Origin of the sequence: Pseudomonas sp. (assembly GCF_049300855.1) — a bacterium.
Lineage (GTDB): Bacteria > Pseudomonadota > Gammaproteobacteria > Pseudomonadales > Pseudomonadaceae > Aquipseudomonas.
Window position 1 is genome coordinate 230,236 of record NZ_JBAQKH010000030.1, and the last position, 55,042, is coordinate 285,277.

Below are 55,042 nucleotides of genomic sequence, written 5' to 3' on the forward strand. Positions count from 1 at the left end.
TTCGCGGCGCTGCTCGGAGTCGAGCACGGCTTTTTCCAGGCGCGGCAGCAGGGCCGCGAGGCCGGCGTCCATGTCGTCGGTGCGCACCACGTCGCGCATCTCTTTCATGCACTGATCAACGACCTTGTCAGTGCCCTCGGCGGCCAGCGTGCTGCGCACCAGGCCACGTCGCAGCAAGTCGAGCCTGGCGGCCCAGCGGCGTTCGAGTTTGTCCTGCTGTTCGATGCTCTTGAGGTACTTCTCTTTCCAGCGCTGGGCGTCGTCGCTCATTCAGGGGTTCCGCGAGGGGCAGGACTCAACGCGGGCAATGCATCGGCCGTGAGCGAACCCGGCAGACGAATCTCTACCGCGACCGGCAGGTGATCGGAAATCGGTTGGGCCAGCACTTCGACCTTTTCCAGGGTCAGGGTCGGGCTGAGCAAAATATGATCAAGGCAACGCTGCGGGCGCCAACTGGGGAAAGTCGCTTCCACCTGCGGGGCGAGCAAGCCGAGATCGCGTAACGGTGACTGGTGTAGCAGATCGCTGGCATGGGTGTTCATGTCGCCCATCAACACCTGGTGTTTGTAGCCACCGATCAGCTCGCGAATATAGCCCAGTTGCAGGGTGCGCACACGGGCGCCGAGGGCCAGATGCATCATCACTACCACCAACGCTTCCGGGCCTTCACCGAAACGCAGGAGGATCGCACCGCGACCTTTCGGGCCAGGCAGCGGGTGGTCTTCGATCGCCCACGGTTTCAGGCGACTGAGCACGCCATTGCTGTGCTGGGCCAGCCGACCGAGGTTGCGATTGAGTTGTTGATACCAGTAGGGAAAGGCGCCGAGGTGCGCCAGGTGTTCGACTTGATTGACGTAGCCTGAGCGCAGGCTGCCGCCATCGGCTTCCTGCAAGGCGACCAGATCGAAGTCGCCGAGCAGGTCGCCGATCTTTTGCAGATTGCCCGAGCGCCCGGTGTGCGGCAGCAAGTGCTGCCAGCTGCGGGTCAGGTAATGTCGATAACGCTCGGTGCTGATGCCGACCTGGATATTGAAACTGAGCAAGCGCAGACGCTGGTCCGCGGGCAGGCCCGTGGATGCCAGGTGATGCTCGTTGACCTGCGGGTCATGCAGGCCAACGGTGCGTTCGTTCTTCCAGCGGCGCATGGCAGTTGCCGCGCTTAGTTGGCAGCAGCCTTGGTTGCCGCTCGCTCTTTGGCGACCAGTTGATCAGCCAGTTGCAGCGCTTGTTCGGCACCACCGGCAGAGCCGATGTCGAAGCGGTACTTGCCGTTGACGATCATGGTTGGAACGCCGGTGATTTCATACTTCTTGGCCAGTTCACGTGCCTTGACGATCTGACCCTTGATGGCGAACGAGTCGAAGGTGGCGAGGAACTTGCCCTTGTCCACGCCCTGGGTGGCGAGGAAGTCAGCCATGTCGTTCTTGTCAGTCAGCTTCTTGTGTTCTTTCTGGATCGCGTTGAAGACCGCTGCGTGGACCTTGTGCTCGACGCCCATGGCTTCCAGGGTCAGGAACATCTGGCCGTGAGCGTCCCATGGGCCGCCGAACATGGCCGGGATACGCACGAAATTGACGTCGGAGGGCAGTTTCTCGACCCATGGGTTGATCACCGGCTCAAACGCGTAGCAATGCGGGCAGCCGTACCAGAAGAGCTCGACCACTTCGATCTTGCCAGGCTCTGCAACCGGCACCGGGTTGGCCAGTTCCACGTAAGGGGCGGCTGGGGCTTCAGCGGCTTGGGCAGTCACGCCGAACAGGCTGGCAGCGACGAGAGCGGCGCTGATGATCAGATTACGCATGCTTTACTCCTGGACAATTTTGGTCGCCTCGCGCGACCTGTTTTCAGACAGATCCTGGCGGGCATGAGTTCTGTAGTGTAACGGCAGCGGCCACAAAAAAGGGCGGCCAAAGCCACCCTTTTTATACTTGCTGCGACGGATTAATCGAGCGTTAACGTTGCGCGAGATCTATCGCTGCCAAATGCGCTTAGTGCAGACCCTGAATGTAGCTGGAGACCGCAGCGATGTCTTCGTCGCTCAGGCGCTTGGCGATGGTCTGCATGGTCATGGTGTCGCCGTCGTTGGTGCGGCCACCTTCTTCCTTGCGGAAATCGGTCAGCTGCTTGGCGATATATTGAGCGTGTTGGCCGCCCAGGTGCGGGAAGCCGGCAGCGGCGTTGCCGGCGCCGTTCGGCGAGTGGCAACCGGTGCAGGCGGGCAGGCCCTTGGCCAGATTGCCGCCACGGAACAGCGCTTCACCGCGAGCGACGATCTTCGGATCGGCGGCGCCGACGCTGCCTTTCTGGCTGGCGAAGTACGCCGCGATGTCGGAAAGGTCCTGATCGCTCAGGTTGGTCAGCAGACCGGTCATTTCCAACACGGTGCGCTTGCCCGACTTGATGTCGTGCAACTGCTTGGTCAGGTAGCGTTCACCTTGACCGGCGAGTTTCGGAAAGTTTGGCGCCATGCTGTTGCCGTCCGGGCCATGGCAGGCTCCGCATACGGCGGCTTTTGCCTGGCCCGCTGCGGCATCACCGGCAGCATGGGCGAAGCCTGAAATTCCCACGGTCAACAGCAGACTCACGATCAATTTGTTCATCAGCTAATCCAACTACGGCTAAGGGTTAAGTTATGGACCGGGCTTACTCGCGCTCATCCAAAGGATGATGGCTTGGTAATCCTCGGCACTGCAGTCCATGCACAAACCACGCGGCGGCATCGCCTTGAAACCCTGGGTCACGTGTTGCACCAGCGTCCCCATACCTTTCGCCAACCTCGGCGTCCAAGCTTCCTGATCGCCTCTTTTGGGCGCCATGGGTAGTTGGCCGGAATGACAGGCACCACAAACACGGTTGTACACAGCTTCCGGATCCTGTGTAGCCTGTGCGCTGTAAAGCGGCATCAAGACTCCGGCAGCCAGCAGCCATTTCGTCATAAAACGACCTTTTCAGGGTTGAGAGCGTTCTGCGTTCTAATGCGCAATAAAGGTCTGTCGCTCTCGTGAACTTCATCCTTCGCTGGGACAAAGCACACACAAAATCTGCGGCATTATATACTGGCGTCACTGAAACGGAAGCGACACCGCGTTCCGCGCCCAATCCCGGCGCCGCCCACATCGGAAATCCCATGCAACTCAAGAATCCCATCCTCGGCCTGTGCCAACAGTCCACGTTCATGCTCAGTGCCGCCAAAGTCGATCAATGCCCTGACGACGAAGGCTTCGAAGTAGCGTTTGCCGGTCGTTCCAACGCCGGCAAATCCAGCGCGCTGAACACATTGACTCACGCCAGCCTGGCGCGCACCTCGAAAACCCCGGGTCGCACACAGCTGTTGAACTTCTTCAAGCTAGACGAAGATCGGCGTCTGGTCGACCTGCCGGGCTACGGTTACGCAAAAGTACCGATCCCGTTGAAGATGCACTGGCAGCGTCACCTTGAGGCTTACCTCGGTGGCCGCGAGAGTTTGAAGGGTTTGATTCTGATGATGGACATCCGTCATCCAATGACCGATTTCGACCTGCTGATGCTCGACTGGGCTGTTGCGGCCGGCATGCCGATGCACATCCTGCTGACCAAGGCCGACAAGCTGACCTACGGCGCCGCCAAGAACACCTTGCTCAAAGTGCAGTCGGAAATTCGCAAAGGCTGGGGCGACCTGGTCACCATCCAGCTCTTCTCCGCACCGAAACGCATGGGCCTGGAAGAGGCCTACACTGTACTGGCCGGCTGGATGGAACTCGCAGACAAAGGCGCCGAGGCGGCAGCCGAGTAAGACAATTTCAAAACTGTCTGTGGTGCTGTCAGGCAAGGCGAAAGCACCGCTAAAAAGCGGAGTTTAGGGTACCTAAATGAGCATTTTTAGCGGTGCTTTTAACGCAGCATGACGGCATCACAGCCAGTTTTGGGGCAAAAAAAGCCCCGGACTTCATTGGGGAGGGAGAAGTTCCGGGGTTTAAGTTCCGAACCGCTAGGGCGGGGTTCAGATATCTGCCAACACTTAACACAACATAGGAGCATCGAAGGGCTTCACCAGCCATTCAGTAACTCTGAGTAGTGTCCTTCCAGATTAGTTCAGATTTTTTTCAAAAAGCTTTGGAATAACCCCAAGCGCTTTTCGAAATAAGCAGGTTTCATCGGCGTTGCCGCGACAACGGGTCGCGGCAAACCGTGTTCAAAAGGCTCAGTGAGCCTCATCCCAATTATTGCCCACACCGACTTCGACCAGCAGCGGCACATCCAGTTTCGCCGCTTCGCTCATGTGCACGCGGATTTCGGCGCTGACCTGCTCGACCAGATCCTCGCGAACCTCCAGCACCAATTCATCGTGTACCTGCAAGATGACGCGAGCGTCCAGCCCGGACGTCGCCAGCCAGTTATCCACCGCCACCATGGCTTTCTTGATGATGTCCGCAGCCGTGCCTTGCATCGGCGCGTTGATCGCCGTGCGCTCGGCGGCAGCGCGTTCCTGCGGCTTGTTCGAGTTGATCTCCGGCAAATACAGACGACGACCGAAGAACGTTTCGACATAGCCCTGATCCGCCGCCTGCGCGCGGGTGCGATCCATGTACTCGCGAACTCCCGGATACCGGGCGAAGTAGGTGTCGATGTAAGCCTTGGCAGTCTTGGTGTCGACGCCAATGTCCTTGCCGAGCTTCTGCGCGCCCATGCCGTAGATCAGACCGAAGTTGATCGCCTTGGCGCCACGGCGCTGATCGGAGGTCACCTGGTTGAGTTCGACCTTGAACACTTCGGCAGCGGTGGCAGTGTGCACGTCCAGATTGTTGCGGAAGGCGTTCATCAGGCCTTCGTCCTTGGACAGGTGCGCCATGATCCGCAGTTCGATTTGCGAATAGTCTGCCGCCAGCAGCTTGTAACCCTTCGGCGCAACGAACGCCTGACGGATACGGCGACCTTCAGCGGTACGCACCGGGATGTTCTGCAGGTTCGGATCACTGGAGGACAAGCGACCGGTCGACGCCACAGCCTGGTGATACGAAGTGTGGATACGCCCGGTACGCGGGTTGATCTGCTCCGGCAGGCGATCGGTGTAAGTGCTTTTCAGCTTGCTCATCGACCGGTGCTCCATCAGCACTTTCGGCAAGCGGTGATCGTCTTCGGCGAGTTTCGCCAACACTTCTTCCGCGGTGGACGGCTGGCCCTTGGCGGTCTTCTTCAGCACCGGCAGGCCGAGTTTCTCATAGAGAATCACGCCCAGTTGCTTCGGCGAGCCGAGGTTGAATTCTTCCCCGGCGATTTCGAACGCTTCGCGCTCCAGCGCGACCATTTTGTTGCCCAGCTCGATGCTTTGGATGCCGAGCAGCTCGGCGTCGACGAATGCACCTTGGCGTTCGATGCGCGCCAGTACCGGCACCAGCGGGATTTCGATGTCGGTCAGCACACTGGCCAGACTCGGGATCGCGCTGAGTTTTTCGAACAACGTCTGGTGCAGACGCAAGGTGATGTCGGCGTCTTCGGCGGCATACGGCCCGGCCTGTTCCAGGGCGATCTGGTCGAAGGTCAGCTGCTTGGCGCCTTTGCCGGCGATGTCTTGGAAGCTCACGGTGGTGTGGTCCAGGTACTTCTGCGCGAGGCTGTCCATGTCGTGGCGGGTGGCGGTTGAGTTGAGCACGTAAGACTCAAGCATCGTGTCGAAGGCGATGCCGCGCACCGTGATGCCGTTGTTCTGGTCACCACCGATGGCGCAGTTGGCCAGGATATTCATGTCGAACTTGGCGTGCTGGCCGACCTTGAGCTTGCTCGGGTCTTCGAGAATCGGCTTGAGCGCGCGCAGCACGGTGTCGCGATCCAGCTGCTCCGGCACGCCGATGTAGGAGTGGGTCAGCGGGATGTACGCGGCTTCGTTGGCCTGCACGGCGAACGACAGACCGACCAGTTGCGCCTGCTGCGCGTCGATGCCGGTGGTTTCGGTGTCGAAGGCGAACAGCTTGGCGTTGTTGAGTTTTGCCAGCCAGACGTCGAAACGTGCCTGATCGAGAATCGTCTCGTACGCCGCTTCGGTCGGAGCAGCCGGAGTTTCGATATCTGGCGCACTGAACAGATCGCCGGCCGGTGCAGGTTCGGCAGCAGCGCTCAGTTCCAGGCGCTTGGCGTCGCGATCCAGATCATTGATCCAGCTTTTGAATTCCAGCAGGGAATACAGCTCGTAGAGCTTGGCCGGGTCTTCCGCGCCCATCTGCAAATCATCGAGTTCGACGTCCAGCGGCACGTCGACCTTGATGGTCGCCAGTTGATAGGAGAGGAACGCCATCTCCTTGTGCTCTTCAAGCTTGGCCGGCAGGGTTTTCGCGCCGCGAATCGGCAGGGTCGGGACGATGTCGAGATTGGCGTACAGCTCGGTGAGGCCGCCATTCACGCCGACCAGCAAGCCGGAAGCGGTCTTCGGGCCGATGCCCGGAACGCCCGGAATGTTGTCGGACGAATCGCCCATCAGCGCCAGATAATCGATGATCTGCTCCGGTGCGACGCCGAATTTCTCCTTCACGCCTTCCACGTCCATCGAGCTACCGGACATGGTGTTGACCAAGGTAATGTGGCCGTCGACCAGTTGCGCCATGTCTTTGTCGCCGGTGGAGATGACCACCGGGCGATCCGCCGCCGCGCTGCTGCGGGCGAGGGTGCCGATGACGTCGTCAGCCTCGACGCCTTCGACGCACAGCAGCGGGAAGCCGAGGGCGATCACGCTCTGGTGCAGCGGCTCGATCTGCACGCGCATGTCGTCGGGCATGCTTGGGCGATTGGCTTTGTATTCGGCGTACATCTCATCGCGAAATGTCCCGCCCTTGGCGTCGAATACCACGGCGAACGGGCTGTCCGGGTACTGCTTGCGCAGACTCTTGAGCATGTTCAGCACGCCTTTGACCGCACCGGTCGGCAGGCCTTTGGAGGTGGTCAGTGGTGGCAGCGCGTGAAACGCGCGGTACAGGTAAGACGAACCGTCCACCAGGACGAGGGGGGCTTGGCTCATGAGCAGGATCAACCTTTTCGGCGGGTCCGGCGCTAGAATAGCGGGACCGTTGACGACAAAGGGACAAGGTTATCATGCGTACGTTAAATCGCTTGCTGCTGGTCGGTCTGTTTGCTGCCTCACCGTTGGCCGCGATGGCGGCGGATGATGCGCCCGCCTCGGAGCCGGAAGTTACCATCAACACGCACACGGAAGGCGACAAGGTCATCCAGGAATACAGTCGCAGTGGCTTCGTCTATGCGATCAAGGTCACGCCAAAGGGTGGCAAACCGTATTTCCTGGTGCGCGCCGATGGTACGGACGCGAACTACATTCGCTCCGACCAGCCGGATATGCTGATTCCGTCGTGGGAAATCTTTACCTGGAAGTAAGATTCCCGACTTTTAATCGGCGTCGCCTGAGCGCGACGCCTGAACTGAGCAGTTTTTAACCATGTCTGTGTTCACTCCCCTGGCTCGGCCCGAGCTGGAAACTTTTCTCGCCCCTTACGGGCTTGGCCGTCTGCTTGATTTCCAGGGGATCGCCGCCGGCAGCGAAAACACCAACTTCTTTATCAGTCTGGAGCAGGGCGAGTTCGTCCTGACTCTGGTCGAGCGCGGCCCGGTGCAGGAGATGCCGTTTTTCATCGACCTGCTCGACGTGCTGCACGAAGCCGATCTGCCGGTGCCGTACGCACTGCGCACCACTGACGGCGTGGCATTGCGTGAGCTGAAAGGCAAGCCGGCGCTACTGCAACCGCGCTTGTCCGGCAAGCACATCAAGGTCGCCAACGCGCAGCATTGCGCGCAGGTCGGCGAGTTGCAGGCGCATCTGCATCTGGCGACCCAGGGCGAGCGCATGATCAAGCGCAAGACCGATCGTGGTCTGGACTGGATGCTGGAGGAGGGCAACGAGTTGCTCTCGCACCTGAGCGATGAGCCGCGCGCGTTGCTGCAAAAGGCCCTGGATGAAATCAACGAGCGCAAAGAGAAGATCCTCGCGCTGCCTCGAGCGAACATTCATGCCGATCTGTTCCGCGACAACGCGATGTTCGAAGGCACGCACCTGACCGGGCTGATCGACTTCTACAACGCCTGTTCGGGGCCGATGCTGTATGACGTGGCGATTGCCTTGAACGACTGGTGTTCGGACGAGGACGGTTTGATCGATGGCCCGCGTGCCCGCGCATTCCTTGGCGCTTATGCGGCGCTGCGCCCGTTCACGGCGGCGGAGGCCGAGTTGTGGCCGACCATGCTGCGCGTGGCCTGTGTGCGGTTCTGGCTGTCGCGGTTGATCGCGGCGGAGCAGTTTGCCGGGCAGGACGTGTTGATTCACGATCCGCAGGAGTTCGAGCAGCGCTTGGCGCAGCGGCAGCAGGTGCACACACCGTTACCTTTCGCCCTCTGAGTTAATTCTGGAAGCCAACACGAACCTGTGGGAGCGAGCTTGCTCCGGGCGGCGTTCCGACGAAGGTGGCGGTACATTCAGCATTTGTTTAGCTGACCCACCGCTTTCGCGAGCAAGCTCGCTCCCACAGGGTTTGAGTTGTTACAACGATTCCAGGCACCCGGCCAGATCGTTACCCAACTTCTCCAACACCTGCTCATAGCCCTGAGCCGTCGCCGGGGTGTACCCGCCCAACGCATCCAGTTCAGCCAGTTTCACCGGCAGGCCAGCGACCAAGGTTTCGGCCAAGCGCGGACGCAATGGCGGCTCGCTGAACACACAAGTCTTGCCCACTTCCTGCAAGCGCTTGCGCATCGCCGCCACATGCTGAGCACCCGGCTGCACTTCGGCGGCCACGCTGAACACCCCGGCATGCTTCAGGCCGTAAGCCTCTTCAAAGTAATCAAACGCCTCGTGAAAGACGAAGTACGGCTTGCCTTCAACGCTGGCCAGGCGCTTCTTCAATCGCTGATCCAGTGCATCCAGACGCTCATCAAACGCCTTGGCATTGCTCTGATAACGCTCGGCGTTGGCCGGATCTGCGGCGCTGAGGTCAGCGGCCATCCTGTCGGCAATCACCCGCGCATTGACCGGCGACAACCACAAATGCGCATCCAGCGTGCCCGGGCGGTGATCGTGATCATGCTCGTCGGCGTCTTCGGCATGGGAGTGGCTGTCTTCAGCGAAACGCCGCAGTTTCATCCCCGGCAGATCCTGCACGGCGACGCTCGGCAGCGTACGACCGTTCAGCACACGCGGCAGGAAACCTTCCATGTCCGGACCGATCCAGTAGAGCAGATCCACTGACTGCACCTTCCGTACGTCGGATGGTCGCAGGGCGTAATTGTGCGGCGAGGCACCCGGCGGCAGTAGCACTTCCGGAATTGCCACGCCGTCCTGCACGGCTGCTGCAATCAGCTGCAACGGCTTAATGCTGGTGAGGACTTTGACCTCGGCCTGAGCCGAACCGATCAGCAGGAAACTGGCGACAAAAGCCACAAAAACAGAAAAAAGTCGGGACACGATGACCACTCAAGGAGGCGAGAACGGGTAACATAATAACGTCTCTATCAAAACTCGTCGCCGCCCATGCCTATTACACCGATTGCCAGCCGTCCCCACGACCACTCTCATTGCGTGCACAGCGCTTTGTCCGAGGCCGATACCTTGTGCGCGCAGAAAGGCTTGCGCCTGACCGCGTTGCGCCGCCGGGTGCTGGAATTGGTATGGCAGAGCCACAAACCGCTGGGCGCCTACGACATTCTCGCCGTGCTGAGCGAGCAGGACGGCCGCCGCGCAGCGCCGCCGACCGTGTACCGCGCGCTGGATTTCCTGCTGGAAAACGGCCTGGTGCACCGCATCTCCTCGCTCAACGCCTTCGTTGGCTGCGTCCACCCGGAACACGCGCACCAGGGCCAGTTCCTGATCTGCCGCGATTGCCACGCCGCCATCGAACTTGAGCAAAAAGTGATCAGCGACGCGATCATCAACAGCGCCAAGGACGTTGGCTTCATCGTCGAGGCGCAGACCGTCGAAGTCGTCGGCCTGTGCTCCGGTTGCCAGGGGGCTTGATGAGCAATGCGCTGATCCGTCTGGACCAGGTCGCCGTCACGTTTGCCGGGCAGACCGTGCTGGACAACATCGAGCTGAGCGTCGAGCCGGGGCAGATTGTTACCCTGATCGGCCCTAACGGCGCCGGCAAGACCACGCTGGTGCGCGCCGTGCTCGGGCTGTTGAAACCGAACAGCGGCAGCGTCTGGCGCAAGCCGAAGCTGCGCGTTGGCTACATGCCGCAAAAACTTCACGTCGATCCGACCTTGCCGCTGTCGGTGCTGCGCTTTCTGCGCCTGGTGCCGGGCGTCGATCGTCCGCGTGCCTTGGCCGCATTGAAAGAAGTTGGTGCCGAACACGTCATCGACAGCCCGGTGCAAAGCGTTTCCGGCGGTGAAATGCAGCGTGTGCTGCTGGCGCGGGCGTTGCTGCGCGAACCGGAGTTGCTGGTGCTCGACGAGCCCGTGCAGGGCGTTGATGTTGCCGGCCAGGCCGAGCTGTACAGCCTGATCACCCGTCTGCGCGACCGCCATGGCTGCGGCGTGTTGATGGTGTCCCACGATTTGCATCTGGTGATGAGCACCACCGACCAGGTGGTCTGCCTCAACCGTCACGTCTGCTGCTCCGGGCATCCCGAGCAGGTCAGCGGCGATCCGGCGTTCGTCGAGCTGTTCGGCAAGAACGCGCAGAGCCTGGCGGTCTATCACCACCATCACGACCACGCTCACGACCTGCACGGTTCGGTGGTCAAAGGGCCGGTCATTGGCCAACCTCACGTTCACGGAGACAACTGCAAGCATGGCTGATTTTCTGTTGTATGCCCTGCTTGCAGGTCTGGCGCTGGCCTTGGTGGCCGGGCCGCTCGGTTCGTTTGTGGTCTGGCGGCGCATGGCCTATTTCGGCGACACCCTGTCCCACGCCGCGCTGCTCGGTGTGGCGCTGGGCTTCCTGCTGGATGTCAGCCCGACCGTTGCGGTGACTGTTGGCTGCCTGCTGCTGGCGGTGCTGCTGGTAACCCTGCAACAGCGCCAACCGCTGGCGTCTGACACGCTTTTGGGAATTCTCGCGCCGAGCACGCTCTCTCTCGGCCTGGTGGTACTAAGCTTCATGCATGAAGTGCGGATCGACCTGATGGCCTATCTGTTCGGCGACCTGCTGGCGATCAGCCCGACCGATCTGGCGTGGATTCTCGGCGGCAGCGCGGCGGTGCTGGTGTTGCTGGTGACGTTGTGGCGGCCATTGCTGGCGATCACCGTGCACGAAGAGCTGGCCAAAGTTGAAGGCCTGCCGGTCGCCGGCTTGCGCATGGCGCTGATGTTGTTGATTGCGGTGGTGATTGCCGTGGCGATGAAAATCGTCGGTGTATTGCTGATTACGTCGCTGTTGATCATCCCGGCCGCTGCGGCACAACGTCACGCCCGCTCGCCGGAGCAGATGGCCGTGGGCGCGAGCCTGCTGGGCATGCTCGCCGTATGTGGCGGGCTGGCGTTGTCGTGGTTCAAGGACACCCCGGCGGGGCCGTCAATCGTTGTGACGGCGGCCGCACTGTTTCTGTTGAGTTTTGTTCTGCCCCGTCGTGGGGTGTAGACTTGGCCGCTTTTTGCGCAAATAGAGAGTCGCAGGAATGAAGCCGTTCGCCTCCCGTTATCTGCTCCTTGTCGCATTTTCAGTGCTGCTGGGCGCCTGCCAAAGCACGCCGCCGGTGGCTCAAGCCCCCGATGCGCGGGCTACGGCCATCGCACAGCTGGAGCAAAGCCTGGCCAGCAGCGAACTGGCCACTGCCGAAGACCAGTTGGCTGCTTTGCAGAAAGACACCCCCAACGATCAGTCCCTTGAGCAATACCAGCGGCAGCTTGCCGAAGCGTATCTGCGTCGCAGCCAGATCGTGCTGCAGAAAGGTGATGTGAATGCCGCCGCCACAGCGTTGAGCCGAGCGCGCGCGCTGATGCCGAAAGCGCCGGCACTGACCGGTGGCGTCAATGGCGCCATCACTGAAGCGCGCAAGGCGGAGCTGGAAAAGGCTGAAGCCGCATTGCTGGCCGCCGAAGCCAAGCCGAAAGCCAAGGTGATCGATCCGACTGCCGAGAGCACCACGGTCGCGTTGAACATCACCGATAGCCGCAAACTTCGTCGTCAACTGGACGCGATCGCCGCCGATGTGGTGAATTACGAGTGTGGGGTGACGATTCAGGCGCCGCGGACCAATGACTATCCATGGTTGGCGACATTGCTGACCAAGCGGGTGAAGAAACTCAACCCGGATTTTGATCTGAAGATTGAAAAGCAGATCGTGCGTACCGTGCCGGCGCAGATGGTTTTGAGCCCGCGTAAACCGTAAAAAGCTTCGCGAGCAAGCTCGCTCCCACACTGGATTTGTGAACTACACAGAGCCAATGTGGGAGCGAGCCTGCTCGCGAAAGCGGTCTTTCTATTTCCGAAGCTTTTAAGCCGGAATGGCTTTCGCCCTAGGCTCCCGCTCCCAAACCCGATGCTGCCCGATCGCCGCAAAGAACGGTTTGGTCAACGCCGGCACATCCTTGCCCTGCAGCAATCCAGCATCCGCCTCCAGCTTCAGCAAATCCTGCAACTGCTTGGCATCGCCGTGCAGCGCAATCGCCTTCAAATGCTTGTACGCCTCCAGCAGGTAATGCAACGCCACGCCGTCACCGCTCAACGCCTTCACTGACGCCGCGCCACCCGGCACAAACACCGCATCGAAAATCACCGACGGCATGCCTTCCATCGAAGCATCCACAGGCAACATTTTGCCGTCCGCGGTCTTCACCGGCGCTGAAGTCGGGCCGAGCAACTTCGCATGCGCACCTTCTGCCGCCAAAGCCTTTTTCATTGCATCAATCGCCGCACCATCGACGCCGTTGGCGGCAAGGATCGCCACTTTTCGCGTCTTGATGTTTTCGGGCAACAGATTCGCCTGACTCAGCGCTGGCGAATGATCGAACGACACCTTGCGCGCATCCACCGTGCCTTTGGTAGGCGCAGGCAGACCCAGGTTGGCCGCGACACGTTTGGCCAGTTCCAGATCAATGTTGGCCAGAATCTCGTTCACCTCCCGAGCGCGGATGAACTCACGCTCAACCTTGCCCAACTCGAAGCTGTAAGCGGCAATGATGTGCTCCTTCTCGTGATCGCTCATGCTGTTGAAGAACAACGTCGCCTGAGAGAAGTGATCGCTGAACGACTCGCTGCGCTGACGGATCTTGTTGGCATCGATGCGCTCTGGATAGCTCTCGAAACCACCGTCCTGCGCGGCCGGCGGCGTTTCTTTCGGCCAGCCGCCATCAATCGAGTTCGGTTCGTAGGAGGCACGACCCTTGTCGATCACCGTGCGATGTTGCGCATCGCGCTGGCCGTTGTGGAACGGCGCCACCGGGCGGTTGATTGGCAGCTCATGAAAGTTCGGCCCGCCGAGTCGGCTGATTTGCGTGTCAGTGTAGGAAAACAGCCGGCCTTGCAGCAGCGGGTCATTGGAGAAGTCGATGCCCGGCACAATGTGGCCGGGGCAGAACGCGACCTGCTCGGTCTCGGCAAAGAAATTGTCCGGATTACGGTTCAGGGTCATTTTGCCCAGCGGCGTGATCGGCACGATTTCTTCGGGGATCAGCTTGGTCGGGTCGAGGATGTCGAAATCGAAGTCGTGCTCGTTTTCCTCCTCGATGATCTGTACGCCGAGTTCCCATTCCGGGTAGTCGCCCATCTCGATCGCTTCCCAGAGGTCGCGACGGTGGTAGTCAGTGTCTTTACCGGCGAGCTTCTGCGCCTCGTCCCACACCAGCGAGCAAGTACCGGCAGTAGGGCGCCAGTGGAATTTGACGAAGCGCGATTTGCCCTCGGCGTTGATCAGCCGGAAAGTGTGCACGCCGAAGCCCTGCATGCTGCGCAGGCTTTTCGGGATCGCCCGGTCGGACATCGCCCAGATGACCATGTGCGCCGACTCCGGCACCAGCGAAACAAAGTCCCAGAAGGTATCGTGCGCCGAGCCACCGGTAGGGATTTCATTGTGCGGCTCGGGTTTCACTGCGTGGACGAAGTCGGGAAACTTGATCGCGTCCTGAATGAAGAAGACCGGCATGTTATTGCCGACCAGGTCGAAGTTGCCTTCCTCGGTAAAGAACTTCACCGCGAAGCCGCGTACGTCACGCACGGTATCACCGGAACCTCGCGGTCCCTGAACCGTGGAAAAGCGCACGAACACCGGTGTCTTTTTCCCCGGATCCTGCAGGAAACCCGCTTTGGTCAGCGTCGAATGGTTCTCGTAGGCCTGAAAGAAACCATGCGCGCCGGTGCCGCGCGCGTGAACGATGCGTTCCGGGATTCGCTCATGGTCAAAATGCGTGATCTTTTCCCGCATGATGAAATCTTCAAGCAGCGACGGCCCACGGGGGCCGGCCTTGAGGGTGTTCTGGTTGTCGGCAACCTTGACCCCCTGATTGGTACGCAGGGCCTGGCCAGTGGCGTCGGAGCGGAATTTTTCGAGGCTATCGAGTTTGGCGTTGGTGTTGGCGCGATCCGGCGTGTCGGTTCCGGCCATCTGGCTTTTGTCGGACGTAGGCTTCTTGCTCATCAGTCGTAAACTCCTCGGTTGACCCCGATGCTTGCCGGGGACTCTTGAGTGGTTCCCGGGCACGGCACCCAGGGTTTTCAAGTCGCTTACTTAGTGACTGATGGGCTGCTTTGGACGTTCCTTTTTTATGACCTTTGATCTTGTTATTGCCAAATCGAAGGTTAATTAAGAAATAAATGCTAAGAACCTCTATACGGACAGGCTAAAATGCGCGCCCGGCTAACCGCTGATCCTTTTCTAACGCGCCCCACAAGGTTCGCTACGTGATCGAGTTTCAAAACGTCCACAAGACTTACCGCGTCGCCGGTAAGGACATTCCCGCGCTGCACCCGACCAGTCTCTCGATTGAGAACGGTCAGGTCTACGGCCTGATCGGCCATTCCGGTGCGGGAAAAAGTACCCTGCTGCGTCTGATCAATCGCCTGGAAGATTCCAGTGGCGGCAAGATCTTCGTCGACGGTGAAGAAGTCACCGCGCTCGACGCCAAAGGCCTGCGCCGATTCCGCCAGCAAGTCGGGATGATCTTCCAGCACTTCAACTTGTTGGCCTCCAAGACTGTCGCCGACAACGTTGCGTTGCCGCTGACCCTGGCCGGTGAGTTGTCGACCAGCGAGATCAATCAGCGTGTGGCTGAACTGCTGGCGCGCGTCGGTTTGTCCGACCACGCCAAGAAGTACCCGGCGCAATTGTCTGGCGGCCAAAAGCAGCGCGTCGGCATCGCCCGTGCCCTGGCGACCAAGCCAAAGATTCTGCTGTGCGACGAGGCCACCAGTGCCCTCGACCCGCAGACCACCGCCTCGGTGCTGCAACTGCTGGCCGAGATCAACCGTGAACTGAAACTGACCATCGTCCTGATCACCCACGAGATGGACGTGATACGTCGCGTCTGCGATCAAGTGGCGGTGATGGACGCTGGCGTGATCGTCGAGCAAGGTTCGGTGGCCGATGTGTTCCTGCATCCGCAGCACCCGACCACCAAGCGTTTTGTCCAGGAAGACGAGCAGGTCGATGAAGGCGAGCAGCGTGATGATTTCGCTCACGTGCCGGGCCGTATCGTCCGTCTGACGTTCCAGGGCGAAGCGACCTACGCGCCGTTGCTCGGTACTGTCGCCCGGGAAACCGGGGTCGACTACAGCATCCTCGCCGGTCGCATCGACCGCATCAAAGACATCCCCTACGGGCAATTGACCCTGGCCGTCACCGGTGGCGACATGGAAGCGGCATTTGCCCGCTTCACTGCCGCTGATGTCCACATGGAGGTGCTGCGTTAATGGAAATGTTCGACGCTGCAATCAAGAATTACGACGCCGCGATAGAAGCCATAAAGCTGTTCTTCCAGAACATCGACTGGCTGGAAATCGGTCTGGCCACCAACGACACCATGATGATGCTCGGCGGCTCGCTGCTGTTCACCGTGTTGCTTGGCCTGCCGCTGGGCGTGCTGCTGTTTCTCTGCAGCCCGCGCCAGTTGCTGGAAAACCGCGTTCTCTACGCGATCATGTCGTTGGCGGTGAACATCCTGCGTTCGCTGCCGTTCATTATTTTGTTGATCGTGATGATCCCGCTCACCGTGCTGATCACGGGCACGTCGCTGGGCGTGGCCGGTGCGATTCCGCCGTTGGTCGTCGGTGCCACGCCGTTCTTCGCGCGTCTGGTGGAAACCGCGCTGCGTGAAGTCGATCGCGGCATCATCGAAGCGACCCAAGCCATGGGCGCGACCACGCGGCAGATCATTCTCAACGCATTGCTGCCAGAAGCCCGTCCGGGCATCTATGCAGCGATTACGGTGACGGCGATTACACTGGTTTCCTACACGGCAATGGCCGGTGTGGTCGGCGCCGGTGGTCTGGGTGACCTGGCGATCCGTTTCGGCTACCAGCGTTTCCAGACTGACGTGATGATCGTCACCGTGGTGTTGCTGCTGATTCTGGTGCAAGTGCTGCAGATGGTCGGTGATCGACTGGTCGTGCATTTCTCGCGCAAATAACCGGTTTTTGTAATCAAGAGATGAGCCGGCCATTCGCTGGCAGGCGCCAGACGGGCGCTTTGAAAAGGAGTTAGCTGAATGAAAAAACTGATCGCTGCTTTCGCTGCCGTTGCGGCATTCTCGGCCCACGCCGAAACCCTGACCGTTGCTGCCACCCCGGTGCCGCACGCAGAAATCCTCGAGTTCGTGAAGCCGGCGCTGGCCAAAGAAGGCGTGGAGCTGAAGGTCAAGGTGTTCACCGACTACATTCAGCCGAACGTACAGGTCGCGGAAAAACGCCTGGACGCCAACTTCTTCCAGCACCAGCCGTATCTGGATGAGTTCAACAAGGCCAAGGGTACTAATCTGGTCGCTGTGACCGGTGTACACCTGGAGCCGCTGGGCGCTTATTCGAGCAAGCTCAAGGATCTGAAGGATCTGCCAAGCGGCGCCAACGTGGTGATCCCGAACGACGCCACCAACGGCGGCCGTGCGCTGTTGCTGCTGGCCAAGGCGGGCGTGATCACGCTGAAGGATCCGACCAATATCCTGTCGACCGTCAAAGACATCGCGACCAACCCGAAAGACCTGAAGATCCGTGAACTGGAAGCCGCGACCATCCCGCGCGTGCTGACCCAGGTCGATCTGGCGCTGATCAACACCAACTACGCGCTGGAAGCCAAGCTCGATCCGTCCAAGGATGCGCTGGTGATCGAAGGCAACGATTCGCCTTACGTGAACATCCTCGTGTCCCGCCCGGACAACAAGGACAGCGACGCGATGCAGAAACTCGCTGCAGCCCTGCACAGCCCGGAAGTGAAGCAATTCATTACCGAGAAGTACAAAGGCGCGGTGTTGCCGGCGTTCTGATTTGAGTTGCTGCAATGAAAAGGGGACGCCATGAGCGTCCCCTTTTTTGTGTCTGGTGTTTGGCTTTAAACCTGCTGTGAAGCGGCCCCTCACCCCAGCCCTCTCCCGAGGGAGAGGGGGCCGATCTTCAAGCTTTTCGAGCCTGAGTTCGACTCACAATTGCAGGTCGGCGCAACTCGAACAAACACCTCGGTCAGTCCCCTCTCCCTCCGGGAGAGGGTTAGGGTGAGGGGCTTTTCGCTCTTCAGCTTTTATTTGCGGTTAAGCATCACCGGCAACTGCGCAATCAGTTTGGCATTGTTCAACGGCGCCCGAATAAACCCACGCTGCGTGCCATCCGGCCCGATCACCGCAAGGTTACCGCTGTGATCCACCGTGTAATTCGGCTTGCTCGTATCCGCCGGAATAAACGGAATACTCACCGCATTCGCGACCTTCTGCAGCTCTTCAATCGAAGTCGGTGTCAGGCCGACAAACTGCGGATCAAAGTAGCCCAGATACTGCTTCAACTGCTTCGGGTTATCGCGGTTAGGGTCAACGCTGACCAGCACGATCTGCAATTTATCCACAGCGTCTTTCGGCAGTTCACTCTTGATCTGCCGCAGTTGCGCCAACGTGGTCGGGCAGATATCAGGGCAGAAGGTGTAGCCGAAGAACAACAAGCTCCACTTACCTTTGAGCTCATTGATCGCCACCGGTTTGCCGTCCTGATCAGTCATCGTCACGTCCGGCAGATTGCGGCTCTGCGGCAGCAGGATAATGCCAGCGTCGATCAGCGCGGTCGGGTCGCCCTGGCCCTTGCCGCTCAGCACTTTGTTGACGGTAAGTCCCAGGATCAGCGCGATCACGGCGACGAGGATGAAGACGGTTTTCTGGGTTCGAGTCATAGGTTCAACAGTAAGTAGTGGTCTACGAGCAGGGCGATGAACAGCAGAAACAAGTACCAGATAGAGTACTTGAAGGTGTTGATCGCCGCGTGCGGCCGAGTGCCACGGTACAGCACCACGGCCCATTGCAGAAACCTTGCGCCGAGGCCGAGCGCGCAAATCAGGTAGAGCACACCGCTCATGTGGATCACGTACGGCAACAGACTCACCGCCAGCAGCGCGAAGGTGTACAGCAGAATATGCACTTTGGTGTAGTGCTCGCCGTGGGTGACCGGCAGCATCGGGATGTCGGCCTTGGCGTATTCCTCCTTGCGATGAATCGCCAGCGCCCAGAAGTGCGGCGGCGTCCAGGCGAAGATGATCAGCACCAGCAACAACGGTTCGGCGCTGACGTGGCCGGTTGCAGCCGTCCAGCCCAGCAGCGGTGGGGCGGCGCCGGCGAGGCCACCGATGACGATGTTCTGCGGCGTCGCGCGTTTGAGGAAACCGGTGTAGATCACCGCATAACCGAGCAGCGAGGCCAAGGTCAGCCAAGCGGTCAGCGCATTGGTGAAAGTCAGCAACAAGGCCTGACCGAGCAGCGCCAGTACCAATGCAAAAGTCAGTGCCGCCGCCGGTGAAACCCGGCCCTCGGCCAACGGCCGTTTATGCGTGCGCGCCATCACCGCATCGATGCGTCGATCGACCACATGATTGACCGCCGCCGCGCCACCGGCACACAACACGATACCCAGATTGCCGAACACCAGCACCGTCCACGGCACCCCGGCGCGAGTCGCGAGGAACATGCCGACCAGCGAGGTGATCAGCATCAGCACCACGACTTTCGGCTTGGTCAGTTCCAGATAGTCACGCCAGATCGCCTGATGCGGGCGTTCGCCAATCAGAATCGCCACGGCGTTTCTCCTTTTATTGTGATGGGCGCGGCAGAGTGTTTGCGAGGACTCAGGCGCCAGCGCGCGAGCACCGGTTGTTTGACCCGAACCAGACTGGTGCGCACGTGATAGTTGACCAGCACCATCGTCAGCAACAGCGCCGCACCGCCGGCGTTATGCGCGACCGCTACCGGCAGCGGCAAATGGAACAGCACATTGCTGATGCCAAGGGTGATCTGTGCCGCGAGGGCGACTAGCACCAGACCGGCCAGCCGCGTCATGCCGACCACTTTCAGTTGCCACGCCAGACCGAGCAACACCAGGGTCACCAACAGCGCGCCGATACGGTGAGTCAGGTGAATCGCCGTGCGTGCATCACTGTCGAGTTGCCCGCCCAGGTAATTCGGGCCGATGTGTTGCGTCAGGTGAAAGCCGTTGGCGAAATCCGCCGGCGGCAGCCATTGCCCATGGCAGGTCGGGAAGTCGATGCACGCCACCGCTGCGTAATTGGAACTAACCCAGCCACCCAATGCAATCTGGCCAATCACCAACAACAGTCCCGCCGTCGCCCAATACTGCAACCGCTTGGGCACGGTCAGCGCCGGCAACACCCCGGACAGTCGCAAGGTCAGTAAAAACAACAGACTCAGCGTCGCGAAACCGCCGAGCAAATGCCCGGTGACCACTTGCGGCCAGAGCTTGAGCGTCACCGTCCACATGCCGAATGCCGCTTGCGCAAACACCACCGCCAGCAGAAACAGTGGCAGCTTCAACGGCTGCCCCGGATGACGCCGGTTAACCCACGCCCGCCCGGCGAGAATCGAAATCAGCATACCGAGGGTGCCGGCAAAGTAGCGGTGGATCATCTCGTTCCAGCCCTTGTGCGCCACCACTGGCGAGTCGGGGTAATGCAGTTCGGCATGGGCCAGTTGCGCTTCGCTTTTCGGCACGCTGATAAAGCCGTAGCAGCCCGGCCAGTCCGGGCAGCCGAGACCTGCGTGGGTCAGGCGGGTGTAGGCGCCGAGCAGCACCACAATCAGTGCCAGCAGGGTGGCAAACAGCGCGAGGCGAAATCCAGGTTTGGCCATGACGATGCCCTTATCCGATGTTCGACAGTTTCAGCAGGTGACGCAGGTCGTTGAGCAGATCCTTGCCTTTCACATTCGGCTCGTAACGCAGCACGAGGTTGCCGTGCGGGTCGATGATCCACAGCTGCGGCGTGGCCTTGTCGCCCGTGGTTTTGCTGAACACGCCAGCGTCCAGCGGATAGCGGTGCAGCTGTGGATATTCGCGGGTCAGCTTGGCCTGGTAATCGGCGCTTATCGGTTGCGCCACGGCGAGGGCATGGCTGGCGCGGCCGGCATCGCGACCCAGGCCGATCTGAATCTGCCGCGCCAGATACACCAGTTGCTGGCAATCCACAGCGCAATCTTTCGGCGCGGTGACCAGCATCTGCCAGCGATCCTCGTCGGCCTGCACGCCGAGGTCGGCGCGGGTCTGGCCGTTGCCGATCAGTTCGCCGTGATAGCTGCGACCTTCCGGGACCCAGAACTGCAATTTGTACATGCCGGTGGCGAGCACCATCGGCCCGATCACGCCGAGCAAGATCAGCAGCAATTGAATGCGCCCGCGACGACGGGTAGCGGCAGGTTTCGCCTCAGACATGCTGGGTGGATTCATGGCCGTTCCCATGGTGTTTCTCCTTTGCGTTGTGCAAGCCCAAATAGACGTAGAGGCCGAGCAGGGCGATGGCCATGGCGAACCACTGCACGGCGTAACCGAGGTGTTTTTCCGGGCCCATGGCGACCACCGGCCAATCGGCCTCGTAGCTGGCCGGGCCGGGTTCGGCGCGTAATTCATAGGCGAAGCCGTCGCGGTCGAGGGTTTTCCACAGCTTGGCCGGCTCGACGGCGGTGATGGTTTGCGGCCAAGTGCTGCTGACCGGATCGGCGTGCAACTGGAAAGTCGCGCCGGGGGCGACGTAGACCCAGGCATCGACATTCAATGCATCAGTGGGCGTAGTGAATTGCGGCGGCACACGGCGATCCGGCCACGGCAGCCAGCCGCGATTGACCAGCAGCCACAGGCCGGTGCGCTGATCCTGAAACGGTTGCAGTAGCTCGACGCCGACCTTGCCGTTACGTTGGCGGTTATCCAGCAGCAGACTGTGCGCGGCATCGAATTGGCCGTGCAGGTGCACACGGCGGTAAGCCGGATCGGCGCTATTAAGGAGTTCGGTGCTGGCCATCGGTTCGGCCGCACGGCGTTCGGCGTAACTGGCGAGCAGGGCAGTTTTCTCGGCGCCCCGGCTCAGTTGCCAGAAGCCCAGCGACACCAGCAGCGGCAGCAACAACGCCACCACCACGGTCGGAATCACGCCCGGACGAAAACGCTTCATGGCTGTGCCACAAAGTCAGTCGTTGCGATCGCTATACTCAATTGCATCGCCTGTCCCCCGGAGTTCTTCCCATGCTCAAAACAGCGATCGTCCTGATGCTGATTGCCACGGTGATCAGCCTGTTCAGCGGCCTGTTTTTCCTGGTCAAGGACGACAGCAGTTCCAATCGCCTGGTCATCGCCTTGAGTGTTCGGGTGGCATTGGCCGCTGCCACCGTCGGCTTGATCGCCTGGGGCTTTTACAGCGGCCAATTGGTCTCGCATGCGCCTTGGTAGCGTTGATCCTCAGAGTACGTAAACGAAGATAAACAGGCCGATCCACACCACGTCGACGAAGTGCCAATACCAGCTCGCCGCTTCGAAACCGAACTGGTGCTCGTTGTCGAAGTGGCCCTTCATGATGCGCATCAGCATCACGAACAGAATGATCGTGCCGATGGTCACGTGGGCGCCGTGGAAGCCGGTGAGCATGAAGAACGTCGCGCCATAAATACCCGAACCGAGGGTCAGGCCCAGTTCGTGATAGGCGTGCATGTACTCTTCAGCCTGCAAGGCAAGGAAGCCGCAGCCGAGCAGCACGGTGATCGCCAGCCAGATTTTCAGCGCGCCGCGATGGCCCTTTTTCAAGGCATGGTGGGCGATGGTGATGGTCACGCTGGAGCTGACCAGCAGGATCGTGTTGATCAGCGGCAGGCCCCATGGGCTGATGACTTCCTTCGGTGGCGGGAACAGTTTCGGGTCCGGTGTGTGCAGCAGCGGCCAGGTGAACTGGAAGTTCGGCCAGAGCATGTGCGCGATGCCTTTCGGCCCTTCGCCGCCGAGCGCCGGCCCGGAGACATGGCGCACGTAGAACAGCGCACCGAAGAAGGCGACGAAGAACATCACCTCGGAGAAAATGAACCAACTCATGCCCCAGCGGAACGAGCGATCCAGCTGCGGGCTGTAAAGTCCCGCGCGGCTTTCCTTGATCACAGCCCCGAACCAGCCGAACAGCATGTACGCCAGCAACAGGCCACCGACGAAAAAGATGTACGGGCCGTGGGATTCCGGGCGCGCCGCCTTCAGATCGTTGAACCAGGTGGCGAGGCCGTACACGGTGATGGCCATGCCGAAGGTCGCAATGATCGGCCATTTGCTTTGCGGCGGAACGTAATAATGCTCATGAGTTGCCATTTATTGTTCTCCTTATCGGGCACGCTCAACCGCCAGTGTTTACAGCCACTGGCGGATGTCGGGCGGTGATATCGAACAGCGTGTAGGACAGCGTCAGGTGCTTCACATCCTTGGGCATGTCGCGGTCAACAATGAAGCGCACCGGCATCTCGATCTGCTGACCGGGCTGCAGCACCTGCTGGGTAAAGCAAAAGCATTCGGTCTTGTGGAAATACGCCGCTGCGCTGCTCGGCGCGATACTCGGCACGGCCTGCGCGCTCATGGGTTTGTCGGTGGGATTGCGCGCGATGAAGATCATCTCGTTGACCGCGCCGGGGTTGGCAGTGAGTTCGTCATGCTTGGGGTAGAAATCCCACGGCATGTCGACGTTGTTGGTCGACAAAAACTGCACACGCACCTGGCGCGAAGTGTCGACCACTTGCTCACCCTCGTATTGCCCGGCGGTCTTGCCGTTGATGCCGAAGGCTTTGCACATCACGTCGTAAATCGGCACCAAGGCAAAACCGAAAACGAACATCGCCAGCACGACACCGAGGAGGCGGGTGACGAGTTTTTTCATCGAGATCGAGTCAGCCATGATTTTTGCCCTTTGCCGAGAACCCTGTGGGAGCTGGCTTGCCAGCGATGGCTGCCTGCCTGACACACTGCGCTGGCCCCATCGCTGGCAAGTCGAATCGTCGCACCGCAGCTCCCACAGGGTTTGTTATAGGGCTGAGGGTGTTCATTTCACTTCCGGCGGTGTGGTGAAGGTGTGATACGGCGCCGGTGACGGCACGCTCCACTCCAGACCTTCCGCACCGTCCCAAGGTTTGGCCGGTGCTGGCGGGCCGCCGCGAATGGTCTTGATCACAATGAACAGGAAGAAGATCTGCGTAGTGCCGAACATGAACGCGCCGATGGAGGAGACCATGTTGAAATCGGCGAACTGCAGGTTGTAGTCCGGAATCCGCCGCGGCATTCCCGCAAGACCGACGAAGTGCATCGGGAAGAAGGTCAGGTTCATGCCGACGAACGACAGCCAGAAATGCAGCTTGCCGAGGGTTTCGTCGTACATGTGGCCGGTCCATTTCGGCAGCCAGTAGTAGGTCGAGGCGAAGATCCCGAAGATCGCCCCCGGCACCAGCACGTAGTGGAAGTGCGCGACCACAAAGTAGGTGTCCTGATACTGGAAGTCCGCCGGGGCGATGGCCAGCATCAATCCGGAGAAACCGCCGATGGAAAACAGGATCACGAACGCCACGGCAAACAGCATCGGCGTCTCGAAGGTCAGCGAGCCTTGCCACATGGTGCTGGCCCAGTTGAACACCTTCACCCCGGTCGGCACCGCGATCAGCAGCGTGGCGTACATGAAGAACAGTTCGCCCACCAACGGGATGCCGACCACGAACATGTGGTGCGCCCAGACAATGAACGACAGGAACGCGATGCTCGCCGTCGCATAGACCATAGAGGTGTAGCCGAACAGCGGCTTGCGCGAGAACGTCGGGATGATCGAGCTGACGGCGCCGAAGGCCGGCAGGATCATGATGTACACCTCCGGGTGCCCGAAGAACCAGAACACATGCTGGAACAACACCGGGTCACCGCCGCCAGCAGCACTGAAGAAACTGGTGCCGAAGTGAATGTCCATCAGCATCATCGTCACGCACCCGGCCAGCACCGGCATCACCGCGATCAGCAGGAACGCGGTGATCAGCCAGGTCCAGACGAACAGCGGCATTTTCATCAGCGTCATGCCGGGGGCGCGCAGATTGAGGATGGTCGCGATAACGTTGATCGCGCCCATGATCGAACTGATCCCCATCAAGTGGATGGCGAAAATGAAGTAGGTGACGCTTTCCGGCGCATACGTCGTCGACAGCGGCGCATAGAACGTCCAGCCGAAGTTCGGCCCGCCACCGGGGGTGAACAGGGTCGAGACGAGGATCAGGAACGCCGCCGGCAACAGCCAGAAACTGAAGTTGTTCATCCGCGGCAGGGCCATGTCCGGCGCGCCGATCATCAACGGGATCATCCAGTTGGCGAGGCCGACGAAGGCCGGCATCACCGCCCCGAAGACCATCACCAGACCGTGCATGGTGGTCATCTGGTTGAAGAACGCCGGCTCGACGATTTGCAGCCCTGGCTGGAACAGTTCGGCGCGAATCACCATCGCGAACGTACCGCCGAGCAGGAACATGGAAAACGCAAACCACAGGTACAGCGTGCCGATGTCCTTGTGGTTGGTGGTCAGCACCCAGCGCATCAGGCCTTTGGCGGGGCCGTGGGCGTGGTCGGCATGACCATGGTCATCGATTACAGCGCTCATGGCCGGTCTCCTTTACGTGAACAGGCAAGGTGGTTCGCGGCACTGAGCCGCGAACCGTGGCGGGCAGATGCGATAGGCCGGCTCATTTGTCCCCCGCCTGTTTCATCTCCAGCACTTCTTTTGGCGTGACCATGTCGCCCTTGTTGTTGCCCCAGGCGTTACGTTCGTAGGTCACGACCGCTGCGATATCGACTTCCGACAGCTGCTTGCCGAACGCCGCCATGGCCGTGCCCGGTTTGCCGTAGACCACGCGGTGCAGGTGATCGGCCTTGCTGCCTTTCATGATCAGTTCCGAGCCCTTGAGCGCCGGGAACATCGGCGGCAGGCCCTGACCTTCGGCCTGGTGACAGGACACGCAGGTGGTGTGATAGATCTTGTCGCCGCGTTCTTTCAGCTCGTCGAGGGTCCAGTCCTTGCTGGTCAGCTCCTTGAGCTGCGCGGCTTCGGCTTTACGCTCGGCGAGCCACTTGTCGTAGTCGGCCTTGTCCTTGACCTCGACCACGATCGGCATGAAGCCGTGATCCTTGCCGCACAGTTCGGCGCATTGGCCACGGTAAATGCCGGGCTTGTCGATGCGCGTCCAGGCTTCGTTGACGAATCCCGGGATCGCATCGCGTTTCACCGCGAAGGCCGGCACCCACCAGGAGTGAATAACGTCGGCGGACGTGACGAGGAAGCGCACCTTGGCTCCGGTCGGCAGCACCAACGGCTTGTCGACCTCGAGCAAGTAATGCTCGCCCTTGGTTTCCTTGTTGTGGATCTGCTCGGCGGGGGTGGCCAGGTTGCTGAAGAACTCGACGTCCTGGCCCAGGTATTTGTAGTGCCACTTCCACTGATAACCGGTGATCTGGATATCGATATCCGGCTCACTGGTGTCGTACATCTTGATCAGGGTGGCTGTCGCCGGCACGGCCATCGCCACCAGAATCAGGAACGGTACGACGGTCCAGAGAATTTCGACGGTGGTGCTTTCGTGGAATTTTGCGGCGACCTGTCCGGTAGAACGGCGGTGCACCATCATCGACCAGAACATGGCGCCGAAGACGATGATCCCGATCACCACACAGATCCAGAAAATGGTCATGTGCAGGTCGAATACTGCGTGACTGATTTCAGTCGCTCCAGGCGCCATATTCACAGTCCAGGCGGCGTGCGCCGGACTGAAAATCGACCACAACAGGAGGCCCATCCAGACGTGTGGATGTCGCATCATTGCGGGTTCCCCTTATCGTTCTTGTTATCCCGCCGGCTTTCGCCTGCGGCAAGGGAGCGGCTGCATCAGACTACGAACTTGAATCGCCGGGCCTTGCTGCGGGTGCAGTCGGGCGTCATCAGCTAACTCCATTCAATGGCGAGTATAGACAGCGACGGGAAATTGCAATGTGCGCACGTAAATGATCTGAAACAGCGGGTACTTGCATTCAAGGGCAGGAATGGAGAAGGATGCAGACGAGTGGTGGCAAATCGATATAACGCAGGTGCATCAAGGATGAAATAATTATGACAAATGCGTCTTAGCATTTTTCGTAAGCCAGCTAAGTTATGTCTTCCCTATTTCATTGCCTTGTTTCCTGGAGTTTTCATGAACACCGCCGCATTGCGCGAGCAGATCCAAAAAGCCCAACAACACGAGAAAGAAACCGGCCTGCTGACCCGTCAGCTGGAAAGCAAGCTGCCTCATTTACACCCGGCGATCCAATTGCCGGAAGCCGACGCCAATGGTGTGCTGACGCGTTTTGTCGCCGCCTATATCGATGAAGTGCCAGACCTGCTGGATGCAGCCAATGAAGTTGCCAGGGAAGCGGGAATCGAATCGCAGATCAAACCGGTGCTGAAAATCGCCGAGCAGTATTTCCTCCAGCCGCCGGCGATCATGGCCGGGCACGTTGGCCTGGACAGCCTGCTCGACGAAGCCTATCTGGCGCACCGTTTTGTCGAAGAGGTCAACGACCTGTACATCAAGCATTTCGGCCAGCCACTGATCCCCCTGGACATGACGGTCGCCAACTTGATTGCTCACCAATTGATCGGTGAGGAATTTGCCAACCAACTGGACGAAGCGGTGCATCACGCGATCGACGAGATGCTCAACGACGAGAGTTTTGCACTGGAATCGGTAGAGGTTTATCGGGAAAAACTCAGCAGCCCGGATACCGGCGCCGCGTGGAAACGCTGGCCGTGCATGGGCCGTCGATTGGGTGTGGGCCTGGAGCTCGACCAGCCCGCTGCGTAACCCGGAAACACTTCAACACCTGTGGGAGCTGGCTTGCCAGCGATAGCGGTGGATCAGTCAGCATGGTCAGTGACTGATACTCCGTCATCGCTGGCAAGCCAGCTCCCACAGGGTTTGTGTCCAGGCGGGGAGATTTAGCCGGCCGCGCCGATTCCGGTATTGGTCCGCACCCTGCCTTCAAGCCTGCGCTTCAACCCGCGCGACTCGATCAACAGTTTCGAGCCCTTGGCCGCATTCGCCCGGCCCCATTCCTCCAGCAACTCCAGACACGAATGGTCGATGTAGCTCAGATTGTTCAGCGGCACATGCACCGTCGTCCCTTGCGGAATACTGCCCAGCACTTGCGTCAGCGCCGGCACCTTGAGGAATGTCGCCGCACCGACCAGCCGCAACTCCATCTCGCCGTCCTGCGGCAAATCGATCAGGCTGATCTTCAAACGCGAAGCCTTGAACGCCAGTTTCAACATCGTCAGACCGAAGCCGATCAGCACGCCAGTCAGCAGGTCAGTGAAGATGATCGCCAGCGCCGTCGCCGCGTAGGTGAACATCGGCATCCGCCCATAACGACTCAAGCCGCGAAAGGCTTTCAGGTCGACCAGTTTGAAACCCGTATAAACCAACACGCCGGCCAGACTCGCCACCGGAATGCTTTGCAGCACACTCGACAGCAACAGCACGAACGCCAGCAGCCACAGGCCATGGAAGATCGTCGAGTAACGCGTGGTCGCGCCGGCCTGGACATTGGCCGAACTGCGCACGATCACCCCGGTCATCGGCAGCGCGCCGAGCAGACCGCAGAGCATGTTGCCGACCCCTTGCGCCGACAGTTCACGGTCGAAGTCCGAACGCACGCCACTGTGCATGCGATCCACCGCTGCGGCGGACAGCAGGGTTTCCGCGCTGGCGATAAACGCCACGGCGAAGGCGGCGATCAGCAGCGTCGGGTCGGCCAGACTGAGCAGGTCTGCAGGCTTCAGCCAATCGATGGCTTCCGCCAGATTCGCCGGCACTTCAACGCGCTTCACCTGCAAAGCGAGCAACAGACTTGCTCCGGTCGCCAGACCCACACCGAGCAACGCACCCGGAACGAAGCGCAACGAATGTGGGCGAAATTTTTCCCACAACCACATCACCGCAATCGTCGACAGCCCCAACAGCCCGGCCTGCCAGCCGAACGACGGCAAGGCCTGCGCCACTGCTGCCGGGAACGCCGTGAGGTTATCCAGGCCAGAGGGCTTCGGTGACGCATCGAGCATCACATGCACCTGCGACAGCACGATCAATACGCCAATCCCCGCCAGCATTCCGTACACCACCGCTGGCGCCGTGACCCGAAACCAGCAACCAAGCTTCAAGCGCCCGGCCACCAGTTGCAGAAACCCGGCAAGCAGCAGAATCGGCCCGAGCATCTCGATGCCGTGCTGGCGCACCAGTTCGAACACCAACACCGCCAGACCCGCCGCCGGCCCGCTGACCTGCAACGGCGACCCCGCCAGCCAGCCGACCACCAGACCACCGATGATCCCGGTGATCAGCCCTTTGGCCGGCGGCAACCCTGAGGCGATCGCAATACCCATGCACAGCGGCAGGGCGACCAGAAACACAACCACTGAAGCGAGCAGCTCCCGTGGCAACACCGCTTTCAATTGAGCCGCACGCATGGCGATTCTCCCGAAGTTTTCTTCAGGCATGGCGAGGCCGGGTCGCTGAATCAGCGACCGGCGTCAAACCACACAGATGTTTAGGAGGATTTAGAAGCGCGCTTTAGGCGTCGCCACCGGAATCGGATGGCTGCCGTCGAGCGGCAGGAAACGTCCCTGATCCGCGTCGTAAGCTTTGATTTCGCTGGTTTCGATGTCGTAGACCCAGCCATGGATGAACAGATGACCGTTCGCCATGCGCGAGGCTACCGAAGGATGGGTACGCAAGTGCTGCAGTTGGGCGATGACGTTTTCCTCGGTGAGGATCGGCATGCTTTCTTTTTCGTCGGCGCAGTTACAGTTTTCATGCACCATGGTTTTCGCGACTTCAGCGTGGCGCAGCCAGGCTTTGACGGTCGGCATTTTTTCCAGGCTGTCGGGATTGAGCACCGCACGCATGGCGCCGCAATCGGAGTGGCCGCAGATGATGATGTGCTGCACGCCGAGCGCCAGTACCGCGTATTCGATCGCGGTGGAAACGCCGCCGTTCATCTGCCCGTAAGGCGGCACGACGTTGCCGACGTTACGGGTCACGAACAGATCGCCGGGCGAGCTGTGAGTAATCAGCTCGGGGACGATGCGCGAGTCGGCGCAGGTGATGAACATCGCCTTGGGCGCCTGGGCCGTGGCAAGTTTCTTGAAGAGCTCTTCCTGCTGTGGGAAGACCTCATGATGAAAATGCAAAAAGCCGTCTACGATCTGTCGCAGCGCTGCATCGGCGGATTCCGCTTCAGGGGTTTGCGCCGACGCAGCCAACGGCTGTTTATCCTTGTCACTCATGATTCATCCTCTTTGGCGGATTAGGGGAGTCGTTCCCATGTATTCCGGTATGAAGCCAGTGGCTGTTTAAACATCCGGGCCATCCCGACCCGTCAGTCACTCGATGAACAAGGTAGCCGCCGAAACTTAACTCAAACTGAATCAAACGCTCTAGCACGTGTGTTCCAGGTCACAAAAAACGTGACTGAGGGCTATCGGCGGAAGGATTCCAACCCCTCAACCATAGGCTAATTGTCGCTAAATCAACGACATCTGGCGACCCGGCGGACAGAAGGCAGTGCAATCGAGGTTGTAGCCTTCGCGGTGATTCATGCCCAGACGCTTGATGGCCTTGGCGAAACGTTGTGCGAGCAGGTCGGCAAACACCCCTTCGCCGCGCATGCGTGCACCAAAACGGCTGTCGTAGAGCTCACCGCCCCGGCTCTGGCGGATCAGGCTGAGCACATGGGCGGCGCGTTGCGGATAGTGCGCCTGAAGCCACTCTTCAAAGAGCGGCGCCACTTCCAGCGGCAGACGCAGCATCATATAGGCAGCGCTTTGTGCTCCGGCCGCGTGGGCTTCGTTAAGCAGATTTTCGATCTCGCTGTCGTTGATCATCGGAATCATCGGCGAACACAGCACGCCGACCGGAATGCCGGCTTCGCGCATCACCCGGATCGCGCGTAACCGCGCTTTGGGCGCAGCGGCGCGCGGCTCGAGGATGCGTTTGAGTTCGTCGTCCAGGGTGGTCAGGCTGATCATCACCGCCACCAGCCGTTGTTGCGCCAATTCGGTGAGCAGATCGAGATCGCGCAGAATCAGCGAGCCCTTGGTGACGATGGTCACCGGGTGCTTATAGCGCAGCAGCACTTCGAGGGTCTGCCGGGTGATTTTGTGTTCGCGCTCGATTGGCTGGTACGGATCGGTGTTGGAGCCCAGATTGATCGGCGCGCATTGATAGCCGCGTTTGCTCAACTGTTCTTCCAGCACCTGAGCGGCGTTGGTCTTGGCGATCAGCTTCGTTTCGAAATCCAGCCCGGGCGACATGTCCCAATAGGCGTGGCTGGGCCGCGCATAGCAATAGATGCAGCCGTGTTCGCAGCCGCGATAGGGGTTGATCGAACGATCGAAGGGCAGATCCGGTGAGGTGTTGCGGGTGATGATGGTTTTAGCCGTTTCGATCGTCACCTCGGTGCCTTGGGTCTCAGGCACTTCTTGATACCAGCCGTCATCCTCCGCCACCGAGCGGCTCGGCGCGAACCGATTGTGCGGATTGGTCGCGGTGCCGCGACCGCGTGGAGGGAGAGGATTGATCATTGGGCAGGCTCCTGATCTGTATATACATACAGTACATGAGCATGGCGGGCGTGATCCAGTACCGTTCAGCGATGGGATATTTTCTGAAGGGTAAAGTTTATATTTAGGTGCAAAGTCTAAGTACAACCCGAGATACATATATCCCGTTGTCGCGACAAGTTATCGAATATAGTCTTGGCGAGTTCCATCGGCACTTGCCTGATAACTAATTAAAAGGAGTTAATTCATGTCTTATCTCAATCAGCGTGGCGTCTTTATGCAAATGATGCTGCCCAATGCATCGGAGCCCAATACCATTGTTTCGATGCAACTTGCGCGCAAGGAGCTGGGCTGGAACGCCGAGCAAGAGCTGCCCACCGAGGCGCTGGTCGACTCGCTCTACGTGGTGGCAGTGTCCAGCGACCGTGGCAAGACATTCACTGTTCGCACCAACAAGAAAGATGTAGACGGTGATGGCGATATTGATAACGATGACAAGGCGAAGTTGATTGCGCTGGCCAAGGCTTATGTAAGTATTGTTAATCCATAACGGAAAATTTACTGCGCTGTATCCGGTACAAAAAAACCCTGCATAAATGATTTATGCAGGGTCATATGGTGCCAGCCAATGCATTTTGACGAAGCAGTTAACTCAAGTTCGCAACGTGTTCATTCAGCGAAGTTTCTCATTGAAACAAACGAATTCGCGATATTGACGAAAATCAGTTTGTCATTGGCATCAGAGTCGTCATCACCATCCGCATCGATGTTGAATTCTCCGTAACCCTCCAATGTATCTTCCACTTTATAAAAGCCTGTGGCGTTGATCTTTAACTTCACGTTGGCGTCGGGATGGGACAGATCAATATTTGAAACTTTAAACAGATCAATATTCACGTATGTCGGTTTAACCGTTTTCGCTTCACTGTCGGACGATATAAGGATGCAACTGTACAAGCGACCTTCGCCCACAGTACTCAAACCCGCCAACTTCGAGGCAAGCCCCGCCGCGACGGTGTAGGTGTCCGTATCATATTCGTCGACCCCGTCATCTCCCTCCACATCATCCACCCCTGCGGCGCGGTCGTACTCCCCCTGGTCGTTGGTATAAGCCGTGACTGTTACATCAGGCTTGAGATTATTCGTATAGCCATTGTTATAACGGGAAATTACAGCCTCTTGCTTGCCGTCTGTATTAGTGTCCTTAAACTCAACCACGACTGAATAACTCATGTAATTTGCTCCATGCCTGCGCAATCTCAAGATTTGAATTGCGTCACTTTGGACGGTAATTCAGACCACAAATTACGGCTACTGTCAGAGTTGACAGGTGTATGCATTCACAGTGTCGAGGTCGGAACGTGGTGGAATCTTTATCGGCTGTTCGGATATACACCCGTTCAGCTCCGACAGTAGTAGAGGTTTTCCCAGGTACCGCTGATACAGCACAAAAAACTCATGCTGCATCAACGTGCCAGGCACTCCAACAGTCAGTTATGCGTGGTGACCTGTCCCAGGTCATCGCCGGACGTGGTCTGCATATCATTCTTGCGCAAGCTGGCGACATCGGCAGCCTTCACCGGCGCACCCTTGTTGCCCCAACTGCCACGAATAAAACTCACCACATCCGCCACTTCCTGATCCGACAAACGCCAGGCAAAACCCGGCATGGTGAAGGTGGAAGGCGCGGTGTGCGTCGCCGGCAACGTGCCGCCCTTGAGCACGATGTGGATCAGCGAAGTCGGGTCTTCCGATTGCAGCACCGGATTGCCCGCCAGCGCCGGGAATACGCGGGTGTAACCGTGGCCATCGGTGCGGTGGCACGCCGCGCAGTTGTCGATGTACACCGCAGCGCCGCGTTGACTGTCGTCCCCGTTCCATAAGGCTTTGGCGGCTTTCTCGTCGTACTGGTGCGGTTGATCGTTTGGATCAGTGGCCGGCAGCGATTTCAGGTAGCGGGCAATCGCCGTGAGGTCGGCATCGGTCATGTACTGCATGCTGTGGGTAACCACATCGCTCATGCCGCCGAACACCGCGCTGCGATCGCTGCGCCCGGTCTTGAGGAATTGCACCAGTTGCTCCTCGCTCCAGCCGCCGAGGCCATCCTTGTGATCGCCGCGCAGGCTCTTGGCGATCCAGCCTTCCAGCGGCGCGCTGCCGGCGAGGAAGTGACTGCCGTCGGCTGCACTGAGGGATTTTTCCTGCATGGTCAGGGCGCGAGGCGTATGGCAGGCACCGCAATGGCCGAGGCCTTCGACCAGATACGCGCCACGATCGATCACCGGGTCGGTACTTGTCGCTTTGTAGTCCTCGACCTTCGGCGCAAACATCCAGCGCCAGCCCATCAGCGGCCAGCGCATACTCAACGGCCACGGAATGTCACTGGCCTTGTTCTCTTGCGCCACCGGTTCTACGCCGTGCATGAAGTACGCGTACAACGCTTGCATGTCGGTTTCGCTGACACGCGCGTAGGACGGATACGGCATCGCCGGGTACAACGTACTGCCGTTTTTGGCGACGCCATGACGCACGGCCTGATCGAAGTCGGCGAAGCTGTAATCACCGACGCCGGTCTTGTCCGGGGTGATGTTGGTTGAGTAAATCGTGCCGATCGGGGTTTCCATCGGCAGGCCACCGGCGAACGGTTTGCCGCCCTTGGCAGTGTGGCAGGCCACACAGTCACCGGCGCGGGCAAGGTATTCGCCTTGTTTGATCAACGCTTGATCAACTTCAGCCGCATGGATCGAGGCACTGCCGAGCAGTGCCAAAGTCGCGATAACGAGATTTTTCATGGTCATCGCTCCTTAAGCCTGAACCAGCGGGCCGGGGTTTTTCAGGTATTGCTCGCGGATCGCCTTCGCCGACCAATAGGTCAGCGCAGCAACCAGCCCGGTCGGGTTGTAGCCCAGGCCCTGCGGGAAGGCCGAGGCGCCCGGGACGAAGACGTTGTGCACGTCCCAGCTCTGCAAGTAGCGGTTCAGCGCGCTCTTCTTCGGATCGGTGCCCATGATCGCGCCACCATTGAGGTGGGTGGTCTGGTACGACGCTGTATTGAAGTGGTCGCCGACTTTCTTGCCGATCACCGCAATGGCTTTCGGGCCCATCGCTTCGGCGACCTTGCCCATTTTCTCGACCATGAAGCGGTTCATCTTGATGTCGTTTTCCTGCCAGTCGAAGGTCATCCGCAGCAGCGGCAAGCCGTAGGCATCGCGGTACACCGGATCGAGATCGAGGTAGTTGCCACGGTAGGACTGATGCGCGCCGTGGGCGTCCATCGACACCTGGTGGGTGTAGTAATCGGCGGTCGCGCGTTTCCAGTCACTGCCCCAGGCCGGGGTGCCCGGCGGGTTCGAAGTGCCGGCAATCGGCCGACTGCCAGCCTGGTTGACCCACATCGGCGAGCCGCCGACGAAGCCGTGCGGGCCGTGGTCGAAGTTGTCGGCGTTGAAATCGTCCAGCGCCACGCCGTTGCCGCCGGCGCCGATGAAGTTGTTGGTGTGGGTGTCCTTGTCGAAGAACGCCTTGATGGTCGCCATGTTCTGGTAGGCGAAGTTACGCCCGACCACGCCTTCGCCAGTGATCGGGTCGTACGGTTTGCCGATCCCGGAGAGCAGCATCAGGCGCACGTTGTGCAACTGGAAAGCGCCGAGGATCACCAGATCCGCCGGTTGCTCGATCTCGCGACCCTGCGCGTCGATGTAGGTCACGCCGGTGGCTTTGCTTTTGGTGCTGTCGAGGTTGATGCGCAGCACGTGGGCGTTGGCGCGCAGTTCGAAATTCGGCAGCGGTTTCAGCGCCGGCAGAATGTTCACGTTCGGCGAAGCCTTGGAGTACATGTAGCAAACATAACCGCTGCAGAAACCGCAGAAGTTGCACGGCCCCATTTGTGCGCCGTAAGGGTTGGTGTAAGGCCCGGAGGTATTTGCGGACGGCAGGTTGTAGGGTTTGTAACCGACCTCTGTAGCCGCTTTGCCGAACAGCTGTGCGGACACCGTGTTCTTCTGCGCTTCCAGCGGGAACGGGTTGGAACGATCCGGCGCGTAGGGGTTGCCACCCTTGCCCTGACCGACCAGTTGGCCTTTCACGGTCCAGGCCTGGCCGGAGGTACCGAAGACTTTCTCGGCGAAATCGAAGAACGGTTCCAGCTCTTCATAGCTGACGCCGAAGTCCTGGATGGTCATGTCCTTGGGGATAAAGCTTTTGCCGTAGCGTTCTTCGTAATGGCTGCGCATGCGCAACTCGATCGGATCGACGCGGAAGTGCACGCCCGACCAGTGCAAACCGGCGCCGCCGACGCCGTTGCCCGGCAGGAACGCGCCCAACTGGCGGTTCGGCAGAGCAATGTCGTTGACGCTATGACGGATGGTGACGGTCTCTTTGGAGATGTCCTGAAAGAGTTTTTTCCGCACGCTGTAGGTGAGTTCGTCGATCACCTGTGGATAGTTGCCGTCGGGGTAGGTGTCCTGCATCGGCCCGCGCTCCAGCGCCAGCACGTTGAGGCCCGCTTCGGTCAGCTCCTTGGCCATGATCGCGCCCGTCCAGCCGAAACCGACGATGACTGCGTCAACCTTCTTCATTACCGTTGCCATGCTTACGCCCTCTCGCCGCGAATCGACACTGCCGGGAAGGGGTATTGCTCGTTGCGTTCCACCCAATCCATGAAATCGGCGCGGGCGCCGGGGAAGCCGATCATGGTCCAGCCGACCATGCCTTTGTTGCCACCGTGGATCGGGTCGCAGAAGAACCCTTCCTTGGTGTTTTGCAGTAGCAGGTTGAAGAAAATCTTCGCTGGAACCGAGTCGAATTGCGGTTTTCCGGCTTCGAGTTGCTTGAGCAAATCGTCTCGGGTAGCGCTGTCTTGCTCAGCAAATACTTTACCGTTGAGGGCTTTTGCCCACTGATCCGTGGCGGCGATGCCGAGGCGATAGATCTCTTTGGGTACCAGTTTGCTCTGCCAGCCCATCTCGGGCGCGGCGTCGGCGTTGAACGGGCCTTGCATATACCAGAGGGCTCCGGCGGCATAAGGCGTGTTCATCTGACGGTCGATGTATTCCGGCACACCGGCTTCGAGCGCGCCCGGGCCTTGGGCATCGTTGGGGATCAATTGCGCGACGGCGGCATTGATGAACGCCCATTCTTCGGCGGTGAAGTAGCTCGGCTGATAAGCGCCGGCATTCGCGCGAACCGGCTGCGGCGCGGGCGCTGCCGGTGCTGCTTCAGGCGCGGCTTGCAGGACGCTGCTGCCCAGACTGGTGCCGGCCAGGGTGACCACCGGGATCAGGGTCAGGGATTTGCGCAAAAAATCACGCCGCGGGTTGTCTCGACTTTCATCAGACATGGGGTGCACCTCATCAGGCATCAGGAGTAACCGTTTCTGCGAACGGCTTGAGGATTTTTCGTCGCGACGTGGCCGGATGACCCGGGAAAAGGGGACGCGTCTGCAACATCGTGTGACAAATGGTAGCAGGCTAAGCTTCCGGATGAACCGATTCAGCGGAAAAAAGCCCGGTTTTTACCGATGAAATCGATGAAACAGCGCGGATTCACGATTCTTTGACAAATGCCTCACGGGGCTTTGACCGCTAAACATCGAAGCTGCGGCTCCTCTCATCGATGAATCCCGACACGGTCACCTCAGCATGTCCCGAGTGCGTTTGTTTCCTGCTTTGTGTTTGTCGCTTATGGCGCTGTTGCCCTGGATGCCCGCCCAGGCCGCGACGGCAACGACTGTTCGTCCGACGGAATGGGCGCAACCGGTCGAAGTGCAATACAACCTGTTCCAGATGTCACCGACGCTTTATCGCAGCGCCTTGCCCGATGGCGGCGCGGTGCCATTGCTGAAAAATCTCAAAGTCGCCACGGTGATCAACTTCCTCCCGGAAGCGGACAGCGACTGGCTGTCGGAGCCGGGCATCAATCAAGTGCAATTGCCCTATCGCACTAACCATGTCGACGACGCCGATGTGCTGAAAACCCTGCGGGCGATCCAGGCTGCCGAAGCCAATGGGCCGGTGCTCATGCATTGCAAGCACGGGTCCGACCGCACTGGCCTGATGGCCGCGATGTATCGTGTGGTCGTGCAGGGCTGGAGCAAAGAAGACGCCTTGAGCGAGATGACCCAAGGCGGTTTTGGCGAGAGCGGGCACTTTCGCGACAGCGTGCGCTACGTGATGCAGGCCGATGTCGACAAGCTGCGCACGGCGCTGGCCAATGGTGATTGCAGTACCAGCGCGTTCGCCACTTGCTCGATGAAGAGCTGGTTTAAATCGGCCAACGTCGAATAACTCGGCGCTTCACTTCGGCACCGGCGCGAAAAGATCAGCGCGCAGCGGTTGGCCGAGAAAGGTTTGCAGCGCACTCGGCAACAACGCGGCATCACCGGAGAAGAACGCTTCACGCAAATCGCGGCCCGTCTGCGAATTGAACACGCCGTCGCGTGCAATGCGTTTGAACGCTTCAGTCGCCAGGACGCCGGACCATTTGTAGGCGTAGACCGAGGCTTCGTAACCGGTCACCAGGTAATCAAAACTGTTTGCCAAGCGGCAATAGGCGGGCAGTTGCAGCGCGGGTATTTTCTGCTGCACTGCTTCAAAGCACGCTTGAATGCTACGGTCAGCCTGCGCGCTGCGGTGCAATTCAAGATCGAGTAATGCGCCCTGCAGCAACATCGCGGTATCGCGACTGGTGTGAGCGGCGATGGCTACCAGCGCCGATGCCAGGCGCCCACTGCTCAAAGGCTCACCGCTTTGATAATGGCCGGACAACCACAGCAGCAGCTCGGCGGACATGGCGAATTGTTCGTAGAGTTGCCCGGCGAACTCCCCTGTATCACGCCCCAGTTGAGAAATTCCGGACAGGTTATGGTGGGGGGAGCGGGTCAGCACTTGTTGCAGGCAGTGGCCGAATTCATGGAATAACACCCGCAGATCTCGGTGCGATAGCAGGCAAGGATGCTCAGCCGTGGCGCGCGGAAAATTGCAGTGAAGTACGGCAATCGGCAGGGTCGGGCGACCTTCGGCATTGATGCGGCGATTGCGCAGGGTGTTGGTCCAGGCAAAGTCCGCCGCGTCCTCGCGGTGGAACGGGTCAATGTAGATGTATCCGATGACTTGTCCGAATTCGCTGACTTGCAGCAATTGCACCTGATCATGCCAATGCTTGAGATCGTTCTGCTCCGTAAACCTGATGCCGAACAGGTGTTCGTTGTACCGACAGAATCGGCGCAACGTCTGTTCCAGCGGAAAATACTGGCGCAGGCCTTTGAGTGTGTGTTGCGAACGTTGCTGGCGTAATTGCTCGGCAAAAAACGCGTGATCCCAGGCGTGCAGTTCGTTGATCCCTTGAGTCGCGGCAAACGCCTGCAGGGCCTGCGTGTCCTGGCCCAGCGCGACACTGTTTTGCGCGATCTGCTGGTGCAGAAAATACTCGACCTGGTCAGGCGAGGCGGCCATATGCGTGGAAAGCCGCAGTTGTGCAAAATTGCCAAAGCCCAGCAACCGGGCTTTTTCATGACGTAGTGCAAGCAACTTCTTCAGGACGGGATCATTGTTGAACTGCTGGGCATGCGAGCCCTGATCGGATGCCCGTGTGCAGTACGCGGCGAAATACTCTTCACGCAAATTGCGGTTGCGCGCATGTTTCATGAGGTTTTCGAAGGTGTTTCGATTCAGCGTCAGCAACCAGCCGCTCTGCCCGGCACGGCGCGCATTGAGTGCCAGATGTTCCTTGAAGGCAGCGGACAGGCCGTCGAGTAGCGCCTCCTCGGCAATCTGTTTGCTCCAGGCGGCGCTGGCGCGCTCCAGGTTAGTCAGAAACATTTGCTCCTGGTGATTGATGTCGCGGTTCACCTTGGCCAGTTGCTGTTGCTGCTCGGCAGGCAAATCGATGCCCGACAGGCGCAATGCGCGCAGGGTCTTGGCCAGAGAGGCTTGGCGATCGTTATCGAAACTGGCTGCAATCGAACTGTTCTGTAAACGCTGGTAAGCGCGATAGAGGTCTTGATTGGCAGATTTCTGCGCCCGATAGCGCGCAGCTTTAATGCTGCACAGGGCACTTTGTTCTATCCAGTCGACATCGTCAGGCTTGACCGTCGAGAGCAGGTCAATGATGGCCATGGTTTCGGTCAGCCGCGCATCGGCGGCGTCCATGGCCAGCACCAGATCATCCCAGTTGGGGTGGTCGGTCTGACTGGCGATCACTTCGGCGATGATTCGCTGGTTATCGGTCACGATGGCATCGATCGCGGGCGCCAGGTGCTCGGCGCGCACTGCGCACCAGACTGGCAGGATCCAATGTTGCAGCAGGGGATTGGTAGGGGGCATGGCGTCTTCCTTGACCGTAGGCTGAAAAGCTCAGCCTACGGGGGAAGGACGAGGGGGAAGCGGTAAATAGCTAACGCCTTGCACCAGGGATTCAGTGCAAGGCGGTTACGATTTAATGTTGCTCGTCGGGCTTTTTCTTCAGCTTCGGATTCGGAAAGAACTGCACCGCCTGCACGGACTTGTCCGGTGCAGGTTTGTTCAGCACGCTGGTATTGACCCGCGTGCCCAGCTCTTTTGGCACCGACAGCCCTTGTTCGTTGAGCGTGTCGGAGTAGCCGCAAGCCACACATTCACGGTGCGGCACGCTGTCTTCGTTCCACATCATCAACTTGTCCGGCTCGCTGCACGCCGGGCAGACCGCCCCGGCGATAAAGCGCTTCTTGGTAATCACAGGGCCGTCACTCATGCTGCCGCGTCCTCACTCAGGCCGCTGTGGCGCAACAGTGCGTCAATCGACGGCTCACGGCCACGGAAGTCGACGAACAGCACCATCGGTGCCTGCGAACCGCCGCGCGCCAGAATCGCTTCGCGGAAGGCGCGACCGGTTTCTGCGTTGAGCACGCCGTCTTCCTCAAACTTCGAGAAGGCATCCGCCGACAACACTTCAGCCCACTTGTAGCTGTAGTAACCCGCCGCGTAACCGCCGGCGAAGATGTGCGCGAAGCTGTTCGGGAAGCGGTTGTAGGCCGGCGGACGCATCACCGACACTTCGTCACGCACACCTTCGAGCACTTGCGCCACGCTGCGGCCGTCGCCGTGGGTGGCGTGCAGTTCGAAGTCGAACAGCGAGAACTCCAGCTGACGGACCATCATCAGGCCGGACTGGAAGTTTTTCGCTGCGAGCATTTTTTCCAGCAGGTCCTGCGGCAGCGGCTCACCGCTTTCGTAATGACCGGAAATCAGCGCGAGACCTTCCGGTTCCCAGCACCAGTTTTCCATGAACTGGCTTGGCAGCTCGACCGCATCCCACGCCACGCCGTTGATCCCGGAAACACCGGCGTGATCAACGCGGGTCAGCAGGTGATGCAGGCCATGACCGAACTCGTGGAACAGCGTGGTCACCTCATCGTGGGTCAGCAGCGCAGGCTTGCCGCTGTCGGCCGGGGTGAAGTTGCACACCAGATTGGCCACCGGGCTTTGCAGCACGCCGTCGACGGTACGACGACGGTCGCGGGCGCCGTCCATCCACGCCCCGCCACGCTTGTTGGCGCGGGCATAGAGGTCGAAGAAGAAGCGGCCGACGTGCTGGCCGTTTTCCTTGATTTCGAACAGGCGCACGTCCGGGTGCCAGGAGTCGAAACCTTTCTGTTCAGCGATTTCGATGCCGTACAGACGTTGCACGATGGCGAACAGACCGCCCAGCACTTTGTCGATCGGGAAGTAGGCGCGCAGGGTTTCCTGGGCGACGCTGTAACGTTGTTCACGCAGCTTTTCGCCGTAGAAACCGCTGTCCCAGCTTTGCAGATCGGCGCAGCCCTGTTCGGCGGCGTAAGCGCGCAGCTGTTGCAGATCCTGTGCGGCGAACGGCTTGCTGCGCTTGGCCAGATCGCGCAGGAAGCTCAGCACCTGATCGCTGGACTCGGCCATTTTCGTCGCCAGGCTCAGCTCGGAGAAACTGGCGAAGCCCAACAATTTGGCGAGTTCCTGACGCAGGTCGAGGATTTCTTCCATCACCGGGCCGTTGTCGTTCTGGCCGGCGTTCGGGCCTTGATCCGAGGCGCGAGTGCAGTAGGCGGCGTAGACTTCTTCACGCAGTGCGCGGTCTTGCGCGTAGGTCATTACCGCGTAGTAGCTCGGGAATTCCAGGGTGATCAGCCAGCCATCGAGGCCTTTGGCCTGAGCAGCGGCGGCCATTTGCGCCTTGGCCGAATCGGTCAGGCCGGCGAGGGCGGCTTCGTCGGTGACGTGCTTGGTCCACGCCTGAGTGGCGTCGAGCAGTTGGTTGGAGAAGCGGCTGCCGAGCTCGGAGAGTTTGCTCTGCACTTCCGCATAGCGTTTCTGCTCGGCTTCCGGCAGGTCGATACCCGACAGACGGAAGTCACGCAGGGCGTGTTCCAGAATCGTCTTCTGCGCCACGTCGAAACTGGCGGCTTCCGGGCTGTTGGCCAGCGCTTCAAACGCCTGGAACAGCTCGCGGTTCTGGCCCATCTCGGTGGAGTAGGCGCTCAAGGCTGGCAGGCACGACTCGTAGGCCTCGCGCAGTTCGGCGCTGTTGCACACGGCGTTGAGGTGGCTGACCGGGCTCCAGGCAGCGCCGAGGCGATCATTGAGCTCGTCCATCGCCAGGACCAGGCCGGCCCAGGTCGGGTTCTGAACCTGAGTCTTGAGGATTTCGGCGATCGCGGCGCGGTTGTCGGCCAGGATGGTTTCAATGGCGGGCAGGACGTGTTCGGCACGGATCGTGGAGAACGGTGGCAGGTCATAGGACTGCAGCAGAGGGTTGTTCACGCTCACGGTTGGCACCTTGGCTGGGGAAACATTGCCCCATCTTAATTACAATCGGCATCATCCGCAGCTATCGGCGACAGAGAGAGAAATTATCGTGTCCGTTCGCAAGTACCAGAATCACACCCCCAGCCTTTGCAAAGGCGCGTTTGTCGACGGCTCGGCGGTGGTGATCGGCGACGTCGAAATCGGCGAAGACAGCTCCGTCTGGCCGCTGACCGTGATCCGCGGCGACATGCACCGCATCCGCATCGGTGCGCGCACCAGCGTGCAGGACGGCTGCGTGTTGCACATCACCCACGCCGGCCCGTTCAACCCCGACGGCTTCCCGCTGCTGATTGGCGACGACGTGACCATCGCCCACAAAGTCATGCTGCATGGCTGCAGCGTCGGCAGCCGCGTGCTGATCGGCATGGGCAGCATCGTCATGGACGGCGCGGTGGTTGAAGACGACGTGATCATCGGCGCCGGCAGCCTGGTGCCGCCGGGCAAGCGCCTTGAAAGCGGCTTCCTGTATGTCGGTAGCCCGGTGAAACAGGTTCGCCCGCTGAGCGACAAGGAACGCGCCTTCTTCACCTACAGCGCCGCCAATTACGTAAAGCTCAAGGATCTGCATCTGGCCGAAGGCTACGACACACTCTGAATCGAAATTGGCGACTGCCCAGGAATTCCCATGCATTACCAAACCGTACTGTTCGACCTCGATGGCACCCTCACCGACCCGCGTGAGGGCATCACCCGTTCCATTCAGTTTGCCTTGGCCAAGCTCGGCATCGATGAACCGGATCTGACCAAGCTCGAACACTTCATCGGCCCGCCGCTGTTGCAGGCGTTCATGCAGTTCTATGACTTTGATGAGGCCAAGGCGTGGGAAGCGGTGAATTTCTATCGCGAGCGTTTCAAGGTCACTGGCCTGTACGAGAACCACGTGTTTGATGGCGTCACACCGTTGCTGGAAACCCTCGGTGGCCAAGGTCGGCAGCTGTATATCGCGACGTCCAAACCGTGGATATTCGCCCGCGAGATCGCCCGGCATTTTGATTTTGCCCGGCACTTCAAGGTGATTTACGGCAGCGAACTGGATGGCACGCGGACCAACAAGGTTGAGCTGATTGCGCATCTGATCAAGGAAGAAGGGCTGGATCCTGCGAATACGCTGATGATCGGCGACCGTAAGCACGATCTGATCGGGGCGCGCAGCAATGGCCTGGATGCGGCGGCGGTGGGCTATGGGTTTGGCAGTTTTGAAGAGCTGAGTGCCGAGGCGCCGGCTTATCACTTTGAAACGCTGGATGAGTTGCATCAGGCGTTTCTGCGGCGCTGATCAGCAAGCCAGCTCCCACAGGTGAGCGATGTGCTCAGGCTCACCGCTGTCCCTGTGGGAGCTGGCTTGCCAGCGATGAGGCCAGATCAGCCACTGATATCTCATCATCTGCCAATGCTTTCAGTGCCGCTTTACGCTCAGTCACCGGCAACCCACCCAACCGTTCAACCTCCGCATAAAATCTCAGCCAATCCCCCCCGACCTGTTTAAACAACGCCGCAAACGCCGGTACCCACTGGTCATACAGCCCAAACGGCAGCAACCGTGCATTGTTCAGCGGCGCATTCACCCAGGCGTCATAACGCTTGTCCCCGGCCCACTGGCTGTCTTTCATCAGCCGATAATCCCGGCGAAACCGTTCGAACTCTGCCGCTTTGCGTTCGCGCATCTGCTCCGCCGGTAATGGCTGTGCATACAGCTTCTCCAACCGGGAACGGGTTTCGAGCACCAACTCAATAAACTGATCGCGTTGTTTGAGCCGCGAATCGGTGTCCGCCGGCAACCCACGAAACGCCCGCCACTGTCGCGTGCCTTCCTGCTCGACGAACGTGGCAAAGGATTCGTTGAATTCGGTGTCGTCCTTCACATAAACGCGCTGATGCGCCAGTTCGTGAAAGATCAACGTGGCCAGACGCTCGTCGCCCCAGCCCATCATCGAATTGAGGATCGGGTCATTGAACCAGCCGAGTGTCGAGTAGGCCTCGACACCGCCAATCGACACGTCCATGCCCTGCAAACGCTGAATCGCGGCCTCACCGCGCGCCGCGCTCTGGCTGTAGTAGCCGCGATAAGCCACGCACCCGGCAATCGGGAAGCAGTGGTTTTGCGGCGTCAGGGAGAATTCCTGGGTGGCGAACACATTCCACACCACATACGGTCGATGGATGTCGGCGTACAGGCGATAGCTCTGGTTATCCGGCAAGTGCAGATGCTCGCTGGCGAATGCACGGGCCTTTTGCGATTGGCTCAGGTGCGCACGTAACGTCGCGTCGCGGTTGGGGTCGGCAATGACCTTTTCCACTGGCTCGCGCGCCCGCAGCAATTGCAACTGACCGCTGGCCAACTGGCCGTAATAGCTGACGCTGGCGCAACCGTTGAGCAACAAAAACATCACACCCGGAAACAAAACCCGAAAAACGCGATCAAGTAACCCATGGCTTGGAAACGGCCTGATCAAAATAAGAAATCCCCCGGAGAGTCTGCTCGCAAGACTATCCCGCCTTAAGGAGCACCGCTATGCGCATGTTGATGCTGACGGGAGGCCTGCTGACGCTGGCCGGTTGTGCCCATTTCGCAATGCCCGATCCGGACCCTTCGCAAGCCTGGATTGATCTTGACGCCCGACAGCAGGACACGGCGTTGCAAGCGCTGAAGGTCGATAGCCGCGAGGCCGTCGATAAACGTTACTTCGAGGTGCAGCCCGGCAGCCATGAGTTGACGGTGCGCTATCAGTTTCCGGTCGACGCCACCAACATCGGCCCCGACGCCGAACCGCTGTGGCGTGATTGCCGGATGAACGTGAAATTCAAGGATTTCAATGCCGGTCAGCGTTACCAATTGCAGGCGGGCAGCATCGGTTTCCGGCCATGGGCCAGGCTTTATGATGAGCAGCGCAACGTGGTGGGGCAGGGCACGCCGGCGGGCTGTCAGAAGACCTGATCGGCGTTATGCTGGATGTCCAAATCACAGGACATTTGATCATGCGCAGGTTGACGTTATTGCTCGCTGCAAGTCTGCTTGCCGGCTGCCAGAGCCCGCTGCCAGCGGCGGATCCCGGCAAAGCCTGGGTCGACTTTGCGATGCCGACACCCGGTGGCAAAGTGCTGATGGCGGAACGGCTGGACAATGTGCGCCTGCAGGACGGGCGCTTTTTTCAGGTCGCGCCGGGCAGTCATGAGCTGACGGTTCGCTTTGATTTCGAGATCTTCGGCGGCGGCCAGGGCATGGATACCGACCCGCAGGAACGGCTGTGTTACATGACCGTGCGTTACGATCATTTCGAAGCCGGGCAACGCTACCGCCTTGAAGCCCGGTCGCTGGCCTTCACGCCAAGCGCCCGGCTGATCAATCGTCAGGGGCAGATCGTTGCCGAAGAACGGCAGATCAACTGCGTGCCGTAGGCGTTATCAGGAGTCGTTCTTCTGATAGATGATTGCTTTGGTGCCGTTCTCACACGAACCCACCACCATGGCGATGTCGTGTTTGGCCGCCTCTTCCTTGCTGACGATTTCCAGCGTGTACGAGGGCACGGCTTTGGCCTGGATCTTGATTTCGATTTCTTTTCTCAGTTCTTCGCAGTCTTTCGGTGCTGCGACTACCGAGGTGGCCAGTGCACTGCAAAGGATCGCCAAGCCAATACGTTTCATGAGTGAAGCTCCCTGAGGCAGCGCGCACGGGCGTGCGCTGAAGCTGCTGTCGTGTATTCGACCATATTTCCACAAAACGAGTTCTGACTTCGCTCACAAGATGTGTGGAGGAGTTGACGAAATAATGAGGTGCCCCCAAAAACCTGTGGGAGCTGGCTTACCAGCGATGGCGTCGGCACAGCGACCATTGAGGTCGCCAGATACACCGCTATCGCTGGCAAGCCAGCTCCCACAGGGATTATGTTGCTGTGACTGGATCGCGCGCGATCAGCTGACCAGCGTTGCTTCCAGGCTGATCTGCGCATTCAGCACTTTCGACACCGGGCACCCTTCCTTGGCCTTTTTGCTCAGTTCATCGAACTGCGCCTGCGTCGCCCCCGGGATTTTTGCCTTGAGGATCAGCTTCACCGCGGTGATCGCGAAACCACCCTCTACCTGATCAAGGGTCACTTCAGCTTGAGTGTCGATGCTTTCAGCCGTCAGGCCCGCATCGCCGAGAATCATCGAGAACGCCATGGAGAAACAACCGGCATGTGCAGCGCCGATCAGTTCCTCCGGGTTGGTGCCTTTACCGCCCTCGAAGCGGGCCTTGAAGCCGTAGGGTGCTTCTCTGAGGACACCGGTTTCGGTGGAAATCGAGCCGATGCCGGTTTTCAGATCGCCTGCCCAATGTGCGGATGCTTTCTTCACGATAGCCATGTCTGCCTCCTCAAGATCTGACGCGGAAACGCCGCGCCGTCGTGGTTTTGCTTGCAAGGCTTCTGAGGATAGACGTCGGAACAAAGTTCAGCCCGGGTGAATCGTTGACTTTTTTAGTAGGAAATTTCATCGCTGCTATTGAAACTCGGGTATATGCCCTCATTGCACAAAACACGCTTATGGATTTGGCAGGTTTTCGTTTGCAAGAAAAACCTGCCTCCTCACTCGGAGACGCAGGTTTATGAAGCAACTGTCCGACGTAAAATTTTCCACCCTCGATCTGGTGCCCGTGCGCGAGAACGGCAGCCCGGCGCAATCGCTGCGCAACTCGCTGGATTTGGCGCAGTATGTCGAGAAGTTCGGCTACACGCGGTTTTGGGTGGCGGAACACCACAACATGGACGGCATCGCCAGCTCGGCGACGTCAGTGCTGCTCGGTTATCTGGCGGGCGGCACGTCGACCATTCGTGTCGGCTCCGGCGGCGTGATGCTGCCCAATCACGCGCCGCTGGTGATCGCCGAGCAGTTCGGCACGCTGGAAAGTCTGTATCCGGGCCGGATCGACCTCGGCCTGGGGCGCGCGCCGGGGTCCGACCAGATGACCGCCCGTGCCTTGCGCCGTGAACGCTCCGGCAGCGCTGACGATTTCCCCGAAGACGTTGCCGAACTAGTTCGCTACCTTGGCCCGCGCACGCCGGATCAGCGGGTGATCGCGATGCCGGGCACCGGCACCAATGTGCCGATCTGGTTGCTCGGTTCCAGTCTGTTCAGTGCGCAACTGGCCGGTGAGCGCGGTTTGCCGTACGCGTTCGCCTCGCACTTCGCCCCGCGCTTCATGCACGAGGCGATTCGCGTTTATCGCAATCACTTCAAGCCGTCGGCGGTGCTCGACAAACCGTACGTGATGCTCGGTGTGCCGCTGGTGGCGGCGGATACCGATGAACAGGCCGACTACCTGGCGACGTCGGTGTACCAGCGCATTCTGGCGCTGATGCGTGGGCAGAGCCTGGTGCAGCGTCCGCCGGTGAAAACCATGGACGGTTTGTGGCTACCGCATGAGCGCGAGGCGGTGGGGGATTTTCTTGGGCTGGCGATGGTGGGTAGCCCTCAGAAGATTCGCGCCAAGCTGGAAGTGCTGGTTGAGCAGACTCAGGCGGATGAGCTGATTTTTACCAGTGATTTGTATGAGCATGCTGATCGGGTGCATTCGTACGAACTGCTCGCGCAGGTCATGAAGGGCTGAAAAGCCGAAAGGCACCCTCACCCTAGCCCTCCCGAAACGTCGGACCGCCCGGAGGGAGAGGGGACTGATTGAGGTGTTCTTGCGCTCGACATCGACCTGTAAAATCGAGTCGTACTCAGATTCTGAACAACCCCGATCTGCTCCCTTTCCCCCTCGCCCCCTTGGGGGAGAGGGCTGGGGTGAGGGGGTTCGATTTCAAACCCACCAAAAATCCCAGATCCCGGACACAAAAAAGCCGACGCCTTCACGTCGGCTTTTGTATTTCAGGCGCAATCAACCGCGCTTGTAGACGATTTCCTTGGAGCCACCTTCGCAGGTGCCAACGACTTTGCCGCCATTAGCGGCCTTGTCGACAATCTCCAGCGAATACCCGGAAACGCCCTTGGCATCCAGCTTCGCCGCAATCTCGCTTTTCAGCTCTTCACAAGGCTTACCGGCAGCAAACGCACCACCCGCAAGGCTCAACAAACCTACTGCCAACATGAACTTCTTCATCGGTCGCACTCCCTGGTCGGATTAAAAGAGGCGGGCATCAGGTCATCCACCTGATGCAGCCACCCTGTAGCGCTTTGCCATTCCTATGGCACTCGGCCAGCGCGCAAGTTCAGAAGACTAGACCAAACTCAGCTACTGGCAATGCGGAAGCCGACTTTTAGCGTTACTTGAAAATGCGCAGCCTTGCCGTCCTTGATGTGGCCACGGGTGTCGACCACTTCAAACCACTCAAGATGCTTGATGCTCTTGTTGGCTTCGGCCAGCGCGTTGTTGATGGCGTCTTCGATGCTGCTGGCGGACGAACCGACCAGCTCGACTTTTTTGTACGTGTGATGGTCACTCATGGCGATCTCCTTGGCGTGTGGATTTGAGACTAGCAGTGAATCTGCACTGTTGATTTCGGCGACTCAAAGCAGGCGAAGTTCAGATTTTCTGCACTTTCTCAAACCGCTGAAGTCCCAACCAACACACGCCACTCATCACCAATGCAGGAGAGCCACCATGGCCAACACCTCTTTACGTAAAGCCTCGTTGCAAAGCATGGAAGCCGAGATCGAGAGTCTGCTCAAGTCGTTGGAAAGCCTGAAGGACGACGCTTCGGACGAGTCGCGCAAAACCCTCAAGGCGCTGAAAAGCAATGCCGAAAGCGCGCTGAAACATTCGCGCCACCTGCTCAGCGATGCCTATGAAGAAGTCAAAGTGAAAACCCGCGAAACCGGGATCGCCACCCGTGATTACGCGCAAGAACATCCGTGGACGACCGCCGGTGTCGCGGTCGGTGCAATCGGTCTGCTCGCCGCTTACTTGCTGTTCAAGCGCGGCGAGTGATCGCTCTGGCGCAGCTCATTTTTGAGCCATTGCGCCAGTTGCCGGGCGCGTCCATCAGCGGCGCGCTTGGGTAGCCACAACGCCAGTTGCGCCGGGGTTTCACAAAAACCCCACGGCGCAACCAGGCGACCGGCCTTCAAATCTTCCGTCACCAGCGGCTCCGGCGCGATGGCCACGCCAAGGCCTGCCACTGCTGCTTCCAGCAAGTAATACAAATGCTCGAAACCTTGCCCTAACTTCAGCGCTTTTGCGTCGAGGTGGTTTTGCTGTGCCCAACTCGGCCAGGCCTGAGGGCGCGAGGTGGTGTGCAGCAACGGCTCATTGAGCAGCGCCGAGGCAGGAGCGGCCTGCAAACGTCGATAACCGCTGAACAGCGGACTCATCACCGGGCCGATACGTTCTGCGGCCAATTCATAGACCTGCATGTCCGCCGGCCATGGCGGCTCGGCGAACACCAGCAAAGCATCCAGCCCCGGACGTCGTGGATCGAGATCGCCTTCGCCCGCCGACAGGTGCAAGCGCAGATCCGGCAGATCTGCATTCAACCGGCCCAGACGCGGAATGAACCAGCGCGCCAACAAGCTTCCGGAGCAGCCGAGTACAAACGGGGCATCGGCTGTACTTTGGGTGAGCTCGGCACAAACACTGCGCAAGCGATCAAACGCCTCGCCGCTGGCATCGCGCAACCGCACACCGGCATCTGTGAGTTTCAAGCCGCGTCCGTCCTTGACGAACAAGCTGACGCCGAGGTGCTCTTCCAGCACCTTGAGCTGACGACTGACCGCGCCATGGGTGACGTGCAACTGCTCGGCAGCCTGACTGACGCTGTTCAGTCGGGCTGTGGCTTCGAAGGCGCGTAAAGCGTTCAGCGGGGGAAGGTCATGGCTCATGATATCTGTGAGTTTTCCTGACAGGTTGTGGCGATCTTATCGGTTTTCAGCCTGGAAGGTCAGGGGTAGAGTGGTCGTCATTGTCTTTTGACCCGAATTCACCTGGAGCGACTCATGACCCAGACTTCGAACACCTCTGATCTGCGTAACGGCCCGGACGATAACGGCCTGTTCGGCTCGTTCGGTGGCCGCTACGTGGCGGAAACCCTGATGCCGTTGATCCTCGATCTGGCCCGCGAATACGAAACGGCCAAGGAAGATCCGGCGTTCAAAGAAGAATTGGCCTACTTCCAGCGCGACTACGTCGGACGTCCGAGCCCGCTATATTTCGCCGAACGCCTGACCGAGTTCTGCGGCGGCGCGAAGATTTATCTCAAGCGCGAAGAGCTGAACCACACGGGCGCGCACAAGATCAACAACTGCATCGGCCAGATCCTGCTGGCGCGGCGCATGGGCAAGAAACGCATCATCGCCGAGACCGGCGCCGGCATGCACGGTGTGGCCACTGCCACCGTCGCCGCACGCTTCGGTCTGGACTGCGTGATCTACATGGGCACCACTGACATCGAACGTCAGCAGGCCAACGTCTTCCGCATGAAGCTGCTGGGCGCTGAAGTGATTCCGGTGGTTGCCGGCACCGGCACCCTGAAAGATGCGATGAACGAAGCGCTGCGTGACTGGGTGACCAATGTCGACAGCACCTTCTACCTGATCGGCACCGTGGCCGGCCCGCACCCGTACCCGGCGATGGTTCGCGACTTCCAGGCTGTGATCGGCAAGGAAACCCGTGATCAGTTGCAGGCTCAGGAAGGTCGTTTGCCGGACAGCCTGGTGGCGTGCATCGGTGGCGGTTCCAATGCGATGGGCCTGTTCCACCCGTTCCTCGACGACAAGAGCGTGGAAATCATCGGCGTTGAAGCCGCCGGTTACGGCATCGAAACCGGCAAGCACGCGGCGAGCCTGAACGGCGGCGTTCCGGGTGTACTGCACGGCAACCGTACTTTCCTGCTGCAGGACGACGATGGCCAGATCATCGACGCCCATTCGATTTCCGCCGGCCTCGACTATCCAGGCATCGGCCCGGAACACGCGTGGTTGCATGACATCGGCCGTGTTCAGTACACCTCGGTGACTGACGACGAAGCCCTCGACGCGTTCCACAAATGCTGCCGCCTGGAAGGGATCATTCCTGCCCTGGAAAGCGCCCACGCTCTGGCTGAGGTTTTCAAACGTGCACCGAAGCTGCCGAAGGACCATCTGATGGTGGTCAACCTCTCCGGCCGTGGCGACAAAGACATGCAGACCGTCATGCATCACATGGAACAGTCCCAGCAGGAGAAACACTGATGAGCCGCCTGCAAACGCGTTTTGCCGACCTCAAGGAACAGAACCGCGCCGCGCTGGTGACCTTCGTCACCGCCGGTGATCCGGACTACGACACTTCGCTGGCTATCCTCAAAGGCTTGCCGGGCGCGGGTGCCGACGTGATCGAACTGGGCATGCCGTTCACCGATCCGATGGCCGACGGCCCGGCGATTCAACTGGCGAACATCCGTGCCTTGGGCGCCAAGCAGAACCTGGTGAAAACCCTGCAAATGGTTCGCGAGTTCCGTGAAGGCAACAGCGACACGCCGCTGGTGTTGATGGGCTACTTCAATCCGATCCACATGTACGGTGTGCCCCGCTTCATTGCTGAGGCGAAAGAGGCCGGCGTCGATGGCCTGATCGTGGTCGACATGCCGCCTGAGCACAACGCCGAGCTGTGCGACCCGGCGCAGGCTGCCGGTCTGGACTTCATCCGTTTGACCACGCCAACCACTGACGACGCGCGTCTGCCGAAGGTGCTCAATGGCAGCTCCGGTTTCGTTTACTACGTGTCGGTGGCCGGTGTGACTGGTGCTGGTGCTGCAACGCTGGAGCACGTCGAAGAGGCGGTAACCCGTCTGCGTCGGCATACCGATCTGCCGATCAGCATCGGTTTCGGCATCCGCACGCCGGAGCAGGCAGCGGCCATCGCGCGTCTGGCTGACGGTGTGGTGGTGGGGTCGGCGTTGATCGATCACATCGCCAATGCAACTACGCCAGCGCAGGCTGTCGACGGCGTGTTGAGCCTGTGCTCGGCGCTGTCCGAAGGCGTGCGTAAGGCCCGCGTCAGCTAAAGGTAAAGTTCCTGATACAGAGGAATTAGCACCTCGCGGCACAGACTAAACAAGCAAGACCGAGGGCTTCAGAACATCGTTCTGCAGCCCTTTTTGCTGTTTGTGCCGTGAGGAAAGACCCGATGAAAATGCCGAAACGTCTGATGGCCGGACTGGGCGTGCTGTTGATCAGTGCGACACCGCTGCTGGCCAGCGCCGATCAGCGCGATGATCACGACCACGGCGGCCCGCAGCAGGGCCAGTACGACAACCATGGTAATGATCATCGCGACGATCATCGTGTCCCGCCCAACGATCACCGTGGCGGCCCGCCTCCACGCGATTTTGGCCCGGTGCGCCAGACCATTCGTGACAATCATGGCTACTTCGTACGCGGCGCACCGCCGCCGCCGGGGATTCATCTGGAGCGTGGCCGGCCGTTGCCGCACGGCTATTACGGCGAGCGTCTGGATAACCGCGCGTTAGGTCGTTTGCCGGTGTATCCGGGCTACGAATGGCGCCGGGCGGGAGGCGATATTGTGCTGATCGCGGTGGGCAGCGGGATCGTCTACGAAATTCTCGATGGCGTTTTGTATTGATTCGCAGGCAATAAAAAAGACCGCAGCCAATGGCTGCGGTCTTTTTTTCAGGGGAGTTCCAGTCCGCCCGAGGCTTTGTGCAATTTGCGCAGATGCGCGCCAATCTGCTTCACATTCTCCTCGCTGGCGGCAATCTCGGCAGCGCGCTTGGGCTCCAGCAACTTACGCACTTCGGCGTCGAGATCGCCTGACAGAGCGAGCAACTTCTTCTGCCGCTGACTGCTCTCCGCTTCCAGTCGCGTGAACTCGGTCGGCTGCGGCAGTCCGTAACCCTTGGCGTCGAGCAATTCTGCCGGTCGGCTGAGGAACCCGCTATTGGCGAGGATTTCCTGCAAGGTCGCATTGGCCTTGTCCATGCCGCCGTTTTCCAGTTCGCGAGCGCCGAGGTAACGCTGCTTGACCTCGTCCTGCGCCAGCAGCAATTGGCGGCGATAGCTGGCTTGCTCCAGCAACAGCAGCGCGGCGCTGGTGCGCAAATCTGCACGTTCGAACCACTCACGGCGTTCTTCGGCTGTCAGCGAAAGCCATTCCTCGACGGTGTTCTGCTTGATCGGTAATTGCTTTTTCAGCACATCGAACATCGCCTGGTAGCGATCGCGGAACGAGTCGAAGCGATAACCCAGACGCAACGCTTCTTTCGGATCATCCAGCACACTGGTGTCCGCCAGACCACGGCCCTTCATCACTTCCAGCAAGCCGTTGGGCATGATGCTGTCGAGGCCCACGAACTGCGTGTTGTTGCTGCCGCTGCGCAATAGCTTCAGGCCTTCTACCGCGCAGTTGTTGGACAGGAAGAAGTAGTTGCCATCGTAGCTCCAGTGCATTTCGGCGGCGTGTTCGACCACGCCTTCGATCTCGTCGCGGGACAGGTTCAGTGGCACCGAGGCGAGGCTGCGCAGTTCGGTCTTGGTGTATTCGTCGATGACCTGCGCCAATGGCAGGACGAACAGCCGTGATGGGTATTTGCCGACCAGTCCGTCCCAGCTCGACAGTTGCACATCGCCGACGAACGCGCGATACGACAACACGAGATGTTGATCCAGATCGAGCCGGCAATCCGGCCCGCGCGGGCGGCCCGGTGCGCAGATCACCAGACGCAACATACTGTGGCCCCAGCGGCTGACCCAGTTCTGATTGGCCTCGGCCAGCAGGTAGTCGACGGCGTAAACCCGTTCCGGATCGACTTGCCCTAAAGGTTGCTTGGCGAAATCGTTGCCCGCGTTCAAAAACGCGAAGGTCTTGCTGCAGGTGTCCTTGGCTGGCGGCGCCCAGCCGAAGTGTTGCTGGTAATAGCGATACAGCGCCGGACGACGGCAGGCATAGCTCGGGTCGAGGAGGAAATACTCCATGTTGACTGCGACGAACTCTTTCGGGCTGGAGATTTCGTACAGATCCGGGCTGCGGGCGATCTGCCGGTTGTGTTGTTCGCGTTCACCACGACGACCTACGTATTGCTGCCAACCGGCGAGGTCGAGCAGACGCGGATCATCGCTGAGGGTGAAGCGACGGCCGTTCTGGCCGCGACACTCGTCGGGAATGCCGATCAGCCCGGCGCTGTTGAAACGACGCGTGCAGCGCTGGATCAGTGTGCGTTCAGCATCTGGCCACAGGCGCGCACGATCATAAATATGGGTGATTTCATGCAGCACCGTGGCGAGCAGTTCCTGGCGCACAGTGCCGTGGGGGCGATTGGTTTTTTCTTTGGCCGCGCTGCCATCGGTCAGGCCGGCGAGCAGTTTGCGATTCAGATCGAGTTCGGAAACCAGCGTGGCCTGGCCGTAGGCATTGCCGGGCATGTCGTCGGTCCAGCCAACATCGATACGCCGATCCAGCCGCTCGATAAAACTCGGCGGCAGCTTTTGCATCGCCTCATCGATCAGCGCCTGGCTGGCCTGTTGTTGGGCAGGGCTCAGACCGTCGGTCTTGAGCCGCAATTGCAGGCCGGCGTGGGCACTGTTGCCAAGCAGCAACAACGCCCCGGCCAGCAGCCAGGCGCCGAGTGACTTCACAGTGCGAGGATGGCTTCGGCGAGTACCTGATCACTGGCGTCGCGCGCTTCCGGCACACGGGTGCGCAGGGTGTTCAGCGCAGCTTCCAGATGCGCGCCACGGATATCACCGTCAGTGGCGACGAAACTGGCAGCGTCATCGTGCGCTTCGCGGATGATTTTCGAATCGCGAATCGACGTGGTGGTGTCGGAAGTGAAATCGATGGTGCGCTGGGACGCACGAACGATGATGTTACTGGTGGCTACCAGGGTGTGCGCCTGGGCCACGTCGGCCAACAAAAACAGGCCAAGGGCGGCAGCAATCAGCGGGCTACGCATGGAACGACTCCGGAGGGGCAAGGATAACGGGGAACAGGATAACTATTGGACGAGAATTGCCTCTGCCAGTTCAAGGTCACTGACATGAAGTTTCGGCCGGGTTTTACGCAAATAATGCAGCGCGGATTCCAGACGAGCACCTCGCCATTCACCGTCACTGGCAACAAACGCGGCCGCGTCATCGCGGGCGGCGAGCAGTAGTTTACGGTCGAAAGGTGCGGAAGACACCATGCTGGTGGCGTAACCACTGACGACGGTGCCTTGGGTCGACGCATTGAAGGCATCAAAGGCATTGACCGGCGTCGCCCAGCAGGTGCTGAACAATACAGAGGGGATCAGTAGATTTGAAAGAAAGCGCATC

Annotated in this window: 59 protein-coding genes (1 of these 59 cut by a window edge); 23 read left to right on the forward strand and 36 right to left on the reverse strand. The window is 59.7% G+C overall.

The window, feature by feature from the left end; translation table 11 throughout:
• The 5 genes from WA225_RS18665 to WA225_RS18685 form a co-directional block, all read right to left on the reverse strand.
• Positions 1-270, reverse strand: the beginning of a protein-coding gene (locus WA225_RS18665) for a diguanylate cyclase (protein WP_422609069.1). Its footprint begins 1,812 nt before the window's first position; only the first 270 of its 2,082 coding nucleotides appear in the window; it begins with the start codon at positions 268-270; its stop codon lies beyond the left edge, outside the window.
• Positions 267-1,145 carry an endonuclease/exonuclease/phosphatase family protein gene (locus WA225_RS18670; protein WP_422609070.1) on the reverse strand — a complete coding sequence of 293 codons (879 nt, stop codon included), beginning with the start codon at positions 1,143-1,145 and terminating at the stop codon, positions 267-269. The genes WA225_RS18665 and WA225_RS18670 overlap by 4 nt, the downstream gene beginning before the upstream one ends.
• A 14-nt stretch (positions 1,146-1,159) precedes the next feature.
• A complete protein-coding gene (locus WA225_RS18675; RefSeq protein ID WP_422609071.1) occupies positions 1,160-1,801 on the reverse strand; it encodes a thiol:disulfide interchange protein DsbA/DsbL in 642 nt (213 codons plus the stop codon).
• Positions 1,802-1,988: 187 nt separating this feature from the next.
• Positions 1,989-2,600 carry a c-type cytochrome gene (locus WA225_RS18680; RefSeq protein ID WP_422609072.1) on the reverse strand — a complete coding sequence of 204 codons (612 nt, stop codon included), beginning with the start codon at positions 2,598-2,600 and terminating at the stop codon, positions 1,989-1,991.
• A gap of 30 nt (positions 2,601-2,630) precedes the next feature.
• A complete protein-coding gene (locus tag WA225_RS18685) occupies positions 2,631-2,936 on the reverse strand; it encodes a c-type cytochrome (protein WP_250605525.1) in 306 nt (101 codons plus the stop codon).
• 191 nt (positions 2,937-3,127) lie between these two features.
• Between WA225_RS18685 and yihA the strand changes: the two genes are divergently transcribed.
• A complete protein-coding gene (gene yihA, locus WA225_RS18690; RefSeq protein ID WP_008081236.1) occupies positions 3,128-3,772 on the forward strand; it encodes a ribosome biogenesis GTP-binding protein YihA/YsxC in 645 nt (214 codons plus the stop codon).
• Positions 3,773-4,180: 408 nt separating this feature from the next.
• Here yihA and polA read toward each other — a convergent pair whose 3' ends face one another.
• On the reverse strand, positions 4,181-6,985 hold the full coding sequence (polA, locus tag WA225_RS18695) for a DNA polymerase I (RefSeq protein ID WP_422609073.1): 2,805 nt from the start codon (positions 6,983-6,985) through the stop codon (positions 4,181-4,183).
• 74 nt (positions 6,986-7,059) lie between these two features.
• Between polA and WA225_RS18700 the strand changes: the two genes are divergently transcribed.
• Both WA225_RS18700 and WA225_RS18705 read left to right on the forward strand, forming a co-directional pair.
• Positions 7,060-7,356, forward strand: a complete 297-nt coding sequence (locus WA225_RS18700) for a DUF2782 domain-containing protein (protein WP_422609074.1) — start codon at positions 7,060-7,062, stop codon at positions 7,354-7,356.
• Positions 7,357-7,417: 61 nt separating this feature from the next.
• Positions 7,418-8,371: a homoserine kinase gene (locus WA225_RS18705; RefSeq protein WP_422609075.1), complete on the forward strand. Its 954-nt coding sequence runs from the start codon at positions 7,418-7,420 to the stop codon at positions 8,369-8,371.
• A gap of 141 nt (positions 8,372-8,512) precedes the next feature.
• On the opposite strand, the gene WA225_RS18710 is transcribed toward WA225_RS18705, so the two are convergent.
• Entirely contained in the window at positions 8,513-9,442 is a 930-nt protein-coding gene (locus WA225_RS18710) for a zinc ABC transporter substrate-binding protein (RefSeq protein WP_422609076.1), read from the reverse strand.
• Between the two features lie 57 nt (positions 9,443-9,499).
• On the opposite strand from WA225_RS18710, the gene WA225_RS18715 reads away from it, so the two are divergent.
• Genes WA225_RS18715 through WA225_RS18730 form a run of 4 tightly spaced genes read left to right on the forward strand, consistent with a single transcriptional unit; the run spans position 9,500 to position 12,299 of the window.
• Positions 9,500-9,982 carry a Fur family transcriptional regulator gene (locus WA225_RS18715; RefSeq protein ID WP_007911760.1) on the forward strand — a complete coding sequence of 161 codons (483 nt, stop codon included), beginning with the start codon at positions 9,500-9,502 and terminating at the stop codon, positions 9,980-9,982.
• Positions 9,982-10,767 (forward strand): zinc ABC transporter ATP-binding protein ZnuC, encoded by a 786-nt coding sequence (znuC, locus tag WA225_RS18720; RefSeq protein WP_422609077.1) that lies wholly within the window; start codon positions 9,982-9,984, stop codon positions 10,765-10,767. Before WA225_RS18715 ends, znuC begins: the two co-directional genes overlap by 1 nt.
• Entirely contained in the window at positions 10,760-11,548 is a 789-nt protein-coding gene (gene znuB / locus WA225_RS18725; RefSeq protein ID WP_008081222.1) for a zinc ABC transporter permease subunit ZnuB, read from the forward strand. Before znuC ends, znuB begins: the two co-directional genes overlap by 8 nt.
• 37 nt (positions 11,549-11,585) lie before the next feature.
• The gene (locus WA225_RS18730) at positions 11,586-12,299 is read left to right on the forward strand and encodes a PA5502 family lipoprotein (protein ID WP_422609078.1); all 714 of its coding nucleotides are present in this window, start codon (positions 11,586-11,588) and stop codon (positions 12,297-12,299) included.
• A 105-nt stretch (positions 12,300-12,404) separates the two neighbouring features.
• On the opposite strand, the gene katE is transcribed toward WA225_RS18730, so the two are convergent.
• Entirely contained in the window at positions 12,405-14,546 is a 2,142-nt protein-coding gene (gene katE, locus WA225_RS18735) for a catalase HPII (RefSeq protein ID WP_422609120.1), read from the reverse strand.
• Between the two features lie 260 nt (positions 14,547-14,806).
• Between katE and WA225_RS18740 the strand changes: the two genes are divergently transcribed.
• The 3 genes from WA225_RS18740 (at position 14,807) to WA225_RS18750 (ending at position 17,379) form a co-directional block, all read left to right on the forward strand.
• On the forward strand, positions 14,807-15,814 hold the full coding sequence (locus tag WA225_RS18740; RefSeq protein WP_007911748.1) for a methionine ABC transporter ATP-binding protein: 1,008 nt from the start codon (positions 14,807-14,809) through the stop codon (positions 15,812-15,814).
• Between the two features lie 5 nt (positions 15,815-15,819).
• Positions 15,820-16,530: a methionine ABC transporter permease gene (locus WA225_RS18745; protein ID WP_172680176.1), complete on the forward strand. Its 711-nt coding sequence runs from the start codon at positions 15,820-15,822 to the stop codon at positions 16,528-16,530.
• A 78-nt stretch (positions 16,531-16,608) separates the two neighbouring features.
• A complete protein-coding gene (locus tag WA225_RS18750) occupies positions 16,609-17,379 on the forward strand; it encodes a MetQ/NlpA family ABC transporter substrate-binding protein (RefSeq protein ID WP_064116606.1) in 771 nt (256 codons plus the stop codon).
• A gap of 251 nt (positions 17,380-17,630) precedes the next feature.
• Here WA225_RS18750 and WA225_RS18755 read toward each other — a convergent pair whose 3' ends face one another.
• The 5 genes from WA225_RS18755 to WA225_RS18775 are packed head-to-tail and all read right to left on the reverse strand — an operon-like array spanning position 17,631 to position 21,539.
• Entirely contained in the window at positions 17,631-18,266 is a 636-nt protein-coding gene (locus WA225_RS18755; protein WP_422609079.1) for an SCO family protein, read from the reverse strand.
• The gene (gene cyoE / locus WA225_RS18760; RefSeq protein ID WP_422609080.1) at positions 18,263-19,162 is read right to left on the reverse strand and encodes a heme o synthase; all 900 of its coding nucleotides are present in this window, start codon (positions 19,160-19,162) and stop codon (positions 18,263-18,265) included. Before cyoE ends, WA225_RS18755 begins: the two co-directional genes overlap by 4 nt.
• On the reverse strand, positions 19,150-20,229 hold the full coding sequence (locus WA225_RS18765; RefSeq protein ID WP_422609081.1) for a COX15/CtaA family protein: 1,080 nt from the start codon (positions 20,227-20,229) through the stop codon (positions 19,150-19,152). Before WA225_RS18765 ends, cyoE begins: the two co-directional genes overlap by 13 nt.
• A gap of 10 nt (positions 20,230-20,239) precedes the next feature.
• The gene (locus tag WA225_RS18770; RefSeq protein ID WP_422609082.1) at positions 20,240-20,833 is read right to left on the reverse strand and encodes a hypothetical protein; all 594 of its coding nucleotides are present in this window, start codon (positions 20,831-20,833) and stop codon (positions 20,240-20,242) included.
• Positions 20,799-21,539: an SURF1 family protein gene (locus WA225_RS18775; protein ID WP_422609083.1), complete on the reverse strand. Its 741-nt coding sequence runs from the start codon at positions 21,537-21,539 to the stop codon at positions 20,799-20,801. Before WA225_RS18775 ends, WA225_RS18770 begins: the two co-directional genes overlap by 35 nt.
• Positions 21,540-21,610: 71 nt before the next feature.
• On the opposite strand from WA225_RS18775, the gene WA225_RS18780 reads away from it, so the two are divergent.
• Complete coding sequence (locus tag WA225_RS18780; RefSeq protein WP_007911731.1) at positions 21,611-21,814, forward strand: twin transmembrane helix small protein; 204 nt, start codon at positions 21,611-21,613, stop codon at positions 21,812-21,814.
• Positions 21,815-21,823: 9 nt separating this feature from the next.
• On the opposite strand, the gene WA225_RS18785 is transcribed toward WA225_RS18780, so the two are convergent.
• The 4 genes from WA225_RS18785 to coxB form a co-directional block, all read right to left on the reverse strand.
• Complete coding sequence (locus WA225_RS18785) at positions 21,824-22,711, reverse strand: cytochrome c oxidase subunit 3 (protein WP_422609084.1); 888 nt, start codon at positions 22,709-22,711, stop codon at positions 21,824-21,826.
• A gap of 25 nt (positions 22,712-22,736) precedes the next feature.
• Positions 22,737-23,288, reverse strand: coding sequence for a cytochrome c oxidase assembly protein (locus WA225_RS18790; protein ID WP_422609085.1), 552 nt, complete (start codon positions 23,286-23,288; stop codon positions 22,737-22,739).
• A 144-nt stretch (positions 23,289-23,432) separates the two neighbouring features.
• Entirely contained in the window at positions 23,433-25,019 is a 1,587-nt protein-coding gene (gene ctaD / locus WA225_RS18795) for a cytochrome c oxidase subunit I (protein ID WP_422609086.1), read from the reverse strand.
• Between the two features lie 82 nt (positions 25,020-25,101).
• Complete coding sequence (coxB, locus tag WA225_RS18800; RefSeq protein WP_422609087.1) at positions 25,102-26,232, reverse strand: cytochrome c oxidase subunit II; 1,131 nt, start codon at positions 26,230-26,232, stop codon at positions 25,102-25,104.
• 369 nt (positions 26,233-26,601) lie between these two features.
• On the opposite strand from coxB, the gene WA225_RS18805 reads away from it, so the two are divergent.
• Complete coding sequence (locus WA225_RS18805) at positions 26,602-27,252, forward strand: hypothetical protein (RefSeq protein WP_095119633.1); 651 nt, start codon at positions 26,602-26,604, stop codon at positions 27,250-27,252.
• A gap of 134 nt (positions 27,253-27,386) precedes the next feature.
• On the opposite strand, the gene WA225_RS18810 is transcribed toward WA225_RS18805, so the two are convergent.
• The 3 genes from WA225_RS18810 to WA225_RS18820 all read right to left on the reverse strand — a co-directional run bounded on the left by WA225_RS18810 (position 27,387) and on the right by WA225_RS18820 (position 31,028).
• Positions 27,387-28,913 carry a SulP family inorganic anion transporter gene (locus WA225_RS18810; RefSeq protein WP_422609088.1) on the reverse strand — a complete coding sequence of 509 codons (1,527 nt, stop codon included), beginning with the start codon at positions 28,911-28,913 and terminating at the stop codon, positions 27,387-27,389.
• A 90-nt stretch (positions 28,914-29,003) separates the two neighbouring features.
• On the reverse strand, positions 29,004-29,732 hold the full coding sequence (locus WA225_RS18815) for a carbonic anhydrase (RefSeq protein ID WP_007911720.1): 729 nt from the start codon (positions 29,730-29,732) through the stop codon (positions 29,004-29,006).
• A gap of 237 nt (positions 29,733-29,969) precedes the next feature.
• Positions 29,970-31,028: a PA0069 family radical SAM protein gene (locus tag WA225_RS18820; protein WP_422609089.1), complete on the reverse strand. Its 1,059-nt coding sequence runs from the start codon at positions 31,026-31,028 to the stop codon at positions 29,970-29,972.
• A gap of 226 nt (positions 31,029-31,254) precedes the next feature.
• Between WA225_RS18820 and WA225_RS18825 the strand changes: the two genes are divergently transcribed.
• Positions 31,255-31,557, forward strand: a complete 303-nt coding sequence (locus WA225_RS18825; RefSeq protein ID WP_422609090.1) for a hypothetical protein — start codon at positions 31,255-31,257, stop codon at positions 31,555-31,557.
• A gap of 119 nt (positions 31,558-31,676) precedes the next feature.
• On the opposite strand, the gene WA225_RS18830 is transcribed toward WA225_RS18825, so the two are convergent.
• From WA225_RS18830 to WA225_RS18845, 4 genes are all read right to left on the reverse strand, one after another.
• A complete protein-coding gene (locus WA225_RS18830) occupies positions 31,677-32,240 on the reverse strand; it encodes a hypothetical protein (RefSeq protein ID WP_422609091.1) in 564 nt (187 codons plus the stop codon).
• Positions 32,241-32,497: 257 nt separating this feature from the next.
• Positions 32,498-33,799, reverse strand: a complete 1,302-nt coding sequence (locus tag WA225_RS18835) for a c-type cytochrome (protein WP_422609092.1) — start codon at positions 33,797-33,799, stop codon at positions 32,498-32,500.
• 12 nt (positions 33,800-33,811) lie between these two features.
• Positions 33,812-35,596: a GMC family oxidoreductase gene (locus WA225_RS18840; RefSeq protein ID WP_108224866.1), complete on the reverse strand. Its 1,785-nt coding sequence runs from the start codon at positions 35,594-35,596 to the stop codon at positions 33,812-33,814.
• Between the two features lie 2 nt (positions 35,597-35,598).
• Complete coding sequence (locus WA225_RS18845) at positions 35,599-36,345, reverse strand: gluconate 2-dehydrogenase subunit 3 family protein (protein WP_422609093.1); 747 nt, start codon at positions 36,343-36,345, stop codon at positions 35,599-35,601.
• A gap of 301 nt (positions 36,346-36,646) precedes the next feature.
• Between WA225_RS18845 and WA225_RS18850 the strand changes: the two genes are divergently transcribed.
• Positions 36,647-37,291 carry a dual specificity protein phosphatase family protein gene (locus tag WA225_RS18850; RefSeq protein WP_422609094.1) on the forward strand — a complete coding sequence of 215 codons (645 nt, stop codon included), beginning with the start codon at positions 36,647-36,649 and terminating at the stop codon, positions 37,289-37,291.
• 9 nt (positions 37,292-37,300) lie between these two features.
• Here the strand turns inward: WA225_RS18850 and WA225_RS18855 are convergent, their stop codons facing one another.
• The 3 genes from WA225_RS18855 to prlC all read right to left on the reverse strand — a co-directional run bounded on the left by WA225_RS18855 (position 37,301) and on the right by prlC (position 41,782).
• The gene (locus WA225_RS18855) at positions 37,301-39,328 is read right to left on the reverse strand and encodes a M3 family metallopeptidase (protein ID WP_422609095.1); all 2,028 of its coding nucleotides are present in this window, start codon (positions 39,326-39,328) and stop codon (positions 37,301-37,303) included.
• A gap of 112 nt (positions 39,329-39,440) precedes the next feature.
• Positions 39,441-39,734, reverse strand: a complete 294-nt coding sequence (locus WA225_RS18860; RefSeq protein ID WP_422609096.1) for a YheV family putative zinc ribbon protein — start codon at positions 39,732-39,734, stop codon at positions 39,441-39,443.
• Complete coding sequence (gene prlC / locus WA225_RS18865) at positions 39,731-41,782, reverse strand: oligopeptidase A (protein WP_422609097.1); 2,052 nt, start codon at positions 41,780-41,782, stop codon at positions 39,731-39,733. The genes WA225_RS18860 and prlC overlap by 4 nt, the downstream gene beginning before the upstream one ends.
• A gap of 88 nt (positions 41,783-41,870) precedes the next feature.
• Between prlC and WA225_RS18870 the strand changes: the two genes are divergently transcribed.
• Positions 41,871-42,416 (forward strand): gamma carbonic anhydrase family protein, encoded by a 546-nt coding sequence (locus WA225_RS18870; RefSeq protein WP_422609098.1) that lies wholly within the window; start codon positions 41,871-41,873, stop codon positions 42,414-42,416.
• 30 nt (positions 42,417-42,446) lie between these two features.
• Positions 42,447-43,097 (forward strand): HAD family hydrolase, encoded by a 651-nt coding sequence (locus WA225_RS18875; RefSeq protein WP_422609099.1) that lies wholly within the window; start codon positions 42,447-42,449, stop codon positions 43,095-43,097.
• Positions 43,098-43,137: 40 nt separating this feature from the next.
• Here the strand turns inward: WA225_RS18875 and WA225_RS18880 are convergent, their stop codons facing one another.
• Positions 43,138-44,274 carry an aminopeptidase gene (locus WA225_RS18880; RefSeq protein ID WP_422609100.1) on the reverse strand — a complete coding sequence of 379 codons (1,137 nt, stop codon included), beginning with the start codon at positions 44,272-44,274 and terminating at the stop codon, positions 43,138-43,140.
• A 59-nt stretch (positions 44,275-44,333) separates the two neighbouring features.
• Here WA225_RS18880 and WA225_RS18885 point away from each other — a divergent pair, with 59 nt between their 5' ends.
• Positions 44,334-44,756 (forward strand): hypothetical protein, encoded by a 423-nt coding sequence (locus WA225_RS18885; RefSeq protein ID WP_422609101.1) that lies wholly within the window; start codon positions 44,334-44,336, stop codon positions 44,754-44,756.
• Positions 44,757-44,797: 41 nt separating this feature from the next.
• The gene (locus WA225_RS18890; protein ID WP_422609102.1) at positions 44,798-45,217 is read left to right on the forward strand and encodes a hypothetical protein; all 420 of its coding nucleotides are present in this window, start codon (positions 44,798-44,800) and stop codon (positions 45,215-45,217) included.
• A 6-nt stretch (positions 45,218-45,223) separates the two neighbouring features.
• On the opposite strand, the gene WA225_RS18895 is transcribed toward WA225_RS18890, so the two are convergent.
• Positions 45,224-45,463, reverse strand: a complete 240-nt coding sequence (locus WA225_RS18895) for a DUF1161 domain-containing protein (protein ID WP_008081158.1) — start codon at positions 45,461-45,463, stop codon at positions 45,224-45,226.
• 267 nt (positions 45,464-45,730) lie between these two features.
• Positions 45,731-46,162, reverse strand: a complete 432-nt coding sequence (locus WA225_RS18900; RefSeq protein WP_422609103.1) for an OsmC family protein — start codon at positions 46,160-46,162, stop codon at positions 45,731-45,733.
• 241 nt (positions 46,163-46,403) lie between these two features.
• Between WA225_RS18900 and WA225_RS18905 the strand changes: the two genes are divergently transcribed.
• Positions 46,404-47,405: an LLM class flavin-dependent oxidoreductase gene (locus WA225_RS18905; RefSeq protein ID WP_422609104.1), complete on the forward strand. Its 1,002-nt coding sequence runs from the start codon at positions 46,404-46,406 to the stop codon at positions 47,403-47,405.
• A gap of 273 nt (positions 47,406-47,678) precedes the next feature.
• Here the strand turns inward: WA225_RS18905 and WA225_RS18910 are convergent, their stop codons facing one another.
• Entirely contained in the window at positions 47,679-47,900 is a 222-nt protein-coding gene (locus tag WA225_RS18910) for a DUF1161 domain-containing protein (RefSeq protein WP_422609105.1), read from the reverse strand.
• 128 nt (positions 47,901-48,028) lie between these two features.
• On the reverse strand, positions 48,029-48,244 hold the full coding sequence (locus WA225_RS18915; RefSeq protein WP_007911688.1) for a dodecin: 216 nt from the start codon (positions 48,242-48,244) through the stop codon (positions 48,029-48,031).
• A 157-nt stretch (positions 48,245-48,401) separates the two neighbouring features.
• Here WA225_RS18915 and WA225_RS18920 point away from each other — a divergent pair, with 157 nt between their 5' ends.
• The gene (locus tag WA225_RS18920; RefSeq protein ID WP_007911686.1) at positions 48,402-48,728 is read left to right on the forward strand and encodes a DUF883 family protein; all 327 of its coding nucleotides are present in this window, start codon (positions 48,402-48,404) and stop codon (positions 48,726-48,728) included.
• Here WA225_RS18920 and WA225_RS18925 read toward each other — a convergent pair.
• The gene (locus tag WA225_RS18925; RefSeq protein WP_422609106.1) at positions 48,701-49,618 is read right to left on the reverse strand and encodes a LysR family transcriptional regulator; all 918 of its coding nucleotides are present in this window, start codon (positions 49,616-49,618) and stop codon (positions 48,701-48,703) included. The two genes, WA225_RS18920 and WA225_RS18925, sit on opposite strands and share 28 nt — an antisense overlap.
• Before the next feature lie 114 nt (positions 49,619-49,732).
• On the opposite strand from WA225_RS18925, the gene trpB reads away from it, so the two are divergent.
• The 3 genes from trpB (at position 49,733) to WA225_RS18940 (ending at position 52,355) form a co-directional block, all read left to right on the forward strand.
• Positions 49,733-50,965 carry a tryptophan synthase subunit beta gene (trpB, locus tag WA225_RS18930; protein WP_160054568.1) on the forward strand — a complete coding sequence of 411 codons (1,233 nt, stop codon included), beginning with the start codon at positions 49,733-49,735 and terminating at the stop codon, positions 50,963-50,965.
• The gene (gene trpA, locus WA225_RS18935; RefSeq protein ID WP_122842066.1) at positions 50,965-51,777 is read left to right on the forward strand and encodes a tryptophan synthase subunit alpha; all 813 of its coding nucleotides are present in this window, start codon (positions 50,965-50,967) and stop codon (positions 51,775-51,777) included. Before trpB ends, trpA begins: the two co-directional genes overlap by 1 nt.
• 122 nt (positions 51,778-51,899) lie before the next feature.
• On the forward strand, positions 51,900-52,355 hold the full coding sequence (locus WA225_RS18940) for an anti-virulence regulator CigR family protein (protein WP_422609107.1): 456 nt from the start codon (positions 51,900-51,902) through the stop codon (positions 52,353-52,355).
• Positions 52,356-52,402: 47 nt separating this feature from the next.
• Here WA225_RS18940 and WA225_RS18945 read toward each other — a convergent pair whose 3' ends face one another.
• Genes WA225_RS18945 through WA225_RS18955 form a run of 3 tightly spaced genes read right to left on the reverse strand, consistent with a single transcriptional unit; the run spans position 52,403 to position 55,041 of the window.
• Complete coding sequence (locus WA225_RS18945; protein ID WP_422609108.1) at positions 52,403-54,364, reverse strand: DUF4105 domain-containing protein; 1,962 nt, start codon at positions 54,362-54,364, stop codon at positions 52,403-52,405.
• Positions 54,361-54,681, reverse strand: coding sequence for a DUF2388 domain-containing protein (locus WA225_RS18950; RefSeq protein WP_422609109.1), 321 nt, complete (start codon positions 54,679-54,681; stop codon positions 54,361-54,363). The genes WA225_RS18945 and WA225_RS18950 overlap by 4 nt, the downstream gene beginning before the upstream one ends.
• Positions 54,682-54,723: 42 nt before the next feature.
• A complete protein-coding gene (locus tag WA225_RS18955) occupies positions 54,724-55,041 on the reverse strand; it encodes a DUF2388 domain-containing protein (protein WP_422609110.1) in 318 nt (105 codons plus the stop codon).
• Position 55,042: the final 1 nt, after the last annotated feature.

Coding starts and splice junctions, on each gene's coding strand:
- WA225_RS18780 (WP_007911731.1), top strand. CDS start 21,611: ATGCTCAAAACAGCGATCGTCCTGATGCTGATTGCCACGGTGATCAGC.
- WA225_RS18830 (WP_422609091.1), bottom strand. CDS start 32,240: ATGAGTTATTCAGTCGTGGTTGAGTTTAAGGACACTAATACAGACGGC.
- WA225_RS18875 (WP_422609099.1), top strand. CDS start 42,447: ATGCATTACCAAACCGTACTGTTCGACCTCGATGGCACCCTCACCGAC.
- WA225_RS18675 (WP_422609071.1), bottom strand. CDS start 1,801: ATGCGTAATCTGATCATCAGCGCCGCTCTCGTCGCTGCCAGCCTGTTC.
- WA225_RS18925 (WP_422609106.1), bottom strand. CDS start 49,618: ATGAGCCATGACCTTCCCCCGCTGAACGCTTTACGCGCCTTCGAAGCC.
- WA225_RS18890 (WP_422609102.1), top strand. CDS start 44,798: ATGCGCAGGTTGACGTTATTGCTCGCTGCAAGTCTGCTTGCCGGCTGC.
- WA225_RS18855 (WP_422609095.1), bottom strand. CDS start 39,328: ATGCCCCCTACCAATCCCCTGCTGCAACATTGGATCCTGCCAGTCTGG.
- WA225_RS18850 (WP_422609094.1), top strand. CDS start 36,647: ATGTCCCGAGTGCGTTTGTTTCCTGCTTTGTGTTTGTCGCTTATGGCG.
- WA225_RS18905 (WP_422609104.1), top strand. CDS start 46,404: ATGAAGCAACTGTCCGACGTAAAATTTTCCACCCTCGATCTGGTGCCC.
- WA225_RS18910 (WP_422609105.1), bottom strand. CDS start 47,900: ATGAAGAAGTTCATGTTGGCAGTAGGTTTGTTGAGCCTTGCGGGTGGT.
- yihA (WP_008081236.1), top strand. CDS start 3,128: ATGCAACTCAAGAATCCCATCCTCGGCCTGTGCCAACAGTCCACGTTC.
- WA225_RS18815 (WP_007911720.1), bottom strand. CDS start 29,732: ATGAGTGACAAGGATAAACAGCCGTTGGCTGCGTCGGCGCAAACCCCT.
- znuB (WP_008081222.1), top strand. CDS start 10,760: ATGGCTGATTTTCTGTTGTATGCCCTGCTTGCAGGTCTGGCGCTGGCC.
- WA225_RS18915 (WP_007911688.1), bottom strand. CDS start 48,244: ATGAGTGACCATCACACGTACAAAAAAGTCGAGCTGGTCGGTTCGTCC.
- WA225_RS18730 (WP_422609078.1), top strand. CDS start 11,586: ATGAAGCCGTTCGCCTCCCGTTATCTGCTCCTTGTCGCATTTTCAGTG.
- WA225_RS18900 (WP_422609103.1), bottom strand. CDS start 46,162: ATGGCTATCGTGAAGAAAGCATCCGCACATTGGGCAGGCGATCTGAAA.
- znuC (WP_422609077.1), top strand. CDS start 9,982: ATGAGCAATGCGCTGATCCGTCTGGACCAGGTCGCCGTCACGTTTGCC.
- WA225_RS18770 (WP_422609082.1), bottom strand. CDS start 20,833: ATGGGAACGGCCATGAATCCACCCAGCATGTCTGAGGCGAAACCTGCC.
- WA225_RS18775 (WP_422609083.1), bottom strand. CDS start 21,539: ATGAAGCGTTTTCGTCCGGGCGTGATTCCGACCGTGGTGGTGGCGTTG.
- WA225_RS18765 (WP_422609081.1), bottom strand. CDS start 20,229: ATGGCCAAACCTGGATTTCGCCTCGCGCTGTTTGCCACCCTGCTGGCA.
- WA225_RS18785 (WP_422609084.1), bottom strand. CDS start 22,711: ATGGCAACTCATGAGCATTATTACGTTCCGCCGCAAAGCAAATGGCCG.
- polA (WP_422609073.1), bottom strand. CDS start 6,985: ATGAGCCAAGCCCCCCTCGTCCTGGTGGACGGTTCGTCTTACCTGTAC.
- WA225_RS18940 (WP_422609107.1), top strand. CDS start 51,900: ATGAAAATGCCGAAACGTCTGATGGCCGGACTGGGCGTGCTGTTGATC.
- WA225_RS18840 (WP_108224866.1), bottom strand. CDS start 35,596: ATGGCAACGGTAATGAAGAAGGTTGACGCAGTCATCGTCGGTTTCGGC.
- WA225_RS18670 (WP_422609070.1), bottom strand. CDS start 1,145: ATGCGCCGCTGGAAGAACGAACGCACCGTTGGCCTGCATGACCCGCAG.
- WA225_RS18955 (WP_422609110.1), bottom strand. CDS start 55,041: ATGCGCTTTCTTTCAAATCTACTGATCCCCTCTGTATTGTTCAGCACC.
- WA225_RS18845 (WP_422609093.1), bottom strand. CDS start 36,345: ATGTCTGATGAAAGTCGAGACAACCCGCGGCGTGATTTTTTGCGCAAA.
- WA225_RS18835 (WP_422609092.1), bottom strand. CDS start 33,799: ATGAAAAATCTCGTTATCGCGACTTTGGCACTGCTCGGCAGTGCCTCG.
- trpA (WP_122842066.1), top strand. CDS start 50,965: ATGAGCCGCCTGCAAACGCGTTTTGCCGACCTCAAGGAACAGAACCGC.
- WA225_RS18825 (WP_422609090.1), top strand. CDS start 31,255: ATGTCTTATCTCAATCAGCGTGGCGTCTTTATGCAAATGATGCTGCCC.
- WA225_RS18885 (WP_422609101.1), top strand. CDS start 44,334: ATGCGCATGTTGATGCTGACGGGAGGCCTGCTGACGCTGGCCGGTTGT.
- WA225_RS18745 (WP_172680176.1), top strand. CDS start 15,820: ATGTTCGACGCTGCAATCAAGAATTACGACGCCGCGATAGAAGCCATA.
- WA225_RS18820 (WP_422609089.1), bottom strand. CDS start 31,028: ATGATCAATCCTCTCCCTCCACGCGGTCGCGGCACCGCGACCAATCCG.
- WA225_RS18860 (WP_422609096.1), bottom strand. CDS start 39,734: ATGAGTGACGGCCCTGTGATTACCAAGAAGCGCTTTATCGCCGGGGCG.
- WA225_RS18685 (WP_250605525.1), bottom strand. CDS start 2,936: ATGACGAAATGGCTGCTGGCTGCCGGAGTCTTGATGCCGCTTTACAGC.
- WA225_RS18700 (WP_422609074.1), top strand. CDS start 7,060: ATGCGTACGTTAAATCGCTTGCTGCTGGTCGGTCTGTTTGCTGCCTCA.
- ctaD (WP_422609086.1), bottom strand. CDS start 25,019: ATGAGCGCTGTAATCGATGACCATGGTCATGCCGACCACGCCCACGGC.
- coxB (WP_422609087.1), bottom strand. CDS start 26,232: ATGATGCGACATCCACACGTCTGGATGGGCCTCCTGTTGTGGTCGATT.
- WA225_RS18750 (WP_064116606.1), top strand. CDS start 16,609: ATGAAAAAACTGATCGCTGCTTTCGCTGCCGTTGCGGCATTCTCGGCC.
- WA225_RS18810 (WP_422609088.1), bottom strand. CDS start 28,913: ATGCGTGCGGCTCAATTGAAAGCGGTGTTGCCACGGGAGCTGCTCGCT.
- WA225_RS18705 (WP_422609075.1), top strand. CDS start 7,418: ATGTCTGTGTTCACTCCCCTGGCTCGGCCCGAGCTGGAAACTTTTCTC.
- WA225_RS18895 (WP_008081158.1), bottom strand. CDS start 45,463: ATGAAACGTATTGGCTTGGCGATCCTTTGCAGTGCACTGGCCACCTCG.
- trpB (WP_160054568.1), top strand. CDS start 49,733: ATGACCCAGACTTCGAACACCTCTGATCTGCGTAACGGCCCGGACGAT.
- WA225_RS18715 (WP_007911760.1), top strand. CDS start 9,500: ATGCCTATTACACCGATTGCCAGCCGTCCCCACGACCACTCTCATTGC.
- WA225_RS18680 (WP_422609072.1), bottom strand. CDS start 2,600: ATGAACAAATTGATCGTGAGTCTGCTGTTGACCGTGGGAATTTCAGGC.
- WA225_RS18950 (WP_422609109.1), bottom strand. CDS start 54,681: ATGCGTAGCCCGCTGATTGCTGCCGCCCTTGGCCTGTTTTTGTTGGCC.
- WA225_RS18920 (WP_007911686.1), top strand. CDS start 48,402: ATGGCCAACACCTCTTTACGTAAAGCCTCGTTGCAAAGCATGGAAGCC.
- WA225_RS18790 (WP_422609085.1), bottom strand. CDS start 23,288: ATGGCTGACTCGATCTCGATGAAAAAACTCGTCACCCGCCTCCTCGGT.
- WA225_RS18805 (WP_095119633.1), top strand. CDS start 26,602: ATGAACACCGCCGCATTGCGCGAGCAGATCCAAAAAGCCCAACAACAC.
- WA225_RS18755 (WP_422609079.1), bottom strand. CDS start 18,266: ATGACTCGAACCCAGAAAACCGTCTTCATCCTCGTCGCCGTGATCGCG.